The sequence below is a fragment of the Pannonibacter sp. genome, from assembly GCF_051860505.1.
Classification (GTDB): domain Bacteria; phylum Pseudomonadota; class Alphaproteobacteria; order Rhizobiales; family Stappiaceae; genus Pannonibacter.
On sequence record NZ_JBHYDX010000018.1, the window covers coordinates 55,263 to 99,909 of the forward strand.

Sequence of the window (44,647 nt, forward strand, 5' to 3'; positions counted from 1 at the left end):
TGGCCTGAATACGACGCTGAATTTCATGCGTCGCCGGCTTGGCCTCACCTATTGGTCGCTGTCGGCCTGGGCGAAGCTGAAGGTCAAGAATGCGGTCAGCTTCATTGGTCGTTTTGAAGAAGCCCTGTCGGATGAAGCCAGGCGCCAGGGGACCCATGGCGTGATCTGCGGGCACATTCACCATGCGGCGAGCCACATGACCCATGGCATCCACTATATCAATACCGGTGACTGGGTTGAGAGCTGCACGGCCGTTGCCGAGCATCATGACGGGACCTTCGAGGTGATCCGATGGGTGGAACACGCGAAGCTGGAAACCTCGGACGAGGCGGCCCAGGAGCAGCCCGTCGCGGCATGACCTCCGTTCTCATCGTGACGGATGCCTGGCATCCGCAAATCAATGGTGTGGTCCGCTCGCTCGAACGCACAGCCGAAGAGCTGCAGCGGATGGGCGTGCGTGTCGAGTTTCTGACGCCGCAATTGTTCCGTACGCTGCCGTGCCCGACTTACCCGGAAATTCGCCTATCGTTGACGACACCGGGGCGGGTTCGGTCGCTGATGCGCAAGTTCAATTGCGATCATCTCCACATCGCCACGGAGGGGCCGCTTGGCATTCTTGCCCGTCGTGCCGCGTTAAAGACCGGGCAAATCTTCACGACGAGCTACCACACCCGGTTTCCCGAGTATCTCTCTGCGCGCCTGCCTGTGCCTCTTGACTGGACTTATGGTTGGCTGCGCCGGTTCCACAATGCCGGGCAGGGGTGCATGGTAGCGACCCGATCGCTGGACGACGATCTGACTGCGAGGGGCTTCACCAACCTGATGCGCTGGTCGCGCGGGGTTGATGATGCCGTGTTCCGGCCCTTCGAAGGCAATGTCCTGCCGGAGGATTTGCCGCGGCCGATCTTCATGAATGTCGGGCGCGTTGCGGTCGAGAAGAATATCACCGCGTTCCTGGATCTGGATCTTCCGGGCAGCAAGGTCGTGGTCGGCGAGGGGCCGCAGCTGGAACCGTTGCGCAAGGCCTATCCGGATGTGCTGTTTACCGGCGCCAAGGTTGGTGAGGATCTGGCTCGCCACTATGCTGCAGCCGATGTTTTCGTCTTTCCGTCGCTGACGGATACCTTCGGCAATGTCCTGCTTGAGGCGCTGGCCTGCGGTGTCCCTGTCGCAGCCTATCCCGTGATGGGCCCGCTGGATGTGATCGGTGAGAGCGGGGCAGGGGTTCTCTCGCACGACCTGCGCGAGGCGGCCCTTGCAGCCCTTGATATTCCACGGGATTACTGCCGCCAGGTGGCGCAGGGCTACTCCTGGGCCAACAGTTCTCGCCAGTTTCTCGAGAACGCCGAACTGGCCCATGCAAGGCAGATCGCTGGGCACAGCTCTGCAGCGGATACATCGGCTGCAGCTGAATAGCACCGGGCCGCTTGTGAAGGGGGCACCTTGCTGCTACCGCTGAACAGCGCAACGGAGACCCCTCAGATGTTGGACCTGCCGAGCTACGAGACTGTGCTTGCGGCCCGTGACCGGCTTGCAGGCCACGCGGTTGTGACCCCGCTGTTGCGGTTCCCTGTGCTTGATGCGGCGGCGGGGCGTCCTGTTCTGGTGAAGCCTGAAGTTCTGCAGCGCACCGGATCCTTCAAGTTTCGCGGTGCTTTCAATCGTCTGTCGATGATCCCTTTCGATCAGCGGTCGTCCGGTGTTGTGGCTTGTTCCTCAGGCAATCATGCGCAAGGCGTTGCAGAAGCCGCCCGCATCCTTGGGCTTGCGGCGACGATTGTGATGCCTGACGACGCACCGTCCATCAAACTGCAGCGGACGCGGGACTATGGCGCACAGGTGATCACCTATCGCCGGGGTGTGGATGACCGGGATGCGATTGCCTCGGACATCTGCGAACGGACCGGGGCCACGTTCGTGCATCCCTACAATGATGCCGGCGTCATTTCCGGGCAGGGAACCGTCGGTCTCGAGATCGGTGCGCAGGCGAGGGCGCTGGGGTTGGTGCCGGACGTGGTCGTGGCCTGCACAGGCGGCGGCGGGTTGACCAGTGGCATGGCGCTTGGCCTGGCGGCCGATGCGCCCGGCGCTCTGGTCTGCACCAGTGAACCAGCCGGATTTGATGACTATGCCCGCTCCCTGGAGAGCGGCACCCGACAGGCAAATGCGGCTGCGAGCGGCTCGATCTGCGATGCCATCCTGACGGGTGAGCCCGGCGAGACAGCTTTCGGCATCCTGATGCAACATAAGGCGCGCGGCCTGGTCGTCAGCGACGCCGAGGCGCTTGCTGCTGTCGCCTTTGCGTTTCGCGAACTGAAGCTGGTCGTGGAGCCTGGCGGTGCCGTAGCCCTTGCTGCGGTTCTCTTCGGCAAGGTGCCTTCCGGTTCCGGGCCGGTTGCCATTGTCCTGTCCGGAGGCAATGTGGACCCGGCGATGATGCAGCGCGCACTTGCCGCTTAAACGTCTGCGAATGAAACTGGATCGGGTATCAGCACCCCGTCGTCGCCGTAGATCTCTATCTCTTTTGCCGGGCAAATGCGGGAGAGACGGTTTCCGCCTGGGCTGGAACTACCCTAGACAGCGGCCATGCGCCGGCCTGTGCGGAAGCGAAGGATCTCGTCGGGGATCGTCCGGTTGCTGCGCTCGAACCACTGGCACCGGGCCTCCAGAAAGCGACGGAAAGTCTTGTGGTCGATCCCCGTATCGCGCATCAGGTTTGTAACGGCGCTGTCGGCGTCCGACTTGATGATCTTGGCCACCGTCGTCTCGGGGACATGGGTCTTGCGGGCAATCAGCCAGAAACAGGCGTCGATACGGTTCTGCTCGATCAGCGTCAGCAGAATGGAATCGAACGACAGTTCTCCCGATGCGATCTGAACATGCGCCTCATGGCAGGAGATCGACTTGCCATCGATGCTGAAGTCGACGGCCTTGTCGTCGGACTTTGCGGTCCGGGCCAGGCGCTCCAGGTCATCCTCCTTCATGGCCTTGGCGAGGGCGGGCGGGATCAGCGGGCAATTGGCGTCGAGGATGGTCTGGAGGTCGCTGCGAAAGACATCGTCCTGAAGGGCCCGCTGGGCAATGCCGCCGAGGACGGGCTGTTCGACATTTGCAAAGATCAGCAGGGCCAGAAGTCCACGCGCCGAGAATGTTACCGACAGATTGCGCAACAGGATGTAGGTGACGCCGCGGCCGGCCTTCGCGATCATCGTATCAACGATGTCTTCTGGCAGATGCATGCGCCGGGCAATAGCCGCCCGGTGGCGGTCGGAACGGTTGCGAACAATGTCGCGTAAGGCATTTGCGCTGATGGTTGGCGAGAATTCGAGGACAGGTTCGCTGAGCTCGAAGTCCTCCTGCGCGAGACGGTCGGCCAGTGCAGATGTTATTCTCTGTGTCTTGGCCAGCCGGACCACCAGATCAAAGCGGGTTGGCCGGTCGAGCTGGTGAAACACATCCAGGACCAATGCTGAGAACAATTCCCGCTCCATCGCGGACGGGTCCGGCGTCGATGGATTGGCAAACTCCGAGCCAAGCGTCCGGATCAGCTCTGATCTGGCCGAGGTATCCTTGTTTCTCGCGAGCTGTTCCAGGCTTTGCAGTAGCATTTTGTTGTGATGCTTTGTCTTCGCGGTCGAAGTCACTCGCCGCCTTTTCTTTCTCTTCGTAGTGTTACGGATAAGAGTGAATTAAACGTTGTTTTCTTTCAAATCCAAAACGCTATTGCATCAAAGGCAATAGAAGTCGAAGGGTCTCAACTACACTCCGCATTTGCTCGCATGTCGCGGGTGTCAGTTGTTTCGCAACATGGCCTGCCGCGTTTCCAGGGAGTGTGGTGGAGGAAAAAGCTGCAGGATCTATATTTAGCCACCTCAGGTCTGTGGATGTTTACGTTACATTAGAACAGAGCCGCCATGGTCGCGGCAGAACCTGGCTGGACGGATGCCGGGTCTGCCTGCCTTTGACCGCCCAACGACCACATGGAGGGGAAATGTCCTGTCTGCAGATTGCGGACCGGCTGAAGTTTTTTCAGCTCGATCCGGCCGAGATCGCTCTGGCACGCGATGCCTGGAGATTGATCGAACCGGCTCTTCCCGGGATCCTTGAAGGATTTTATCGCCATGTTGGCCGGGTTCCGGCCCTCGCCGCGATTGTGGGGGGACGGCAGTCACACCTGATCACGGCCCAGACCCGGCATTGGCAGCAGCTGTTCTGCAGCGGATTCGACAATGCCTACCAGGAAAGCGCCTTGCGCATCGGACGCGCGCATGTGCGCATCGGTCTTGAGCCCAGCTGGTACATTGGTGGCTATGGCTACGTGCTGGCGCAATTGACCGATGTGATTGGCCGCAAGCATCGCTTTTCGGGACAGCGGACAGCGCGACTGATCGGATTGGTGAGCCGGATCGTCCTGCTCGACATGGACATTGCCGTTTCAACCTATGGCGAAGCGATGGTGGAGCAGGCCGAGCAGCGCGAGCAACGGGTTCGCGATGCGGTCCAAGGCTTCGAGGAGCAGCTTCGCTCAGCTCTTGGCGGCCTTGCGGCTGCCTCACAGGCGCTTGAGACCACGGCGGATCACCTCTCTGGTGCCGCAAGTGATGCCGGCGCGCGGGTCGGCACCATGGAACTGTCAGCGGCCAATACCTCGCGTGGCATTCACTCCAGCGCGGCTGCGACCGAACAAATGTCGGCTTCGATCCACGAGATCAGCCGCCAGGCCAGCATGTCGCGTGACATCTCCAACGGTGCCGTGGAGAATGCGCGGCGGACCAATCAGTCCGTCCAGAGCCTGTCGGCGGCGGCCGAGCGGGTTGGCTCCGTCATCGAGCTGATCTCGGAAATCGCCGGTCAGACCAATCTCCTGGCACTGAACGCAACCATCGAGGCAGCACGGGCGGGAGAAATGGGACGCGGATTTGCTGTCGTCGCGGCGGAGGTCAAGGATCTCGCCAGCCAGACCACCCGGGCAACCGAGGAGATCACCGGTCAGGTCGCAGCAATCCAGGCGGCCACCCGTCAGGCTGTCGTGGACATCAACGGGATTTCCGAAACCATCGAAACGATTGCTGGCATTGCAGCCGAAATCTCTGCAGCCGTCGAACAGCAGATGGAAGCCACCACCGAAATCTCGCGCAACGTCCAGACGGCTGCGGCCGGAACGGCGACCATGAGCGACGAACTGACCGCCGTTCATGGCATGGTCCAGGGGACGCAGGACACTGCCGATAGCATTTCTCAGATGTCCGGGCAGTTGCGGTCTCAGTCGTCAGGGCTTGGCGAAAGTGCAAGCATCTTCTTCGCTCATGTGCTGGGTGACAGGAAGAGCGCCTGACAGAAACGAAAAAACCCCGGCAAGCCGGGGTTTCAGACTGCTGACAAACCCTCTATCGTCAGCCCGGACGCAGCGAAGCGGAGATCCGGGACCGGAGAGCCAAGGTCTCTCGGGGTTAACTCATTGAAATATAGAGGCCTCGACTCTCCGGTCCCGGCTCGGCGCTACGCTGGGCCGGGATGACTTCGGTGAGGTTGAGGTTTGTCATCAAGCTCAAACCCCGGCAAGCCGGGGTTTTTTATTGATTTGTCTGGTCTCAGCTGAAAAGCGCCTGACGTTCGTTTTCTGACAACATTGCCAGCGGGTCGGCATCGTCGATTTCCGCCAGGACTTCCTCTTCTTCCCAGGCCGCGTCCGCCGAGGCTTCTGCGACTGGATCACTTTCCATGTCACTTTTGGAAATACTATCGAACAGGGCTGCGATGCTGTCCGCGTCCATGAGGTCGTCGGCCGCGCCCTCCATCTCATCGTCTTCGGAGGCGAAGTCGTCATCCGACGCATCGAAGATCGCATCGATGGTGGCCGCGTCGAGCTGCTTGTCAGACGCCTGAACATCGGCCACTGGGCGGATTGTCGCAGTGCTGCTGGTACCTGCGTCCTTGCGGCTGAACTCCATGTCGAAGTCTTCGCTGTCGGCGGCAGATCCGGGCGACATGAACATCATGCTGTCGACATCGGTCTGGTTGACGCCCTTACCTTCGAGCTGCGGCCCGTTCAGCAGATGCGCATCCGGACGGCTGTCCACCGGGCCGGCCGTGTCTTCGGCTTTCATTTCCGAGATGCCCCAGATGCCGATCATCAGGTTGATCCGGCTCTCCAGATAACGCATCACATGCACCACCTTCTGGGTCCGCTGGCCGGTCAGGTCCTGGAAGGAGCAAGCCATGAAGATTTCGGTCGCCTTGGCGTCGATCTCGTCGCAGACTGCGTCGTCGGCGCCCTTTTCGCGCAGGATCCAGGCCTGTTCCTGGATGCGCTCGGCCGCAGCCAGGATGTCCTGGGTCGCCCGTTCGGTCTGCGTGACGATGGCATCCAGCTCGCTGGACGTGTTGGTAAAGCGGTTGCCGTCATCCTCTTCCAGCTTGATGTTGGCAATCTCGCGCTTTGTGCGCTCGATTGCTTCCTGCATGTCTGCAAGGTCAAGCTTGATGCGGTTGAGATCGGGTACCGTCCGTTCGCGGTGCATCACCCGTTCCAGACGACCGATGGCGTCGAGAATGGTGTTGGTCTCCGAACTGCGATGGCGACGCAGATATTCGGCAAGGAAGCGGCGGCCGCGGTCAGACTCTGTCAGTGTCTGCTCGAGGACGGTGTATTCGGTTTCCTGGATCAGGACTGGCGGTTCGATTGCTGCCATCGTAAAGGTCTCGATGTCCTCTTCGCCGCGCTGCCCCTGATTCGAGGCAAACGCCGATACTCAGGGCAAAGTTAGGCCGCAACAGTTAACATCTCTTTAGGCCCGAAACTCTGGGTCAAGGCTCATGGCAAAATTTCAAGTCGGCTTGTCTACCCGTGTCAGTGGTCTCTTCTGGGTTCACTTCATCGGGTCAGGGCTTTTTCTGCCCTTCTTTCCGCTGCTCCTCAGCAATCGCTCGCTTTCCGTTTCGGAAATTGCCACTGCCCTGGCGCTGGCGACTTTCGCGCGTATCCTTGCGGCGCCCTTGCTGACTTCGCTGTCAGACAAGACCGGACGTCGAAGACTGTCGATCTTCATCTATTCCTGGGCAGGCGTTGGTTTCCTGGTGCTGTTTGCGGCAACCGACAGCTACATCGCAACGCTGGTTGCGGTGGCTGGCCTGATGATCTTCTGGGCTCCGATCATCCCGCTTGCCGATGCCTATGCGCTGGATGTTGTGCGGCAAAGGGGCGGGCAATATGGCCGGATGCGATTGTGGGGCTCAGTAGCCTTCATTGCCGGGAACCTTGCCGGCGGCTGGCTGATCTCCTTCGCGACCGACCTTCCCTATCTTGGCGGCATCCTCCTGTCGCTGCTGGCCACGGCAGTCGTCGCCATCACTTTGCCCCCTGCGACACGGCGCGTGACCGGCGAACAGCAGGCCGACGACGTGCGGCCGGTGGTGTTTCGCCAGATCTGGTTCCTGGCACTGCTGGGCGCCATTGGCCTCATCCAGGCGAGCCACGCCGGCTACTATGCCTTTGCCACCATCTTCTGGCGGGCCTCCGGTGTTCCCGACACGGCCATCGGCCTGATCTGGTCAATCGGCGTTATCACTGAGATCGCGCTGTTTCTCTATGCCAGCCGTCTGCCGGCCTGGTTCACGCCGTTGCGGCTGATCCTGATCGGCGGATTGGCCGGCGTCCTGCGCTGGCTTCTGTTTGCGGAAGCGACCAGCCCGGCGTTCATTGTTCTGTTGCAGGGGCTGCATGGCCTGAGTTTCGGGGCGGTGCATCTGGGCACCGTCAGTCTGCTCGGGCGCATTGTGCCGTCCCGCTGGTCAGCCACCGGCCAAAGCCTTATGGCAACGTCGATTGGCCTGCTCAATGCCCTGGCGACCTGGGGCAGCGGTCTGCTCTATGCCCAGGCGCCGGCGCATGCCTTCTGGGCAATGTCCGGTCTGTCTTTGCTTGGTGTGGTTGCCCTGCTGGTGCTGGCCGGACGGGTGACCCGCGAAGTTTCAGCCGTATCCGAACCTGCGGATCGCTAGCCCCAGAGAGAGGGCTGCGGCGGGATCAGAGTGCTGCCCTGAAACTCAAGGCCGCCTGGACGGTCATTGGACAACAGCAGCGGGCCGTCCAGATCAACGTAATCGGCTTCCTGGGCAATGAGGACAGCGGGTGCCATGGCGAGGGACGTGCCGAGCATGCAGCCGACCATTACCTTGAAGCCAAGCGTGCGTGCGTCGCTGTAGAGCGCCAGCGCCTCTGTCAGGCCGCCGGCCTTGTCCAGCTTGATGTTGACGGCATCGTACCGCATCCGCAGGGCCGGTAGATCCGCCCGCGTGTGCAGGCTCTCATCGGCGCAGACCGGCACCGGCCTGGCCAGGTGCCCGAGCGCGGCGTCCTGTGCTGCGGGCAGCGGCTGCTCGATCAGTTCCACACCAGCTTCTGCGCAGGCGGCCATGTTCTCGCCGTAGCAATCTTCGGTCCACGCCTCATTGGCATCGACCACCAGGCGGGCGTTTGGCGCCGCTGCCCGGACTGCCGCGATCCGGGCAGCATCGCCCGGGCCTGCCAGCTTCACTTTCAAGAGCGGCCTGTCTGCTGCCTTCAGAGCGGCCGCTGCCATGCTGTCAGGCGTACCGACGCTCAATGTGAAGCAAGTGGTCAACGGCTTCAGAGGCCCAACTCCGGCCAGGTCCGCTGCCCGGCGGCCGCTGCGCTTGGCCTCGAGGTCCCACAACGCGCAGTCAATGGCATTGCGCGCAGCGCCAGCCTGCAGCGTTGCGGCAAGGCTGTGCCGGTCGAGGCGACCACCCAGTTCCTCGACTGTCGCCCGGATTGCCGCCATCACGCTGTCGATGCTTTCGCCATAGCGAGGGTAGGGCACGCATTCACCTCGGCCGGTATGGGCACCGTCGCTTATGGAGACAACCACCACATCCGCATGGGTGCGGCTGCCCCGCGAGATCGCAAAGCCGCCGGCAATCTCGAAGCGTTCATGTGCAATATCAAGACGCAGCATCATGGCGCTCCGAACTCGGATGCGAGGCGGTCAATCACCGGCATCATGCCGTAGCGAACAGGATCGGTGGCCGGCAGGGCGTATTTCTTTTCCAGGTCGGCGAGATAGGCCCGCGCTTCCGCATCTCCAAGCGCAGCTGTGTTGATCGACAGGCCAATGCAGCGGATGGCCGGGTTGGTCAACGAACCGCAGCGGATCGTCAGGTCAATGACGTCTTGGATTGAGGGCAGGGGTGTTTCCACCCCGCGCATCGTGCGGCGGGTTGGTTCATGGCAGACAATAAAGGCATCGGGCTGGGCGCCGTGCAGCAGGCCCAGGGTCACCCCGGCGAACGAGGGGTGGAAGAGCGACCCCTGGCCTTCGATCACATCCCATTGCTGCTGATCCATCGCCGGGGAGATCCACTCGACGGCACCGGAAATGAAGTCTGCGATCACCGCGTCAATGGCAACGCCACGGCCAGAGATGAAAACGCCCGTCTGTCCGGTGGCCTTGAAGTTGCAAGTATATCCGCGCGCGCGCATGTCGCGTTCCATGGCGAGCGCTGTGTATTTCTTGCCGACCGAACAATCCGTCCCGACCGTCAGGATCCGCTTGCCGGGGCGCTTGCTGCCTTTGCCGGTTGCAAAGACTTCGCTGGAGTGGCGCACATCGAACAACTTGCGGCCATTGCGCTCGGCGGCGTCACGGATCGCCGGGATCGAGCCCAGCCTCACATGCAGGCCACTGGCGACGTCAAGCCCGGCGTCCAGAGCCGCGACGATCGAGGTGACCCAGTGATCAGGCAGGCGGCCGCCCGCATTCACGGCTCCGACAATCATGGTTCGAGCACCTGCATTGGCTGCGGCCTCGATGGTCATGTCGGGCAAGCCTGCGTCAGCCTGGCAGCCCGGCAGCCGGTTTTGACCCAGGCACCATTCCCGTCGCCAATCGACCACGCCGAGTGCCGTCTTCGCCGCAAGCGCGTCCGGCACGTCACCGAGAAACATCAGGTAGGGATTTGCGATATCCATGGTCATATCCGCCTTTTACCGAGGCTGCAGGGGTGCGCGGCTGGACGCCTTGCTGTCCTGTCAGGTATAGGGGGTTGTCCTTCACAGCGGCAAGAGGCTCGCGGCGCGCGCTATGGCCTTACTCAATGACCTGATCGAGCCACGATGCGCAACGCGCCATGACGGGGAGCGCGTGGTCCTCATACTGTCCGGGGACTGGATCATCCGTTCGGCCATGGCCTGCGAAGCATTGGCAGAACAGATCTGTACTGATCTGCGTGCCGGTGTTGTGGCGGTTGATTTTTCAGCGCTTGGCCGTCTTGATACGGCTGGTGCCTGGATCCTCCACAAGTTTCGGGGTCGCATCGAATATTCCGGTGCCCGGGTACAGGTTGTCGGCGTCAGCGAGGAGCACCGGCTGCTGCTGAATGAAGTGGATGCGCATCACCCGCCCCCGTTCGTACCGGACAACAATCGCACTTCCATTGTCAGCGTATTCGATGCGACCGGTCGTGCGGTCGTCGAGGCGTGGCAGGATTTCATCGCCATCCTCCACATTCTCGGCTCTCTCAGTGCGGTGGTCACCACGGTCCTGTTCCAGCCAAAGCGCTTGCGCGGCATTGCTATTGCCGTCCAGTTCGACAAGACCTGTATCGGTGCGGTTCCGATCGTCGCGTTGATGAGTTTTCTGATCGGGGCGATCATTTCACAGCAGGGCGGCTTCTACCTGCGCCAGTTTGGCGCGGATCTGTTCGTGGTCGATCTGGCCGGTGTCCTGGTCTTGCGCGAAATCGGCGTGCTCCTGACTGCAATCATGGTTGCCGGACGATCCGGGTCGGCGTTTACGGCCGAACTGGGCGCGATGAAGATGCAGGAAGAGATCGACGCCCTGCATGTCATCGGCCTCAATGTCACTGAGGTCCTGATCCTGCCGCGCCTGCTGGCCCTGATGGCGGCGGTGCCGGTTCTCGCCTTTGTGTCCGATATTGCTGCCCTGACAGGAGCCGGTCTCGTGTCCTGGTCTTATCTCGGCATTCCGCCGCAAGCTTTTCTCTCGCGCCTGCAGGATGCGGTGACCATGCAGACGTTTCTGGTCGGCATGGTCAAGGCGCCCTTCATGGCCCTGATCATCGGCCTGATTGCCTGTGTCGAGGGGCTCAAGGTTGGTGGCTCGGCCGACTCGCTTGGCCGTCATACGACCATGTCGGTCGTGAAGGCGATTTTCCTGGTCATCGTCGTGGATGGCCTGTTTGCCATCTTCTTTGCCGCGATCAACGTGTGAGGCCCGCGTGAGCACTTCCACACATCCTGTCGGCATCGAGCCAGGCGAGGCAACGGCGCGGCCGGTCATCCTGACGGCACGCGGCGTAACGGTCGGTTTTGGCAGCAAGCTGATCCTGGAGAACCTCGATCTCGACGTCTATCGCGGCGAAGTCCTTGGCTTTGTCGGCGGATCGGGCACCGGCAAATCGGTCCTGATGCGGAGCATCCTCGGCCTGACGCCGCGCCGGGCTGGGCGGATCGAGGTCTTTGGCCAGGATCTCGACAGCGCCACATCCGACGAGCGCAACCTGATCGAGCGGCGCTGGGGCGTTCTGTTCCAGCAAGGGGCATTGTTTTCCTCCCTTACCGTGAAACAAAACATCCAGGTTCCCATGCGGGAGTACATGGGTTTGTCCCAGGTCTTGATGGATGAACTGGCCTGGTTAAAACTGGAACTGGTCGGGTTGCCGCGGGATGCAGCGGACAAGTATCCGTCCGAATTGTCAGGCGGCATGGTCAAGCGGGCCAGTCTGGCACGGGCGCTCGCACTGGATCCGGATCTTGTGTTCCTGGATGAGCCGACGTCCGGTCTTGATCCGATCGGTGCGGCTGCCTTCGACAAGCTCATTGCCAAGTTGCGGGAAACACTTGGACTTACCGTCTATATGGTGACACATGATCTCGATAGTCTACATTCCATCTGTGATCGGATCGCAGTGCTTGGTGAGCGCCGGGTCTTGTTGGCTGGAACGATAGAAGACATGATGGCCAGCGATTATCCTTGGATCAAAGCCTATTTCCGGGGCGAGCGCGCCCTGCGCCGGGTTTGAAGGAAGACATATGGAAACCCGGGCAAACTATGTCCTGATCGGTGGCTTTGTTCTCGGCACGCTTCTTGCCGCCTTTTTGTTCATCTACTGGCTGGCGGCCAATTCCGACAGCCGCACGAGCGTGAATGTAAAAGTCATCTTCCCAGGCCCCGTCACTGGACTGCCGGTGGGCGGACAGGTGCTGTTCAATGGCATCAAGGTGGGTGATGTTGGTGCCCTCGACTTTGATTCCACCGACCCGCGCATTGTTGTGGCCACCATTCGCGTGACCCCGACCGCGCCCTTGCGCAAGGATGTCAAGGCAACGCTCGGGTTCCAGGGTTTGACCGGCGTTGCCTATGTCGATCTCAAGGGCGGGACCACGGGCTCCGGGCTTTTGCTGAGCGACACCAACGGCCAGGAGCCGGTTATCTACGCCGACCGGTCCTTCTTCGACGATATCCTCGATCATGGCCGCGATGTGCTGCGCAAGGCGGACCAGACACTTTCGACAATCGACGCCGTGATTCAGGAGAACCGTCCGGCGATCTCGGCCACTGCCCGTAACGTGGAAACCTTCTCTGCTGCTTTGGCCGAGAACTCTGATGGCGTGAAGGAGTTCATGACGTCGGTTGGCGAAGCAACCACGGCGTTCAAGTCCCTGGCTGGCCGCATGGAAGGCCTTGTGGTCGAAGGCGAGCGCATCCTGGCTGCCGTGCCCTCGGACAAGGTCGAAGAGCTTGTCGGCAACGTCACAACCTTCTCCCAGTCGCTGCGCGATGCGGGCCCTGAGATCAGCAAGATGGTTGCCGATGCCCAGTCCGCGACATCGAACCTGAATGAATTCACCGAACGTCTCAACGGGTCGCTGGCCCAGGTTGAGGCCGTCGTGGCTGCAGTGGATCCGGAAGCGGTCGGCAAGGTCGTCGATGGGGCCGCCGCCCTCGGTACGGTCCTGACTGACCGCTCTGCCGACATTGACCGGGTGATTGCGTCTACGGCCGGCACCATGGACAATCTCGACCAGATCACCAGGACAGTTCGCGCCCGCGAAGCTGATTTCACGGCCTTTATCACGGAGGGCCGGCAACTCGTCGGTGAATTGTTGAAGACCGTCGAGAACGCCGGCGGTGTCGTCGCGGCTGTTGATCCGGCTCGGGTCAGCAGCATTCTGGCCAGTGTCGACAAGGTGGTTGGTGACTTCGCCGGCCAGGGCGAGGCGATCACTGCAACCGTCTCCTCGGCCCGCAGCGCTGCTGCCAACATTGAGACGCTCACCAATGACCTCAATGCCCGTCGTGGTGATGTCGACCAGATCATCACCGATGCGAAGACCGTGTCGGCGAACCTGTCGACGGCGTCCGGCAAGCTCAATGGCCTGGTCGACACCGTCAACTCGATGGTCGAGGGCAATGGCGAGGGGCTGATCGTCGAGGCAACCAAGGCGGCCGCTGCGATCCGCAAGATCGCCGAAACCTTCGAGAGCCGGGCCGGTGGCATTGCCGATGGCCTTACCAAGTTCGCGCAGCAGGGCTCGACCGACTTTGCCGCGACCCTTGACCAGATCAACCGGACCTTCGCCGCGATCCAGCGGGCAGTTGATAATTTTGACCGGGCGCCGAACCGGGTGATCTTCGGCGGTGACGACGTACCCCGCTTCGGCGGCGGGCAGCGGCGTTGAAGCCGGCGGTGACAGGACCCAGGATGATGATGCAGCGGGCGAGTGAGGCGATGACGGGGAAAACAACGGCGAGGCGGCATCGCCGGGCGGCACTTGGGCTGGCGGCGGCTGCGCTGCTCCTGGCGGCCTGCGCATCGACGGCGCCCAACGCGCTCTACGGGCTCAATGCGCCCTCGGACTTTGTCAGCGGACAAAAGCGCTCCGTCCAGATCCTTGTGGCCACACCGCGTGCCTTGAGCGCCCTGGATACGTCCAATATCGCCGTTGTCGACAAGGGCCCGTCCTACAGCTACTTCCCGCAGGCCGCCTGGGCGGATCAGTTGTCGAACGTCGTGCAGGCCGGACTGGTCCAGACGTTGGAAAACACCAATCGACTGAAGGGAGTTGGTCTGGCCGGTGAAGGCCTGCTGATCGACTACCAGCTTCAGACCGAGTTGCGGGCGTTCCAACTGCAGGTGGACGGCGCGGATCGCGCCGTTGTCGAGATCGCCGCCAAGCTTGTGAATGACCGCAACGGGCGTACGGTCGACAGCCGGGTCTTCAGCGCCGTCGTTCCGTCCGGCGGAACGGGCGTAGAACAGGCTGTCGCCGCCATGAACAGTGCATCCGGTCAGGTGTTCCGGGAAATGGCGGCCTGGGTCCTCTCCAAGGTCTGATCAGGCTTTCGCGGTATCCGGCTCTGTGGCCTTCCGCTTCATGATGCACCAAGCAAAAAGGCCCGCCGGATCGCTCCGGCGGGCCTTTTTGTATTGTGATGTGAGGTGCCTCAGTCGAGGCGACCGCTGGCATGGGCCAGCATGGTGTAGACCTTGCCCGTATCCGAGGTCAGGTAGGTCTGCCCCAGCATGTTGTCGCGGTCGTTGCGCGAGACCTGGGCAAGCAACGCCTCGAAGTCGGCGATGTAGCGGTCGACAGCGGTGCGGAATTCCGGATCGCGGCCGTATTTCTGGCGGATCTCGTCGAAGGTCTGCTGGCCCTGCAGGGTGTAGAGCCGGCGGGTGAAGACATGACGCTCACCGCGCTTGTAACGGTCCCACAGGTCGACAAAGGTCTCGTGATCGATGGCCCGTGCGATGTCCATGGACAGGGAGTTGAGGCTCTCGACCATGTGCAGTGGCGAGCGCGGGACCTTCGCTGACGCAGCCGGTACCTCTTCGTCACGCGATGCGCGGCGGAGCAGGTCGCTGACCCAACCCTTGGCGGCAGGGTCCGACGGCTGCTGAGACTGGATCTCGGCCGGGGCCGTCCTGCGGGGGGCTTCTGCGCGAGGGGCAGGGCGCTCTGGTTCAGTCCGGGCCGGCGTTGCTGGGCGCGCTGCCGGCTGGGCCGGGAAGGAAGCAGGGGCGGCGGCAGAGGCTGCAATCCGTTCCTGCTGCGGCCGCGAGATGTCGAGGACGTTGGATTGGCGGGCCACGATCTCGGACAGTTCGGTCAGGGCGCGGATCTGTTCATTGACCACCTTGCGCAGTGCGGCCGAGGATTCTTCGGCCTCTTCCGGCAGGTTGAGCACGCCCTGCTTCAACTCCTTGCGGGTTGCCTCCAACTCATGATGGACATCCCGGGCGACATCCCGCATGCGGGTTGCCGCCTCGCCGAAGCGTTCGGAAGCTTCGGCCACCGAGCGGGTCATTTCCTTCATGATCTCGTCCTGAACCGAACGGATGGCATCGCGGGCGCGCTGCCCTTCCATGCCTGCCGTCAGGCGCATCGATTCGAACTGTTCGGCGACCTGACGCGAAGCAGCTTCCGCAGCAGCGGCCAGCATGCCTGCGGCATCCCGTGCCTTGTCGTCAGCGGTCTCCAGCGTTTCGGACAGGGTGCTGGTGAAGGTCCGCATCAGGGTGTCGACAGACTCGGTCTTCGCCAGGAGAGTGTCGGCAACGGTCTCGATTGCAGTCTTGCGTTCGCCGATCCGGTTCTCGACGAGACGGTTCGTCTCCTCGAGGTGACGGGCCGCCGAGATCAGGCTCTGGCTCTGCTGGTCAAAGCGCGAGGCAAGGGCCTGGATGTCGGTGAGGACGGTGGACGTCACGTCGCGCAGCGCGCCCACCTGTCCGTCGATGAGGCTCGTGGACGCATTCGTCTCCGTGACCGCGCGGTCGACCGCATTGCGGAATTCGCCGGCGCGGCGGGCCAGGTTGTTTTCCACATCGGCCATGTTGGCACCGGCATGGGACATGACGTCTTGCAGCGTGGTGTTGGACTGGTCGAGGCGATCCAGGATGGCCGAAACATCGGCCTCGAGCTGCTGCTTGGTCCGCTCAAGCAGGGACACAGCACGCAGGGAGCGGTCGTCGATGCCCGTGATGATGCGTTCGCCTGCATCGACCAGCGAGCGGGTTGCCTCCAGCCCATGCTGCGCGAATGTATCGGCGACGTCGCGGCCCTTGACGGAGATCGCGTCGAGGATCGCGCGATGGATTTCGCCGACGCGGCTGGTGAGTTCGGTGGCCCGGGCCTCGATGGCCGTGACCAGCTCGTTGCCATCGGTGCCGACAAGGCGGGCGAATTCGCCGCTGCGGGCCCCGAAGGCTTCGTTGAGTTCTGCGGCCTTGTCGAGCATTTCCCTGGCCACCGTGTTGCCACGCTGGGACAGGAGATCAGCGGCCTGCTGGACTGCGCTGCTGACGCGGGTGCGGACGCTGTCGGCCTCGCCGGACATCAGGTTGCGCATTTCCTCGACGGTGCGTGTCAGCGTCACACGGGCGTGTTCGCTTTCTGCAGTCAGGTTGCCCGAGATTTCCGCGATGGTCCGCGACAGGTCCGCGCGGACCTTCTCGCTTTCGCCGGTCAGCGAGCCGGAGAATTCGGCCAGCGTGCCGACATATAGCGTACGGGCCTTCTCGCTCTCGGCGGCCATGGAACGGGCAGCTTCCGAGACGGCGGTGAGAACGAGATCGCGGACGCGATCCCCTTCACCTGACAGGTGCCCGGTTGCCTGCGACATCGCAGATGTGACCGTATCGGCGGCCTTCTGGCTTTCGCCGACGAGCACGCCGCGCGCTTCGCCGACAGCACCCAGAACCAGCTGGCGCAGGCGTTCGCCTTCACCGGCAAGCTTGCCGGTGACATCGGTGAAGGTCGCATTGACGGTTTCCACCGTGCGTTCACGTTCACCGGCCAGCGAGGCGGCAGCCTGGCTGACGGCTTCGATGACCATGTCGCGCACGCGGGTGCTTTCGCCGGACAGGACCGAGCTTGCCTCGATCATGGCGCCGGTCAGGGTGTCGCGGGCCTTTTCGGTTTCGCCCGAAAGCGTTCCGGAGATGGCGGCAAGGCGCTCGTTGAGCACGGCTTCCAACTGGCTTGCGCGGGTGTCGAGCGTCTCGGCGACTTCGAACACCTTGGCGCCGAGCGAGACATTGATCTCTGCGATGCGCTCGGACAGGGTCTCGGTGAGTTCAGCGCTCTGCCGGGCCAGCACGCTGCCGGCTTCGTCCAGACGGCTGTCCAGTGCCTGCGTCATTTCGCTCTGGCCGTCAATGAAGGCCTTGGCGATTTCACGGGTACGGGAGATCAGGGTCTCGCTGATCTGGCGGGCGCGATTGTCGAGGGTCTGGTCGATGCGCTCCGTGCCGGTCGCCATGCTCTCAGCCAGGTGCTCGGCCTTGTCGCTGATCGACATGGCAGCAGCATTCACCCGCTCGTTGATGGACGAGGCGGCGACGTCGACGCGTTCGCTGATCGAGGAGGCCGCTCCGTCGACCTTGTCCGCGATGATCTGGCCAACCTGTTCGGCGCGCTCCACCAGCTGCTCGCCAGCGGAATCCACCCGGCGGGACAGTTCGTAAGTGATGGCGTCAGAGCGGTCGGCGAGCACTTCGGCGATGGTGCGCGACTTCTGTTCCAGCGTTTCGCTGAGCACTTCGGTCCGGCTGCTGATGGCTTCCGCCAACAGGGTCGTACGGGATTCCAGCGCGGCCTCAAAGGAAGCCGTGCGCTGTTCCAGCGTCAGGTCCAGGCTGTTGATCCGGCTGTCCAGCGAGGAATCCAGTCCGCCAACGCGGATCTCGAAGGTCGCATCGAGCGTCTCAAGCCGGCTGTCGAGGGTCTGGGCCAGCACCTGGGCGCGGCTGTCGAACGACTGCACAAGATCGGAGCCACGCTCGGCGACGATCTGCTCCAGTTCGTTGAGGCGGGAGGCGAGGCCTTGCTGCAGGGCCTGGCCACGCTCGTCCAGGGTTGCCGCGATCCGGTCGCCGACAGTGCCGATGTCGGTGCTGACACGGTCGCCGCGGGTGCCGATGAGGCGGGCGAGTTCTGTCCCGGTCTCCGCCAGCTTCTGCGCCAGATCCGTGGTGCGCTGTCCGAGGGTTTCGGAGATTTCGGACGAAGCGGTTGCAAGGGTCTCGCGGAAGCCGATGGTCTGGCTTTCGATGAGCAGGGCCATTTCGGTGCCGCGGGCGCCGAGGCGCTGGTCGAGGTCCGCCCCGTGCACGGTGATCGCCGTTTCGATGCGGTCACTGATCGAGCCGAGGCGCTCGGCCAGATCACCGCCATGGACCGTAATGGTCTGGGTGAGGCTGGAAGATGTCTCGTCGAGCTTGGCGGCAATCTCGCCGCCGCGCAAGGACAGGTCGACAACGATGGATTCGCCCGTTCCGCGCAGGATTTCCGCCACTTCGGCGCTGCGTTCGGACAGGGTTTCGACGATTTCTGCGCCCTTCACCGAGATGGTGTCGGTGACCTGCTGGCCGCGCTGCGAAATGCTCTCGACCACACGCTCGCCGGTTTCATTCAGCGAGTTGTCGAGATGGGTGACGCGGCTGTCGACGGTCGTGATCAGCTCTGTGGTGCGGGTGGTGATGGTATCGATCAGACGGCCGCTGGTCAGGGCGAGGGTCGCGTTGATCTCGTCACCGCGCTGCGCAATCGTGTCGCCAACCGTCGCTCCGGTCCGGTCCAGCGCTTCGGTGAATTCCTGGGTGCGCTGGGTCAGCGTGGAGTTGATCTCGCCGCCACGCACGGTCAGGGTCTCGACGAATTCGCTGGCCGTGGAGGCAAAGCGCTCGTTCACCTCATTGCCGCGCAGGCTGAGGGTTTCCCAAAGCTCGGTCCCGGTGCGTGACAGGTTGTCGACCATCTCGCTGCCAGAGGCGGTGAGGCGGGAGACATAATCGCCGGCACGGTCGGTCAGGGCCTCGACCAGTTCAGAGCCGGATGCGGTCAGGGACGAGTTGAGCGCATCGATGCGGCTGTCTACAGACCCGGTCAGATCCCCGATGCGGTCTTCGACGGCCGCCACGAGGCGCGACGTTGCCGCGTCGACCGTGCGGGAAATCTCGTCGGACGTGACCGACAGCTGACCTGCGAAGCTCTCATGCGCGCCGGAAATCGTCTCACGGACGCGCTCGGCATTGGCGATGATTGCCTCGCGCTGGGAGATGAGTTCATCGATCAGCGCGCGGATCTTCAGCTCATTGTCGTTGTAGGACCGCTCCAGCGAGGAGACCTCGTTGTGCACCAGCACCTCGAGTTCGCTCGCACGGGCAATTGCCCGTTCGATGCCATCGCCCATGGCGGCGACTTCACGGCGGATGGCCTGACCGACGGTCAGAACGGATTCCTTCGCCATGTCCTCAGGCTCGGCAAGGCGCAGGGCTACTTCGGTCATGCCGCGGGCGACGATGCGCATTTCCTGCGCGCGCCAGATCATCATGGCCATGACGAAGAAGAACAGGATCGGCACAACGATGCCGACACCGGCCAGTACCAGGGAAGGAGAGGCGGCAAGCGCTTCCGGTCCGGACAGAGCAGCGATTTCGGCACTGAAGCCGGAGAGCAGCAGGGTCCCGCCGATCAGCCCCCAGGCGATGCTGAGAACCAGAGCGACCCAGAACGGGGCAGCCGAGGGACGGCTCTGCAGCGCATAGATCAGATTGCCGATGCTGCGGCGATCATCGTTCGCTGCCGGCGGACGCCCGCCACGACCACGACCGCGCCGGTTGTCGGCCGGTCCTGCGTCATTGGCGGAGGTTCGTTCGCTTCCCCCAAGCGCCGGCTTTTCAGCCAGGGCCTCGCCGAGGGCTGCACGAGCCGCTTCGTCACTGGCTGCCACTGTCTTGTCCGGGCCGCCGAAGTCGAGCTTCAGCGCCTCTTCGACAGCGGACAGGGCCGCTTCCGCAGGATCTTTCACCTTCGGGGGATTTGCCATCTTGGATCGCCTCACATCCGTACTCATTACATATCGGAGGCCGAAGCCGCCGAACGCGCTCCCTGCAGCGTTCCGCCAGACTGACTGCTGACTGTCGCCACATGGATTGTGACAAGGCCGGGTGCCGCCGCATCTGCTGTCCGCCGCTTTGCCGGACAGCCTTTTCCCCACCTTGCCGCATTCCTCAATCTAATGGCACAATCCGCGTTAAGGAACAAGAAACGCCGTTATGCATCAGGTCTCTCAAGGGAGTAGAGCCATGCCTGGACCCAGCGTAAAATCACCCGGACGAGGGGGGGCGGACGGCCTCTGTGGGCGGAGGTGGAAGCACCGTTTTGCCGACCCCTGTGCAACTGCGATGGCTGCGCCGGGGGCTCGAACAGGCTGGTGGCAAGCTCCCGCTTTTTGACGAGGGCGGACGGGAGGTTTCGCCCCGGACCATTCGGGCCTGTATTGTGGCAGGATGGGCAGAGCCTTGGTTTTCCAATCCAATTAAGCCCGACTGGCTCGTCTGCCGGCTGACCGATGCCGGGCGGGCAATTGCCGAGGCGTCTGGCTCCGGCCGTGGGGCCGAGCGGTCGTGACATTGCCGGCCGACAATTTTTCCGCTCTGTCCGGCCGCTAATGCTGCGCCGCAAAATGAATGCGGCCGCTTTTCCAAATGTCCGTTAACCAATGATTCACTTTGTTGGGGAGAGTTGCCCATCTGCACGCCATGGGCCGGCATCTCTTAACCTCGCATTTTCGAAACCGGGCGCAAATCTCTCTAAACATTCTGCTTGTTTGCATTTGAGTGCCATTGCCGGCGGCGGGAGCCCGGGAGAATCAGATGGGTCATACAGCACCGACTGGATCGGATCGGTCTTGCGGGAGCCGCGCCTCGTTGGCGCCGGTGGATCGCTCGGTGCTCGCGGCCAGCACCTTTGGCAACGCAGACCTCGAGCAGGAGGTGCTGCGTCTGTTTCTCCTGCAGGCCCAGGCGATCCTCCAGCAGATCGGTTCCGCTGGTTCGCATCAGGAGGCGGCAGACCAGGTGCATACGCTCAAGGGATCTGCCCGGGCCATCGGTGCCGGTCGGCTTGCCGAGGTCTGTGAGGACGTTGAGGCGGAACTGCGCGCTGGCGAGGCTCCAGCGCTCCTGACGCTTGTCAGTCTGGTGGAAGAGGCGTCTGACTATATCCGCCAGCAGATGCTGGCTTGAGACAGGCTGCCGCAGCGGGCTTGCTTGACCTTTCGCGGTGAACCTATATTCCGGTCAGCCCAGACTTAATCCACCGGACGGACGCGCATATGCCCCATATCACTTTCGTTACTGCCGACGGCGCACGCCATGAGGTTGACGCTGCCGATGGCGCCACCGTGATGGAGAGCGCCATCAAGCACATGGTTCCTGGCATCGAGGCCGAGTGCGGCGGGGCCTGTGCCTGCGCGACCTGCCATGTCTATGTCGACGACGCCTGGTCGGCGAAGACCGGAAGCCCGGAGCCGATGGAAGAGGACATGCTCGACTTTGCCTATGACGTTCGTCCGACCTCGCGCCTGTCCTGCCAGATCAAGATGAACGCTGCACTTGACGGCATCGTCGTGCATGTGCCGGAACGCCAGGCCTGAACTACGGCTTGCTGTTTCAAAATAGAGAAAACGCCCGCGCTGGGAGACGCGGGCGTTTTCGTGTGTCCTGACCCTCACTCCGCCGGTCGGGCGGGCGTGCTGCTCCAGGGCAGGACAACCTCGTGGCCCACATCAGGGGCATGCGGCACCAGTCGAGACAGGCCAAGGCTGCAAAGCGCCATGCCGGCACCGACCAGGAACACGGCAGCGGGCGACACCAGCCACAACAGTCCGAAGGCGACCGGGATGAAAACCGCTGCGATGTGATTGATGGTGAAGGCGACGCCAGCCGTCGGGGCGATATCTGCCGGATCAGCGATTTTCTGGAAGTAGGTCTTCATGGCGATGGCGATGGCGAAGAACATGTGGTCGATCACATAGAGCGCTGCTGCCATGGATGCGTTGGTCACAAACGCATAGCCGACAAACACAAGGAACAAGCCGCTATATTCGATCGCCATGGCGCGCCGCTCGCCGATGCGCACGATCATCTGGCCGATCTTCGGGGCGACCAGCATGTTGACCGCGCCATTGATCAGGAACAGCCCCGCGACTTCGTGGACGTCGTATCCAAAGCGCTCCACCATCAGGAAGCCGGCAAAGACGGTGAAGATCTGTCGCCGGGCGCCAGCCATGAAGGTCAGCGCGTAGTAAAGCCAGTAACGCTTGCGCAGGATCAGCTTCTTGTGCTGCGGCACGCCTTCCCGGAACTTCGGAAAAATGAAGATCAGGGCCGCCAGTGCGATCAGTGTGGTGATGCCTGAGATCAGGAAGACGGTTTCGAAGGTCAGGCCGAACGTCTTCCAACCCAGCAAGATGAGCGAATAGGCGATCAACTGGGCGAAGGCGCCAACAGCCAGGATCTTGCCCATGCCCGCAGCAGCCGTCTGCTTTGGCAACCATTGCAGCGACAGCGACTGTGCCATGGTCTCATAATAGTGGAAACCGATCGACATGATCAGGGTCGTTACATAAAACCCGAAGGCTGTCGGGAAATAGCCTGTCACGGCAACGCCGATGCCCAGGCAGGCGAGCGAAAGATAGGCCAGGGTCTGCTCGCGCATCAGCAGCAGCAGATACACCGCCGTGAAAGCCAGAAATCCCGGGATCTCGCGGATCGACTGCTGGATGCCGATCTCCTTGCCGGTGAACAGCAGCTCCTGCACGGCGAAATTGTTGACGAGGTTCCACCAGCCGGCAAAGGACAGTTGCATCGCACCGGCCATAACCATCAGCAGCACGAGCGGCGACCGCCAGCCGGTGGCGGTCATCGGGTCTGCGGCGCGGGTGAAGTAACTCATCGGCTTGTCCGTTGCATTCGGGCGGCCTGCCATGCGGCCGCATTTCAGGAACCGTACGGTACGGTTCGTAGTTTGATGCTCTCTTATACGCGCCTTGTGACCTTGCTTGTTAGCGCCGTTTTGTCATCATATGTCGCTGAGTTGCCAAAGGAGCCGTTGCATGGCTATTCATCCGGAGCTGCACCAGTCGCCGGGCGGGCCGCTTCTGTCGCCGATCTATGCCTATACGACACAGGAAACGGCAGGTGAGGTAACGCTGCTGCATTGTCACGACGCGGCACAACTGTTTCACGTCGTGCGCGGATCCCTGGCCATCGACACGGAGCGCGGCACTTTTTTTGTCCCGCCAGAGCGGGCCGTCTGGATCCCGCCGCGTTTTGCCCACGAGACGCGATACCTCACCCAGTCAGAAGTGCGGTATCTCTACATCCGCCGGGATGCGGCGGCTCTCCTGCCGCAGGAGCCCCGCATCCTGCAGATGACAGCACTGCTGCGCGAACTGATCCTGGCCTACATGTCCTATCCGCGCGCTGAAACGGCCGAGGGGCCGGCAGCACGGTTGGGCGCGGTCATTCTTGACCAGCTCGACCTGCTGCCGGCGCAAGGGCTGGAATTGCCGATGCCGGCCGAGGGGCGGTTGCGGCAGCTCTGCGAGGCGATTGCCCGCGATCCCGGCACCGCGCCACAGCTGCCAGAGGCCGCCGCCGCCTGTGCTTTGTCGGTTCGCTCCTTTGAACGGCGGGTGCAGGGGGAGACGGGCCTGTCCTACCGCAGCTGGTGCCGGCAGGCGAAACTGTTCCGCGCCCTGGAACTGCTTGCCTCTGGCGCAAGGGTCTCCGATGTGGCTGATCACCTTGGCTACGAGGGGCCAAGTGCGTTTGTCGCAACCTTCCGCAAGGCGTTCGGGGTCACGCCCGGGCGATATTTCAATCCCGTGCCGAGATGTTGATCCATCTCAACGTCATGTCCTCTTCAGAATGCGAGGTTGCCTGCTGAACGACCTTAGAGGAGGGATTGATGTTCAAGATGATTATTGTGCCGGTGGATCCGGGTGAGCCGAAGTTCTCCGCGCCGGCCATCGAGGCTGCAAGCCGTTTTGCCCGCGACTACGGCAGCAGCCTGCGCCTTGTCGCCGTCCTTGCGCATTCGCAGGGCTTTGTCGCCAGCTATCTTCCTGCAGACTTCGAGGAGAAAGCCATCTCCGACACGCGCGCGATGCTGGACGACCTGGCACACGGTCTGGGCCTGCCCAAGGACAAGATCGCAGTCAGCGTCCGGATCGGCTCGATCTATCATGAGGTGATTGAGGAGGCGAAGGAGGCCGAAGCCGATCTGATCGTGATGGAATCCCATCGTCCGGATCTGTCGACCTATCTGCTCGGCTCGAACGCTGCCAAGATCGTGCGTCACTCGACCTGTTCGGTGATGGTGCTGCGGCCCTCGAAATAAGGCACAGGCAAGCGGCAGGGGCTGATGCAGCTGCCGCTTGTGATCGTTGCCGGGGCCTTCAGCGGGCGAGATCGCGCATGGCGTCCGTCAGGCCTTCCAGCGTCAGGCCATACATGCGCCCCCCCATCAGTTCGCGCATCATGCGGATGGAGTGGGTATAGTCCCATTGCTGTTCCGGCACCGGGTTCAGCCAGGCTGCCCGGTGATAGATGTTCAGCACCCGCTGCATCCAGGCGCTTCCCGGTTCCTCGTTCCAGTGCTCGACCGAGCCGCCCGGATAGGCGATCTCATAGGGGCTCATCGAGGCATCGCCGACGAAGATCACCTTGTAGTCGGCCGGATACTTGTGCAGCACGTCCATGGTCGGCAGCCGCTCGGACTGGCGGCGACGGTTTTCCTTCCACACATGCTCGTAGAGGCAATTGTGGAAGTAAAAATGCTCCATCACCTTGAATTCCGACCGGGCGGCGGAAAACAGTTCCTCACAGATGCGGATATGGTCGTCCATTGAGCCGCCGATGTCGAAGAACAGCAGCACCTTCACCGCATTGCGCCGCTCGGGCCGCATCTTCACGTCCAGCAGCCCCTTGTGAGCCGTCGACCGGATCGTGTCATCGAGATCCAGTTCATCGGCGGCGCCGGTGCGGGCAAACTTGCGCAGCCGTTTCAGGGCCACCTTGATGTTGCGCGTGCCGATTTCGACGTTGTCGTCGAGATCCTTGAACTCGCGCTGGTCCCAGACCTTGACCGCCCGGCGGTGCCGGCTCTCCTTCTGGCCGATGCGCACGCCTTCCGGATTGTAGCCATAGGCACCGAAAGGCGATGTCCCGGCGGTGCCGATCCATTTGTTGCCGCCCTGGTGGCGCTCCTTTTGCTCTTCCAGCCGCTGCTTCAGGGTTTCCATCAGTTTCTCGAAGCCGCCGAGGCTTTCGATGAGGGCTTTTTCTTCCTCGCTCAGGTGCTTCTCGGCGAGCTTGCGCAGCCAGTCTTCCGGGATCTCGGCCCCAGGCTCCTCGCTCATCAGGTCGAGGCCCTTGAAGACATGCCCGAACACGCGGTCGAAGCGGTCGAGATGGCTCTCGTCTTTCACCAGCGCCGTGCGGGCGAGATAATAGAAGTCCTCGACCCGTCGGCCAGCCAGGTCCAGTTCCAGGGCCCGCATCAGGTCCAGGTACTCACGCAGGGAAACCGGAACGCCGGCTCCCTTCAGCTCGGTGAAGAAGGTGATGAACATGGACAGAAGGTAGGCGGGCCTGCCCGGCTTGTCGAGAGGCAGGCCCGTTCAGGGCGTCAGCCGCCGCTGTCGCCGGGCGTCAGATCCGGGTGCAGCTTCCGGCCCAGGATGTGGGTGCTCTGGCCGATGACATGATGCGCCGCACCGACAATCAGCGGATCGGGCGCGCCGACAATATGCGGATCCTTGTCCGGATAGGGCAGGGAACTGAGAAAGTGATCCATGCAGTTCAGCCGGGCGCGCTTCTTGTCATCGGATTTCACGATGGTCCAGGGCGCATCGGCCGTGTCGGTATAGAAGAACATCGCCTCCTTGGCCTCGGTGTAGTCGTCCCACTTGTCGAGGGAGGCAAGGTCGATGGGAGACAGTTTCCACTGCTTCAGCGGGTCGGTCTGGCGTTCCATGAAACGTTTGCGCTGTTCGTCCTGGGTGACCGAGAACCAATATTTGAACAGCCGGACACCGTCGCGCACCAGCATGCGTTCGAACTCCGGGCACTGGCGCATGAATTCCAGATACTGGCTCGCGGTACAGAAGCCCATGACGCGCTCGACGCCGGCCCGGTTGTACCAGGAGCGGTCGAACAGCACCATTTCACCTGCGGAGGGAAGGTGCTGGATGTAGCGTTGGAAGTACCACTGCGTCGCCTCGCGCTCGGTCGGCTTCTGCAGGGCGACCACGGTCGCGCCGCGCGGATTGAGGTGTTCCATGAACCGCTTGATGGTGCCGCCCTTGCCGGCAGCGTCACGGCCCTCGAACAGGATGATCACCCGCTGGCCGGTTTCCTTGATCCAGCGTTGTGCCTTTAGAAGCTCGGCCTGCAGCTTCGCCTTGCGTTTCTCATAAGGGTCGGATCGCATGCGCGTGGCATAGGGATATTCACCGCTCTCAAAAATCTGGTGGATTGTCGCCGGGTCGTGCCGTTTCTCCGCAATGCTGGCGCGGTGAGCGGAGGGCGCCGGGGCAGTGTCGGTGGCAACAGTGGCTGAAGGGAGCATCGGTGCCGTTGACACGGGGACTTCGGCTCCTGCTTCGGTCTCCGGCTCCGCCACCGCTGCGACCGGGGTCGGCGCTGCGGTCTTGCGTTGGCGGCTGGTCGTGCGCGGCCTGGCCACGCCACCGCTTGCCGCCGCTCCATTGGATGCGCTGTCTTCGTCTGCCATGCCGGTCCTCCCACTTCGTGTCTTTCGCTGAGGAAAGCTTAGCAGGCAAACACAAACAAGCCCTTGACCAAAATCACAGGGCTGCCACATCGGAGTGCCGGAGGTGATCCGGTCAGGAGGTGCTCTCATCCTTGGGGATGGACCTTGTCAGGTCCGCCAGGAAGTCTTGGATGCGCGGGCCTTTCGTGCCGATGAAAGGGGCGGGGCGGCAGACATCGGTCGCCGCGACCCCAATCCGGGCCGTCAGCAGACCGTTGATAACGCCTTCGCCAAGGCGCGCGGAGAGGCGGGCTGCGAGGCCATGGCCAAGAAACTGGGAAATCAGGCTGTCTCCCGCCGCCATGCCGCCCGTCACGGCCAGATGCCCTGCCACCTCCTTGGCGAGGCGGATAAAGCCGATGGTGCCGGGGCGGCCACCATAGAGCGCCGAAAGGCGTCGAATGATGCGAATGTTTTCGGCCAGGACCACAATCAGGTCGAGCGCGGCGCGCGGGCTGACTGCGGTGATCACAGAGACGCGCTTGGCACTGTCGGTGACGATCCGCCGGGCGGCGGCATCCAGCGGCGCCAGCAACTCCCGTTCAGCGAGCAGGATCAGGTCACGGCCGTCGATGACTTCCGCCATATGCGCCTTCATGGCAGCGCGGCCGCGCGCGGTCTCGGGGCGGTCTTTGTAGAGCCCGATCAACTCGGTGATGGCGGCCTTGGCCGCCTTGGTGTCGTCAGCCTCGGCCGCTGCGCCCATCGCGTCGCGCAGCCGGTCGATGCGGCGCAGCCGGGCGAGACCGGCAAGTTCCCGGATGATCAGTCCTGCCAGTCCCAGAACAGCGAGGGCGACAAGGGCGAGCCCCATCCAGCCGAGCCAGTCGGTGCGGGCGAAGAGGTCCCGGATCAGGCTGTCGATGGCAAGCCCGATGGCCAGGCTGGCGAGACCGCCAAGGCCGGCCAGGAACCAACGTCCGAACCGGACGCTGGGGGCGGTGCGAACCGGGCTTGCCTGAATGTCCTCCGGCTCCACTGCAGCCGGAATGATCCTTGCCTCATTGCGCAGCGGGGTTCCGAGCGTTCCATCTTCGAACCGGACATTGGCATCGTCGAGCCGGAAGGCGGTGGGGCGCCGCGGCGTGCGGTGGTCGTCGCTCATGCGAGCCGGTCTCCGATCAGGAAGTTGATGGCGCGGTCGAGACGGATATGCGGCAAGGACAGGGTCAGCCCCTCCGCCGTTCGCTCAAGGGCCGGTGGCCGAAACCGGACAAAGCGCAGACCGGTCTGGTGTTTTTCTTTTTCCTGAAGCCGCTGAAGTTCCGATTCAGAATCAACGGCTGCAGGTGATGATTCTGATTCAAGGGCTTGAAAAAGTGAGTCCGCTTCTTGTGGTAAGTCCCCGGGAAACATGGCGATTTCCGTCTGGCCATCGTATCTGTCGCCATTCACAGCCTCGCCCGGCAACGGCGTGCCAAGGATGGCTGGCAGGTCTTCGCCCGCATGGCGGACGGTCGCCTCACGTGTCGCACGAACGGCCGCCAGGGCGAGGACTTCGACCTCGGCACCGCGAAATTGGGCATGCTCGATGCCACGGGCGACCAGCCGGCGCAGGATGGCCTCCAGGCGGTCATGATCGTCCCGGTGCAGGTGATCGGCCTTTGTCGCGGCAAACAGGATCCGGTCGATCCGGCGGGTCAGGATCGACGACAGCCAACTCGACCGGCCGGGGCGGAAGGAGGTCAGCACCTGGCCCAGTGCGGTCTCCAGATCGCGCAGGGCGGCAGGGCCGGCGTTCAGGGCCTGCAGCGCATCGACCAGCACGATCTGCCGGTCGAGCCGGGCAAAGTGGTCGTGGAAGAACGGTCGTACCACGTGCTTCTTGTAGGCCTCGAAGCGCCGCTCCATCATCGCCAGCAGACTGCTGGGACCTGCCGCGCCGGGATGTCCGCTCAGGTCGAGGGGGGCGAATGTCAGCGCTGGCGAGCCGTCGAGGTCACCGGGCATCAGGAACCGTCCCGGCGGCAGCATTGACAGGGCGTGTTCGTCAGCGCGGCAGCCGGCCAGGTATCCGGTGAAAGCCCGAGCGAGAGCCCGCGCGTCGGTCTCGTTCTCTGGTGTTGCCGGGTCTGTTGCCTGAAGGGCGGCAAGATAGTCCCGCGCCAGAGCCGTCCGGCCGGGGGCTCTCGCCAGACGCAGGGCCTCATCCGAAAAGCTGCGATAGTCCTTCGACAGCAGCGGCAGGTCGAGGAGCCATTCGCCCGGATAATCGACGATGTCGAGATGCAGTTTTCCGCGTCCCAGGGTCCGGGTCAGGAACGAGGCAGATTCATATTTGACCGTCAGTCGCAGTTCGGACACCTGCCGGGTGGACTGCGGCCAGACCCGCTCATTCACCAGCGCTGCGACATGGGCTTCATAGTCGAAGCGTGGCACTGCATCATCGGGCTGCGGCTGCAGCGAGGTCGCGGAAATCCGCCGCCCGGCAGCAGCATCGAACAGCGGCAGCCGGCCACCATGCAACAGATTGTGCACGAGTGCCGTGATGAAGACTGTCTTGCCGGCGCGGGCAAGGCCCGTGACACCGATCCTGAGGCTGGGCACGCCGAGATCGCCTGCCGTGCCGGCCAGGTTCTCCAGGGCCAGCAGGGCATCGTCGGCGAGGGAGGAGAGTTTCATCGAAGCATCCTTGTCAGACACCCGATGTAGGAAGTCGCAAGCCTGGCTGCAACGCCAGCACTCTCCGCGTCACATCAGGTCCCGCGGCCGGACAAACCGGACCAGCCGTCCGCTCGCCGGCTGCAGTCCGGCAAAGTCCTCACACGGCAGGTCGATCACGGCGAGACCGGCCGTCGGGAATTTTTCAGCCAGCGCATGCATGGCGTCCGCGTCTCCCTCCACCACCAGTTCGCGTGCGGTGTCATGGGTGGCCGGGTTGTGAGCGATCAGCATCAGGGTCCTGGCGCTGCCACCATGGCGGCGCAGCAGGTCGATGTAGTCGCTCTCGCTGGCGTCATAGATCTCGCGCATCAGCCGAATTTCGCAGGATCCGCGCAGCCCGGGCAACAAGGCCTGCAGAGTCAGCCGCGTGCGTAGGGCGGTGGAGCACAGGATCAGGTCTGGCTTCAGTTGCTCCGCATTGATCCACGTTGCCATGCGCTGCGCCGCGTCCTCGCCACGCGGTGCAAGCCATCGGTCGTGGTCGTGCAGTTCCGGATTGCTCCAGTCGGACTTGGCGTGGCGATAAAGGATCAGTCTGGGCATGGCACACTCCCGTTGCAGCCTGGAGTTCTAGCAGATCCGTCTCCGCTCGGCATCGGCAATGCTTTTGTGCGGCGATTGACCATGACTTCTGAGATTTTCGGCATATCGTTCAAGCTGAACTCGTTCCAGATTTATAGCGGTTCCAGATTTTTTATCAGCCGAACTGCGTTTGCCCGGAGTATCTGTTCTGTATAGTTAATGCTTAAAATTAAAAGCTGCCCATGCGTTAGTTTTGGTTTTCTGTTGCGGCTGTCATCCGGATTGAATAGGACCAGTGCGGGTGAGCGAATGGTGGGGGTGTCGTGTCCATTCCACATGCGCATGTCGCATCATACTACCGTGCGATCAGGTCTGTTGACGATACCGCCTTCATCGGTCTCGATGGCCGTGCGCATGCCGAGATCTGCGTCATTGGCGGTGGTCTTGCCGGGCTGACCACGGCTTTTGAGCTTGCCCGTCGCGGGCGGCGCGTTGTGCTTGTCGAGGCGGATCGGATCGGCTGGGGCGCTTCTGGCCGCAATGCCGGCTTTGTCTCCTGCGGGTTTGCCGAGAGCATCGATACACTCGAGACCCGGCTTGGGCCTGCTGATGCCCGCGCCCTGTTCGACCTGTCCCGCCTGGGCGTGCAGTATGTCGCCGAAACCATTATTGCCAGTGACCGGCGCGATGTCGTCGCCGGTCGAGCGGCACTCAGCCTGTCCCGCCAGCCCCAGGTCGACGTCTTGCAGCGGCGCCAGGAAAAAATGGCGGAGAGCTACGGCTGCAAGCTTGACCTTTGGTCCCGCGACAAGGTCGCGTCGATGCTGGCGACTTCGACTTATTTCGACGGCCTGCATGACCCGTCTGCGTTTCAAATTGATCCGGTCGCCTATACGGCGCTGATGGGCGACCGCTGCCGGGCCGCCGGGGTATGGATCTTCGAGGCCAGTCCAGTGCACCGGATCGCGGATGTCGGGGCCGGCTGGCGTGTCGAAACGGATCGGGGCGTCGTCCACTGCGAGCAGGTGGTTCTGGCGACCAGTGCCTATGGTGTTCTGAACCATACCTATCGCCCGGTGGACCGTGCTGTCCTTCCCGTTGCCACCTATGTCATCACCAGCGAACCTCTCGGCGAGCGGCTGCGCGAGACAATCGCCTTCCAGGGGTGCCTGTCGGATATGCGCCGGGCAGGGGACTATTACCGCATCGTGGGAGGCGATCGGCTGCTATGGGGGGGGCGTATCACCACCCGGCGGGCGGAGCCGGCCCGTCTTGCGGACATGCTCAAGGCAGACATCCGGCGCATCTACCCGCAACTCGGTGATTTCCAGGTCGATTTTGCTTGGTCCGGGCTCATGGGCTATGCCCGCCACAAGATGCCGCTCATCGGCATGATCCGGCGCGGGCTCTGGGTTGCCACGGCCTTTGGTGGGCACGGTCTCAACACAACGGCAATGGCCGGACAGTTGATCGCCTCGGCCATTTCGGATCAGGATGATCGCTGGCGTCTGTTTGCGCCTTTCGGGGCCACCTGGGGCGGTGGCTTTGCCGGGCGCGTCGCCGCCCAGCTTGAGTATTGGCGCATGCAAATGCTCGACCGGGCCGGGGAATGGCGGCATCGCCGTGGTTCGTCTTCAGGGTCTTCGACCGGTTCCCGGGCACAGGCGGTTATCTCAGACGGGCCAACTGCTCCGTGATTTCCTGGAAGGCCGGTTCCAGCACGGTTTCGTGGTCGGGCAGGTTGTAGGAAATCCAGAGTGAATAGTCGGACGAGCGGCCCTTCAAGTGCCAGAAGCTTTCCAGCAGGGCCCGCTCGTCGGTGCCGCCCGTCCGGAATGTAATGCCTTGCTCTGCCACGCCGCTGAGGCGCAACAGGGCATAGCCAGCCTTCTGGTAGGCATCGGCAAACCGCTTCGCCTCATCCCGGCCCGTATCCGGCGCATGCTGCCGGATTACCAGTTGCATGCCCCGTTCGGATGTATAGATGCAGCCGGCAAGCCGTGTCCGGGCGGCCGCCAGCACCTTGGTCCGGGTCAAGTCTCCAAGCCGGTTCGGGCAACTCAGGCCGGAAAAATGACGCATGCCAAGTGCGTCATTGACCCAGCCGGCCTCGTACTCGCTTTGCACCTTTGGAGCAGCCGTCTGTGCAAGCACAGGTTCTGGCTGCAACAAGCCTGCCAGGATCAGACAGGCTGCAAGCCAGGCAGAGGCGGAGAGGCGACACAGGTGTTGCATGTTTCAGCGTTGCTCGCGCCGGGTCATGAAGGCAAGCCGTTCGAACAGATGCACATCCTGCTCGTTCTTGAGCAGTGCCCCGTGCAGAGGCGGGATCAACCGCTTGGGATCCTTTTCCCTGAGCACTGACGGATCGATGTCCTCGTTCAGCAACAGCTTGATCCAGTCCAGAAGTTCCGAAGTCGACGGTTTCTTCTTCAGTCCTGGAACATCGCGGATGTCATAAAACAGCGACAGGGCTTCGCGCAGCAGTCTGTCCTTGAGACCGGGAAAATGCACGGCAACGATCTCGGCCATGGTCTCCCGGTCGGGGAACTTGATGTAGTGGAAGAAACACCGGCGCAGGAATGCGTCCGGCAGGTCCTTCTCGTTGTTCGAGGTGATGATCACCACCGGCCTTTGCCGGGCCTTCACCAGTTCGCCGGTCTCGTAGACATAGAACTCCATCCGGTCGAGTTCCTGCAGCAGGTCATTGGGAAACTCGATATCGGCCTTGTCGATCTCGTCGATCAAGAGGACCGGACGGACGTCGCTGGCGAAGGCATCCCAGAGCTTGCCCTTGCGGATGTAGTTGCGGATGTCCTTGACCCGTTCGTCGCCAAGCTGGCTGTCGCGAAGGCGGGACACGGCGTCATACTCGTATAGTCCCTGCTGCGCCTTGGTGGTCGACTTGACATGCCATTCGAGCAAAGGCGCGGCCAAAGCTCCGGCCACCTCGGTGGCCAGAACGGTCTTGCCGGTCCCCGGTTCGCCCTTGACCAGCAGTGGCCGCTCCAGCGTCACCGCCGCGTTGACCGCTACCCTGAGGTCTTCGGTGGCAATGTAACTCGTGGTCCCGTTGAATCGCATGTCTGCCGTGGCCTCTTCCTGTTTCGGGCAGGAGAGTAGGGCGGGGAAAGGGGGCGTGCAAGCCTAGGCCGGAACCGGCGTACAGGGCGTGTTTTTCCCGGTGTCCCGGCAGCTTTTGCCGCCGCCCGGCAGGAATGCTCTCATGGCGCCAGGACAGAACAGACGCGGAGATCTGGCCTTAATTCAATGAATTCAATTGCTTAATTTGTTTGTTCTGATTGGCACGCTGTTTGCGAGGGGAGAGCAGGGCCATTCCTGTTTTATTGAGTCCAAGAGGAAGCGGAATGAGTATTTACGGGGCAATCAACGCGGCGACTTCCGGCCTTTCGGCTCAGTCGAAGGCGCTTGAGAACATTTCGGGCAACGTCGCCAACTCCCAGACGATCGGCTACAAGCGCCTTGACACCACCTTTGCCGACCTTGTGTCGAGTGGCGGTGCGGTGCAGGGCAAGCAGGTCGCCGGGACCACGCTGGCAACGTCGCGTGCAACCAACACAGTCTCGGGCGCTATCGTTGCGTCCCAGGTCGATACGTATCTGGCGATTAACGGCAAGGGCTACTTTGTCGTGACCAAGGCTGCCGATGTCATCGATGGCCAGACGACCTTTGCGGATGCCGAGTATTATTCGCGTGCCGGCGACTTCGAGCTGGACGAAAACGGCTACCTGGTCAACAGCGCGGGCTACTTCCTCAAAGGGTTCCAGCTCGATCCGCTGACGGGCAATGCCGTGGGTGACAGCGCTACTGTCATCCAGATCTCGAAGAAGCCGATGGCAGCGAAGGCGACGTCCGAGATCCGCTATCAGGCCAACCTTCCGACTTATCCGTTGACGAAGAACGCAGATAAAACGGTGCCTGGTAGCCAGTATCTTGATACTTCGGGTGCTATCACCGCGACATCAAACATCACCAACGCGGATCTCCAGGACTTCCTGGATTCGTCCATTTCCGGTCAGTCCATCACGTCCTATGACCAGAATGGTGCGCCTGTGAACGTTGAGGTCCGTTGGGCGCAAACCGCGCCGAACACCTGGAACGCTTATTATTCGGCCGGTCGGGATGCTGCTACGGCTGCGCCCGCTGATGTGATGTGGAACCTGATCGGTCAGACGACTTTTACGGCTGCCGGCAAGATGGACGTGCTGACGCCGCAGGCTCCCAATACATTGGCGCCCGGCGGCGCCGGGTTCGTGATCGACAACCTCACGGTTGGCGGCGTGAATGCCGGTAACATCCAGTTTACCTTCAAGAATGATGCGCTCACCCAGTACGCCGATCCCAAGGGGCTTGCGTCATCTGTTGCGCTGAACCAGGACGGCTACGCCGCCGGGCAAGTCGTTGGCGTGACCATCGACGCTGCTGGTCGGGTGACGGCTTCCTACTCCAACCAGCAGCAGCTGGCGATCTATGAGATCCCTATCGCGACCTTCAGCGCGGAACATAACCTGCGCCGCGTCGATGGAGCTGCCTTCGCAGCAACGCCCTTGTCCGGGGTGCCGGTGTTTGGCGAAGGCGGCTCTGTGCTGTCCAACAGCTATGAGGCATCCAATGCCGACATCGCTGCCGAATTCGCCAAGTTGATCATCACGCAGCAGGCCTATTCCGCAAACTCCAAGGTCGTCACCTCTGCCGACGAGATGCTGAACAGCGCCCTCAACATGATCCGCTGACGCGGGAAACGTGAACGGTGAGGGCGGCCACTCCAGCCGCCCCGCCTGAAGGTAAGGGTCCGGAGGCGCATATGAGTTTGACGTCTGCCCTCAACACCGCCTTGTTTGGCCTGACTCACAATCAGCGCCAGATCGATGTGACAGCGGCAAATATTGCCAACGCCAATACCGCTGGCTACACCGCCAAGCGCGTCGAGGCGAATGTCTATTTTGACAAGCACGGCAATGTGTCCGGGCTGTTGACCAGCAATATTCGCCGCGACATTGACCAGGCAATCCAGGGGAACTACTGGGACAGTCTTGCCCAGACTGCTTTCGCCAACACGCGCCACGCCTATACCAGCGAGATCGACCGGACGATCGGCAGCCTCGGGGACTCGTCTTCGTTGCCCTCGTTGATGTCCAAGCTCAACTCCAATCTCGCCAGTCTCGTCAGTGCGCCCGACAGCTATGCCGCGCGCCAGGAGTTTCTCGGCACTGCCGATTTGCTGGCCCGCCGTCTCAACTCGACCTATGAAGACCTGCAGAACATGCGCACGCGCGCCGACAGCGCGATTGGCAATCAGGTTGGTGAGGTCAATCAGTTGCTGGCGCGGATCGAAGAGATCGACAAGGAAATCCAGTCTGCCAAGCTGACGGGCATGCCTGGCGTTGATCTGCATGACCAGCGGGATCGTTATCTTGAACAGATATCGAGTTATCTTGATGTGTCCGTGTCGTTCGACAACAACGGCTTCACGCGGATCAATACCTATTCAGGCCAGATCCTCTACAGCGATGGTCAAGCAGCCAAGCTTGAGTTCAAGCCAACCGGAACCTTGAAGCCAGGTGAAGACGGCAACACGATTACTGTCGTGACTCCTGGCGGGACGCCTTACGATCTCGTCTCGGCCTCTCGCTCCGGCTCCATGATGGCGCTTGTCAGTCTGCGGGACGAGACACTGCCGGAGGCTCAGGCGCAGCTTGATGAACTGGCTTCCCAGTTGTCGCTCGCCTTCTCGAACGTTGATGTTGCAAGCACGGCTACGACAGTTGGCCCCGAAACCGGTTTTACCCTTGATATCGCCGGCTTGCAGGCAGGCAACACGGTGTCGCTGTCCTATGTCGACAGTGGCGGGACGACGCGGAACGTCAGCTTTGTTGCGGTGAAGGACCCGTCGCTGTTGCCTTTGGCTGCGTCCACGACAGCGAGGCCGGATGACATCGTCTTCGGCATTGATATCTCGAGCGGAAACACTGCGAACTACATCACCCAGATCGCGACGGCCCTGACCGGCTCCAATCTCGCTGTAGCCGATGACGGAACGGGCAAACTGCGCGTTTTGGGTGACACAGGCACCAACACCGTTGCCAAGTCCCTGTCCGCCAATGTCACCACGACGGCCTCGTCGAACCAGGGGCTTGGGCTTGCGGTGTTCATGGACGGCCGCAACGGCCAGGAGCTTTACACGGGCGCACTGGAGAACGGCGGGCAACGAACCGGGTTTGCGCGGTCCATTTCCCTCGATCTGACCTTGAAGTCCGACAGTTCCAAGCTGGTCAACTACCAGACAACGCCGACGACCAACTCGCCAAAGGATTCCTCGCGGCCGCAGTATCTGCTGGATGCCTTGAGCAAGACGAATTTTTCCTTCGATGCCTCGACCGGTATCGGAACTGAAGGGGATCCGTTCAAGGGAACGGTCATGGGATTCGTCAACCAGTTTGTCTCTTATCAGGGTGAGCAGGCTGAAACGGCAAAGCAGACAGCCAGTGCCCGGACAACGCTGACGCAGAATCTCGCGATCCGTTATGAAGAAGACTACAAGGTTGATGTGGATGCAGAGCTTGGGTTTTTGATCCAGTTGCAGAACGCATACTCGGCGAATGCGCGCGTGATGCAGGCTACGCGTGAAATGTTCGATGTTCTCCTGAACTCTGTCTAGAGGTTCGCATGGCTATCGGTTCCATCACTTCGTCCCGTGGGTATCTGACCCAGCAGTTGACGTCGCTCAGCCGGACGCTGACGGAGAAGACCGGCCAACTGGCGACAGGCAAGATCGCAACCACCTATGGCGGCGTTGGCAATCAACGTGGGCTTGATCTGGAACTCACCCAGAAGGTGAAGCGGATCGAGGCCTATCAGGAAACGATTACGATGAGCCGTCTGCATATCAAGACGCTCAACATCAATCTCGACCGCCTCGAAAAGCTGCGGATCCAGGCAAAAGATGCCATGGATATCAATAACTTCGAGCTACAGGCTGATGGCCAGACCTCGACCCAGGCAACTGCAGAAATCCTGCTGACGGAGGCGATCAGCCTGCTGAACTCCGAGGTTGGCGGTCACTACCTGTTCGGCGGCAGCGATTCCAGCACCAATCCCGTTCGTCAGATGAAAGAGATTCTGGACGGCGTTGATGGCAAGGCCGGGTTGAAGCAGGTGCTGTCGGAGTTCTGGCAGGCCAACCGCGGTGTGAGTGAAATGGGCCGGCTGGACATGTCGGCTTTGACGACGACGCTGGACGGTTTTGGGGCTCCCTTGACCTCCTCTTTCACGGTGACAGAAGACGGGGCGCATGATTTCGGCTTTGATATCAAGGCTGTTACCTCTGACTTGAGCAATCTGACGCTGACCGCGCCGACCGGTATCGATCCGGACAGCTTTGGTGTGGAGTTCACCGGGCAGCCCTTGCCAGGCCAGAAGATCACCCTTGAATTGGCACTGCCGCCGGCAGGGGAGCGGACGACAAAGATAGAGTTGACGTCGACCGTGAGCGGCAACGCGAAGAATACGTTCCTGATCGGTGCTGATCTTGCCGAGACAGCTGCGAACCTGCGCACGGCAATTACCGATGCCCTGAAGGAAGAAGCGAGTACAACCTTGCGCGCAGCCTCCGATGAATGGGCCGCAGCTTCCTTTTTTGACAGCTTTGGCGGCAATCCGCCGATGCGTGTGAGTGGTCCTCCCTACGACACGGCGACGGCGCTGGTGGATGGTTCGGCGACGACCACGTCCTGGTATATCGGAGAAAACACCGCCACAAGTGATCCCCGGCAGGACAAAATAGCGGCTGTCGATGACAATCTGCGCCTTGGTTATGGCGTTCGTGCCAATGAGCAGGGCCTGACCGACGTGATCAAGTCACTCTCGACTTTCATCGCGGGAGACTTCTCCGGAAATACGTCCACGGACGAACAATACTACACCGCGCTCGCCGACCGCATGAAGGCGACGATCCAGCCGCAAGGCACAGCCCGGTCCGGTATTGTCGACATCACGACGGAAGTTGCCATCGCCTTCCGGTCGATCGAATATACCGCCGAGCGTCACACCGTGCTGAAGTCAGGCTATCAGGGCACCATCGCCGAGATCGAAGGCGTCGACAAGGAAACCCTGGCAGTCGAGATCGTGCAACTTCAGACCATGCTGGAGGCGTCCTACAGGGCATCCTCGATCGCTATGAAGATGTCGCTGGCTGACTATCTCTGAAAAGTACCGGGTTGATGGATATAAAAAGGCCGCGCGAACTGATCGCGCGGCCTTTTCCGTGTCTTGATGTTGCAGTCTGCGTCAGGTCGCGGCGGCGGCCGGTTGAGCGCGCAGGCCTTCAGCGATGCTGCGATTGATCGAGATCAGCGTGTTCAGCTTTTCCGGCTGCGGATCGATCAGGATGTCCATTGTGTGGCGGAAAATGAACACGCCAAGCGTCGCGATGTTGTCCTTGATCGGCTGCGGCAGCGGGTTTTCCGGATTGGTGACCGAAGTCACCAGAATGGTCCAGAGCTTGCGGTTGTAGGTCAAGGCCTCGTCCTTCTCCGCGAAGGGGGTCTCCTCCCACTCGTCCTTGACAAGCTGCAGTCTAGCGGCCGCCTTCATCAGGATCGTCGCTTCCAGTTCCCGCGGAGAAACGGCGACCTGGCTCGTTTTCTGATAAGCCTGTGCTGCCTGCTTGTACATGACTGATAAGCGTCCTCTCGTACTCGATAAGCTTCTTTGCTTCCTTCAGAGCCTTGTAGAAGGCACCTCCCAGGATCGAGTTACTCACCTTTGTAACATAAGGAATGGTACTCGGCGCTGCCCGGATAATGTCGTTGACCAGTGTAAAGTAGTCGTCCTTAATTTTTTCTATATCTGCCGAAAGATACATCAGCTGCACAGCGAGATAAATCCGCTTTGCGGGCGTATCTGCCGTTGCGGGAGTCAGGATGTCCTTTTCGCGGAGGATTGGCGCCTGACCTTCTATGAAGAGCCGGGTGCGCTGATTGTCATTGGTAATGACGCTGTCGCCAACGATGATCCTCTCGCCTGGCTTCAACTCTACCTTGAGCGCCATGACCAGCCCTCCACAGTGCAGTTTGGTTCACAACCATTAACCAAATGGTTAACGACGCCCATGCGATCTTTAACGTTTCGACGTATTCCCATCAGCCGAACAGGCTGAGCACGCTCTGGTCCGCCTGGTTGGCGAGCGAGAGGGCGGTGGAGGACAGCTGCTGCCGGGTCTGGAGCGCCAGCATGTTCGCGCCTTCCTGATTCATGTCGGCGATGGTGAGAGCGCCTGCTCCGACTTCCAGAGTGTTGATCAGTTGCTGTGTGAACTTCTGACGGACCTCAACGGTCGACAAGGTGGTGCCGAAGGACGACGCAGAAGACCGAAGTGTCGCCAGGGCCGAATTGATGGCCTGCAAGGTTCGCTCGATATCGGTGTCGTCCTTGAAGTCTGAGTCGGTCGCGGTCAGCTTCACAGTCCCGTCTGTTGTCGCGAGCGCTGCAATATTGAAGTCCGGGTTGGAACTCTTGATATCGAAAGACACATCTCCGATCAGACTGACCGTTCCTCCTGAGAACCCTGCCTTCAAACCTTTTACGCCATTGATCAGCTTCACCATGTCTTCCACAGTGGTGCTTGAGCTCACCTCGAGCCGGGCGGCCTCGAAGCCATTTCCATCGACGATCTTGAGCACGTCGCCAACCTGATAGCTGCCGGAACTGATCAGCTGCGCGGATGCTGTCAATTGGGCAGCTGTCAGGGTCGTTGTTCCGGTGGCTATGCCGCCGTTCGTTGCGGTGCCGCCACCTGTGGCGTCCTTTGCGATCGTGACGTTTACGCCAACACCGGATGTCACTGTAATTGCGTCCGTGCCTTCGTCGAAGGTCGCCTTGATGCCGCCGACGCTGTTCAGCGCATTGACGTAGTCCTGGACTGTCTTGATCTCGCCTGCGGCGGAGCCAACAGTGAACGTCTTCGTCGTGACACCATCGGAGACCGAGATGATGTTGCCATCTGCCCAGGCACCAAGTTCTGTCAGGTCGGAAGAGGCTTGCAGGCCCGTCAGGCTGAGGGTTCCGGTCGCGGAACTGAGCGAGAAAGATGACGTAGCGCCTGCGCCGGTTGCCAGGTCATTGAGTGCGAGGCCCTCCTCCAGAGAGGTGTCCGTGAAGTCGACGGGCATCACCTTGAGGTTTGAGGTGCTGTCCTCGTTGAAGATGACCGTAAGTTCGTTGCCAGCCCCAGCCAAAAGGTTCTTGCCCTTGTAGCTGGCATCCCGCGCCATGTCTTCGATCTGTTCCATTACGGCGTTGTAGCGCTCGGCATAGATCTTGCGCTCATATTCGCTTTGGGTCTGAAGAGCCTGGTTGGCAATGGCCTTGGCAGATTCCACCAGCTTGGTGATCGATGTGATGCCGTTGTCGGCTGCCTTGATGGTCTGGACGGCCTGTCCCATGCTGTCGAGCAGGTTGTTCAGATCCTTGGCCCGGTCATTGAGGCCGGCAGCCGTAAAAAACGAGTTCGGATTGTCGAGGGCGCTGTTGACCTTCAATCCTGTGGCCAGACGGTTCTGCGTCGTGGACATCAGATTGGCGGTATTCTTGAGCGAGAGCAGGTTCTCCCGGACGGCGCTGGACAGGACAATGTCGCTCATGGCGTGCTCACCGATCTCTACAAATGTGGTCCACTAACAAACCACTGACGATGTTCTGACCTTATTTCTTAATGAAAAGTAAATGCGCTGTGTACCTGTTAACGGTTTGGTGAGCGAAGTTACCAAATGGTTTCTTTTATCCGATTGAAAAATATCGAGAAAATTTGAGTGGGGAGAACCGGGGCTCAATGGTCGAAATAAAAAAGGCGGGGCTTTCGCCCCGCCTTCGCAGTGAGTGTCAGGTTGTGAGTCGTGCGACTGATTCTTAGAACAGCGACAGCACCGTCTGGTCCGCCTGCGAGGCGAAGGACAAAGATGTCGATCCCAGCTGCTGCCGGGTCTGCAGGGCCAGAAGGTTCGCACCTTCCTGGTTGGTGTCGGCGAGGGTCAGCTTGCCGGCGCCTTCCTGCAGCGTGTTGATCATCTTCTTCGTGTAGTCCTGACGGATTTCCACGGTCGACAGGTTGGTGCCGAACTCGGACGCCTGCGAGCGCAGGTTCGAGAGGGCGTTGTTCAACCTGTCGACAACCTTGTTGATCGCCTCGTCAGTGGCAAAGCCGGATTCCTGCTGCGCTATAACGTTCACGCCATCCGTATCTGCCGTGAAAGTTGAGGCATTGAAGTCGGCGTTGTCGCTCTTCAGCGTCAGCGAGACATCGCTCTCGATGGTGACCTTGCCGGTGCCGGTGTTGAAGGAGGCATTGACGCCGTTGAAGTCCTTGATGAAGTCAACGAGATCTTCAACCGTCGTGTTCTTGCCGACTTCCAGCGAGCCCAGTTCGTAGCCGTTGCCGTCTTCCAGGGTCAGTGTGTCACCGACGTTGAACGAGCCGGAGTTGACGAGGAGCTGCGACGTGGCGGTGTAGTTGGCTGCGGTGAGAGAGGCCAGGTCAGCCGGTGCCGGTGTTGCTGCGCCCCCGTCGGTGTTGCGCAGGAAGACGTCATCGTTCGAGGTGATGCTGAGCGTGCCGGTCTTTTCATCGAACTCGGCGCGGACGCCGGCGGCCTTGTTGATCTCGTCGACGACATTCTGCACGGTCGTGCCCGCACCGATGGTGATGGCTGCGGTGCCGGAGACCAGAGCGCCGCCGCCGGAGGCAGCCGTGCGCAGCTGAAGCACGTCGCCCAGCTCAAGGCTGGTGGCGTCCGAGATCAGCGAGCCGGAGGTCAGGGTGTTGCCGGAGGTGTTGGTAAAGGTGAGCGTGGCCTTGCCGCCTTCCAGCTGCAGCGAGGAGGCGCCGCCCTTGGCTTGCTTCAGGTCGGTCAGGTTGAGCCCGGCCGACAGGGTCGTGTCGGTGTAATCGACGGCCGAGACGGTCAGCTTGGAGGTGTTGTCCTCGTTGAAGATCGCCGTGAGATCGTTGCCTTCGCCGCCCAGAAGGTTCTTGCCCTTGTAGGACGAATCCTTCGCAACGTCCTCGATCTGCTTCAGCAGATCGTTGTACTGCTTGGCGTACTGGGCGCGCTCGTACTGGCTCTGGGTCTGCAGGGCCTGGTTGCCTTTGGCCTTTGCGGTCTCGACCAGCTTGGTGATCGAGGTGATGCCCTGATCGGCTGCCTTCATCGTCTGCACCACCTGGCCCATGTCGTCGAGCAGGCTGCTGAGATCATTCGCACGGAAATTGAGGCCCGATGCGGTGAAGAAGGAGTTCGGATTGTCGAGGGCTGAGTTGACCTTCTTGCCGGTTGCGAGGCGGTTCTGAACACCGGACATCAGGTCGGCGGTGGTCTGGAGCGTCAGCAGGTTCTGCCGTACGGCAGCCGACAGGGTAATATCGGACATTACTAATCCCTTTCCTGGGGCAGATACTGGTACCGCTCTTCCTGAGCGGGTTGGCCCTGATCATCTTTAGTTAACCTTAATCAAGGGTTAACGATGCCGGGCTCCTGTTTACCATTTCTGCACACAGGTTACTGAAACCCTCTGAATTCGTTGCGTTATGCAAAATGAGCGTGGCGAGTTTGGATAAAAATTTTACGTCACAGGCCAACTTGCAACAGAAGACTGTCTACCGGGCCCGGCGAGGGCAGGGGGCCATGTTCGCGCAAATGCAAAAGGCGGGGCTTTCGCCCCGCCTTCGCGGTGAGTGTCAGGTTGTGAGTCGTGCGACTGATTCTTAGAACAGCGACAGCACCGTCTGGTCCGCCTGCGAGGCGAAGGACAAGGATGTCGATCCCAGCTGCTGCCGGGTCTGCAGGGCCAGAAGGTTCGCACCTTCCTGGTTGGTGTCGGCGAGGGTCAGCTTGCCGGCGCCTTCCTGCAGCGTGTTGATCATCTTCTTCGTGTAGTCCTGACGGATTTCCACGGTCGACAGGTTGGTGCCGAACTCGGACGCCTGCGAGCGCAGGTTCGAGAGGGCGTTGTTCAACCTGTCGACAACCTTGTTGATCGCCTCGTCAGTGGCAAAGCCGGATTCCTGCTGCGCTATAACGTTCACGCCATCCGTATCTGCCGTGAAAGTTGAGGCATTGAAGTCGGCGTTGTCGCTCTTCAGCGTCAGCGAGACATCGCTCTCGATGGTGACCTTGCCGGTGCCGGTGTTGAAGGAGGCATTGACGCCGTTGAAGTCCTTGATGAAGTCAACGAGATCTTCAACCGACGTGTTCTTGCCGACTTCCAGCGAGCCCAGTTCGTAGCCGTTGCCGTCTTCCAGGGTCAGTGTGTCACCGACGTTGAACGAGCCGGAGTTGACGAGGAGCTGCGACGTGGCGGTGTAGTTGGCTGCGGTGAGAGAGGCCAGGTCAGCCGGTGCCGGTGTTGCTGCGCCCCCGTCGGTGTTGCGCAGGAAGACGTCATCGTTCGAGGTGATGCTGAGCGTGCCGGTCTTTTCATCGAACTCGGCGCGGACGCCGGCGCCCTTGTTGATCTCGTCGACGACATTCTGCACGGTCGTGCCCGCACCGATGGTGATGGCTGCGGTGCCGGAGACCAGAGCGCCGCCGCCGGAGGCAGCCGTGCGCAGCTGAAGCACATCATTGACTTCAAGGGCGGTGGAGTCAGAGATCAAAGATCCGGACGTCAGGGTGTTGCCGGAGCCGTTGGTGAAGGTGATCGTGGCCTTGCCGCCCTCCAGCTGCAGCGAGGAGGCGCCGCCCTTGGCTTCCTTCAGGTCGGTCAGGTTGAGCCCGGCCGACAGGGTCGTGTCGGTGTAGTCGACGGCCTGCACGGTCAGCTTGGAGGTGTTGTCCTCGTTGAAGATGGCCGTGAGATCGTTGCCTTCGCCGCCCAGAAGGTTCTTGCCCTTGTAGGACGAATCCTTCGCAACGTCCTCGATCTGCTTCAGCAGGTCGTTGTACTGCTTGGCGTACTGGGCGCGCTCGTACTGGCTCTGGGTCTGCAGGGCCTGGTTGCCTTTGGCCTTTGCGGTCTCGACCAGCTTGGTGATCGAGGTGATGCCCTGATCGGCTGCCTTCATCGTCTGCACCACCTGGCCCATGTCGTCGAGCAGGGTGCCGAGGTCCTTGGCGCGGTTGCTGAGACCCGACGCTGTGAAGAAGGAGTTCGGATTGTCGAGGGCTGAGTTGACCTTCTTGCCGGTTGCCAGCTTGTTCTGGACGCCAGACATCAGGTCTGCGGTGGTCTGCAACGTCAGCAGGTTCTGCCGTACGGCAGCTGACAGGGTAATATCAGTCATTACTAGTCCCTTTCCTGGGTCCATCACGTGCCGCCGCTCTTCCTGAGCGGGTATGGAGCAATCATGATTTGGTAACCCTAATCAAAGGTAAACGTCTGAAATTTTAAGGTTAATCAAACGTAAACCTGAAAATTGAAAGCTTTGACGGATAGGGAGGGGCTTTAGTAAAAGATTAACCCTGCGGCGTCTGTCGCAAGGGTAAGGGCTGAAACGCAAAGCGGCGGGCCGAGGGCCCGCCGCTTGCGTTGTCTTTTGTGTCGTGTGGATCAGAACAGACGCAGCACGTTCTGGTCGGCCTGCGAAGCCAGCGACAGGGCCGTGGAGGCCAGGGACTGCTGGGTCTGCAGGGCCAGGAGGTTTGCACCTTCCTGGTTGGTGTCGGCGAGGGTGAGCTTGCCGGCGCCTTCTTCCAGGGTGTTGATCATCGCCTTGGTGAAGTCCTGGCGGTTCTGCACGATCGACAGGTTGGTACCGAAGGTCGAGGCCTGGGC

36 protein-coding genes (1 of these 36 running past the window's edge) are annotated in these 44,647 nt (G+C 61.5%); 17 read left to right on the forward strand and 19 right to left on the reverse strand.

The window, feature by feature from the left end; translation table 11 throughout:
* The 3 genes from ACTIFE_RS13795 to ACTIFE_RS13805 all read left to right on the forward strand — a co-directional run.
* Positions 1 to 358, forward strand: the final stretch of a protein-coding gene (locus ACTIFE_RS13795; RefSeq protein ID WP_106752994.1) for a UDP-2,3-diacylglucosamine diphosphatase. 446 nt of this gene lie to the left of the window's left edge; only the last 358 of its 804 coding nucleotides appear in the window; its start codon lies off the left edge, out of view; its stop codon occupies positions 356 to 358.
* Positions 355 to 1,416, forward strand: coding sequence for a glycosyltransferase family 4 protein (locus ACTIFE_RS13800; protein WP_439529736.1), 1,062 nt, complete (start codon positions 355 to 357; stop codon positions 1,414 to 1,416). Before ACTIFE_RS13795 ends, ACTIFE_RS13800 begins: the two co-directional genes overlap by 4 nt.
* A gap of 66 nt (positions 1,417 to 1,482) precedes the next feature.
* Positions 1,483 to 2,460, forward strand: coding sequence for a threonine ammonia-lyase (locus ACTIFE_RS13805; protein ID WP_439529737.1), 978 nt, complete (start codon positions 1,483 to 1,485; stop codon positions 2,458 to 2,460).
* Positions 2,461 to 2,573: 113 nt separating this feature from the next.
* On the opposite strand, the gene ACTIFE_RS13810 is transcribed toward ACTIFE_RS13805, so the two are convergent.
* On the reverse strand, positions 2,574 to 3,608 hold the full coding sequence (locus tag ACTIFE_RS13810) for a DUF2336 domain-containing protein (protein ID WP_439529738.1): 1,035 nt from the start codon (positions 3,606 to 3,608) through the stop codon (positions 2,574 to 2,576).
* A gap of 383 nt (positions 3,609 to 3,991) precedes the next feature.
* Here ACTIFE_RS13810 and ACTIFE_RS13815 point away from each other — a divergent pair, with 383 nt between their 5' ends.
* Complete coding sequence (locus tag ACTIFE_RS13815; RefSeq protein WP_439529739.1) at positions 3,992 to 5,335, forward strand: protoglobin domain-containing protein; 1,344 nt, start codon at positions 3,992 to 3,994, stop codon at positions 5,333 to 5,335.
* A 256-nt stretch (positions 5,336 to 5,591) separates the two neighbouring features.
* Here ACTIFE_RS13815 and ACTIFE_RS13820 read toward each other — a convergent pair whose 3' ends face one another.
* On the reverse strand, positions 5,592 to 6,692 hold the full coding sequence (locus tag ACTIFE_RS13820) for a protein phosphatase CheZ (protein ID WP_439529740.1): 1,101 nt from the start codon (positions 6,690 to 6,692) through the stop codon (positions 5,592 to 5,594).
* Positions 6,693 to 6,816: 124 nt separating this feature from the next.
* On the opposite strand from ACTIFE_RS13820, the gene ACTIFE_RS13825 reads away from it, so the two are divergent.
* Positions 6,817 to 8,001: an MFS transporter gene (locus ACTIFE_RS13825; protein ID WP_439529741.1), complete on the forward strand. Its 1,185-nt coding sequence runs from the start codon at positions 6,817 to 6,819 to the stop codon at positions 7,999 to 8,001.
* Here ACTIFE_RS13825 and dgcA read toward each other — a convergent pair.
* Both dgcA and dgcN read right to left on the reverse strand, forming a co-directional pair.
* Positions 7,998 to 8,978 carry an N-acetyl-D-Glu racemase DgcA gene (dgcA, locus tag ACTIFE_RS13830; RefSeq protein WP_439529742.1) on the reverse strand — a complete coding sequence of 327 codons (981 nt, stop codon included), beginning with the start codon at positions 8,976 to 8,978 and terminating at the stop codon, positions 7,998 to 8,000. The two genes, ACTIFE_RS13825 and dgcA, sit on opposite strands and share 4 nt — an antisense overlap.
* Complete coding sequence (dgcN, locus tag ACTIFE_RS13835) at positions 8,978 to 9,991, reverse strand: N-acetyltransferase DgcN (protein ID WP_439529743.1); 1,014 nt, start codon at positions 9,989 to 9,991, stop codon at positions 8,978 to 8,980. The genes dgcA and dgcN overlap by 1 nt, the downstream gene beginning before the upstream one ends.
* A 112-nt stretch (positions 9,992 to 10,103) precedes the next feature.
* On the opposite strand from dgcN, the gene ACTIFE_RS13840 reads away from it, so the two are divergent.
* Genes ACTIFE_RS13840 through ACTIFE_RS13855 form a run of 4 tightly spaced genes read left to right on the forward strand, consistent with a single transcriptional unit; the run spans position 10,104 to position 14,379 of the window.
* Positions 10,104 to 11,252 (forward strand): ABC transporter permease, encoded by a 1,149-nt coding sequence (locus ACTIFE_RS13840; protein WP_439529744.1) that lies wholly within the window; start codon positions 10,104 to 10,106, stop codon positions 11,250 to 11,252.
* Positions 11,253 to 11,259: 7 nt separating this feature from the next.
* Positions 11,260 to 12,063 carry an ABC transporter ATP-binding protein gene (locus ACTIFE_RS13845; protein WP_439529745.1) on the forward strand — a complete coding sequence of 268 codons (804 nt, stop codon included), beginning with the start codon at positions 11,260 to 11,262 and terminating at the stop codon, positions 12,061 to 12,063.
* Positions 12,064 to 12,073: 10 nt separating this feature from the next.
* Entirely contained in the window at positions 12,074 to 13,723 is a 1,650-nt protein-coding gene (locus tag ACTIFE_RS13850) for an MlaD family protein (RefSeq protein ID WP_439529746.1), read from the forward strand.
* Between the two features lie 50 nt (positions 13,724 to 13,773).
* Entirely contained in the window at positions 13,774 to 14,379 is a 606-nt protein-coding gene (locus tag ACTIFE_RS13855; protein WP_439529747.1) for an ABC-type transport auxiliary lipoprotein family protein, read from the forward strand.
* Between the two features lie 110 nt (positions 14,380 to 14,489).
* Here ACTIFE_RS13855 and ACTIFE_RS13860 read toward each other — a convergent pair whose 3' ends face one another.
* The gene (locus ACTIFE_RS13860; RefSeq protein WP_439529748.1) at positions 14,490 to 19,877 is read right to left on the reverse strand and encodes an antitoxin; all 5,388 of its coding nucleotides are present in this window, start codon (positions 19,875 to 19,877) and stop codon (positions 14,490 to 14,492) included.
* Between the two features lie 892 nt (positions 19,878 to 20,769).
* Here ACTIFE_RS13860 and ACTIFE_RS13865 point away from each other — a divergent pair.
* Together ACTIFE_RS13865 and ACTIFE_RS13870 are read left to right on the forward strand one after the other, a co-directional pair.
* On the forward strand, positions 20,770 to 21,078 hold the full coding sequence (locus tag ACTIFE_RS13865; RefSeq protein WP_439529771.1) for an Hpt domain-containing protein: 309 nt from the start codon (positions 20,770 to 20,772) through the stop codon (positions 21,076 to 21,078).
* A gap of 89 nt (positions 21,079 to 21,167) precedes the next feature.
* Complete coding sequence (locus ACTIFE_RS13870) at positions 21,168 to 21,488, forward strand: 2Fe-2S iron-sulfur cluster-binding protein (protein WP_439529749.1); 321 nt, start codon at positions 21,168 to 21,170, stop codon at positions 21,486 to 21,488.
* Between the two features lie 74 nt (positions 21,489 to 21,562).
* Here ACTIFE_RS13870 and ACTIFE_RS13875 read toward each other — a convergent pair whose 3' ends face one another.
* Positions 21,563 to 22,789 (reverse strand): MFS transporter, encoded by a 1,227-nt coding sequence (locus ACTIFE_RS13875; protein ID WP_439529750.1) that lies wholly within the window; start codon positions 22,787 to 22,789, stop codon positions 21,563 to 21,565.
* A 160-nt stretch (positions 22,790 to 22,949) separates the two neighbouring features.
* Between ACTIFE_RS13875 and ACTIFE_RS13880 the strand changes: the two genes are divergently transcribed.
* Entirely contained in the window at positions 22,950 to 23,738 is a 789-nt protein-coding gene (locus ACTIFE_RS13880) for an AraC family transcriptional regulator (RefSeq protein ID WP_439529751.1), read from the forward strand.
* Between the two features lie 68 nt (positions 23,739 to 23,806).
* Complete coding sequence (locus tag ACTIFE_RS13885) at positions 23,807 to 24,238, forward strand: universal stress protein (protein WP_439529752.1); 432 nt, start codon at positions 23,807 to 23,809, stop codon at positions 24,236 to 24,238.
* Between the two features lie 58 nt (positions 24,239 to 24,296).
* Here ACTIFE_RS13885 and ACTIFE_RS13890 read toward each other — a convergent pair whose 3' ends face one another.
* From ACTIFE_RS13890 to ACTIFE_RS13910, 5 genes are all read right to left on the reverse strand, one after another.
* Positions 24,297 to 25,472 (reverse strand): vWA domain-containing protein, encoded by a 1,176-nt coding sequence (locus tag ACTIFE_RS13890; protein WP_439529753.1) that lies wholly within the window; start codon positions 25,470 to 25,472, stop codon positions 24,297 to 24,299.
* 56 nt (positions 25,473 to 25,528) lie between these two features.
* Positions 25,529 to 26,635 (reverse strand): polyphosphate kinase 2, encoded by a 1,107-nt coding sequence (gene ppk2 / locus ACTIFE_RS13895; protein ID WP_439529754.1) that lies wholly within the window; start codon positions 26,633 to 26,635, stop codon positions 25,529 to 25,531.
* A 112-nt stretch (positions 26,636 to 26,747) separates the two neighbouring features.
* Positions 26,748 to 27,779: a YcjF family protein gene (locus tag ACTIFE_RS13900; RefSeq protein ID WP_439529755.1), complete on the reverse strand. Its 1,032-nt coding sequence runs from the start codon at positions 27,777 to 27,779 to the stop codon at positions 26,748 to 26,750.
* Complete coding sequence (locus ACTIFE_RS13905) at positions 27,776 to 29,296, reverse strand: YcjX family protein (protein ID WP_439529756.1); 1,521 nt, start codon at positions 29,294 to 29,296, stop codon at positions 27,776 to 27,778. The genes ACTIFE_RS13900 and ACTIFE_RS13905 overlap by 4 nt, the downstream gene beginning before the upstream one ends.
* Before the next feature lie 69 nt (positions 29,297 to 29,365).
* Positions 29,366 to 29,881 (reverse strand): SixA phosphatase family protein, encoded by a 516-nt coding sequence (locus ACTIFE_RS13910; RefSeq protein ID WP_439529757.1) that lies wholly within the window; start codon positions 29,879 to 29,881, stop codon positions 29,366 to 29,368.
* A 302-nt stretch (positions 29,882 to 30,183) separates the two neighbouring features.
* On the opposite strand from ACTIFE_RS13910, the gene ACTIFE_RS13915 reads away from it, so the two are divergent.
* Positions 30,184 to 31,557 (forward strand): NAD(P)/FAD-dependent oxidoreductase, encoded by a 1,374-nt coding sequence (locus ACTIFE_RS13915; RefSeq protein ID WP_439529758.1) that lies wholly within the window; start codon positions 30,184 to 30,186, stop codon positions 31,555 to 31,557.
* Here the strand turns inward: ACTIFE_RS13915 and ACTIFE_RS13920 are convergent.
* On the reverse strand, positions 31,529 to 32,095 hold the full coding sequence (locus ACTIFE_RS13920) for a hypothetical protein (RefSeq protein WP_439529759.1): 567 nt from the start codon (positions 32,093 to 32,095) through the stop codon (positions 31,529 to 31,531). The genes ACTIFE_RS13915 and ACTIFE_RS13920 overlap by 29 nt on opposite strands.
* A gap of 3 nt (positions 32,096 to 32,098) precedes the next feature.
* Positions 32,099 to 32,944, reverse strand: a complete 846-nt coding sequence (locus tag ACTIFE_RS13925) for an AAA family ATPase (RefSeq protein WP_439529760.1) — start codon at positions 32,942 to 32,944, stop codon at positions 32,099 to 32,101.
* 284 nt (positions 32,945 to 33,228) lie between these two features.
* Here ACTIFE_RS13925 and ACTIFE_RS13930 point away from each other — a divergent pair, with 284 nt between their 5' ends.
* The 3 genes from ACTIFE_RS13930 (at position 33,229) to ACTIFE_RS13940 (ending at position 38,086) form a co-directional block, all read left to right on the forward strand.
* Positions 33,229 to 34,614, forward strand: a complete 1,386-nt coding sequence (locus ACTIFE_RS13930; protein WP_439529761.1) for a flagellar hook protein FlgE — start codon at positions 33,229 to 33,231, stop codon at positions 34,612 to 34,614.
* Positions 34,615 to 34,685: 71 nt separating this feature from the next.
* The gene (flgK, locus tag ACTIFE_RS13935) at positions 34,686 to 36,539 is read left to right on the forward strand and encodes a flagellar hook-associated protein FlgK (protein WP_439529762.1); all 1,854 of its coding nucleotides are present in this window, start codon (positions 34,686 to 34,688) and stop codon (positions 36,537 to 36,539) included.
* 8 nt (positions 36,540 to 36,547) lie between these two features.
* Positions 36,548 to 38,086 carry a flagellar protein gene (locus tag ACTIFE_RS13940; RefSeq protein ID WP_439529763.1) on the forward strand — a complete coding sequence of 513 codons (1,539 nt, stop codon included), beginning with the start codon at positions 36,548 to 36,550 and terminating at the stop codon, positions 38,084 to 38,086.
* 81 nt (positions 38,087 to 38,167) lie between these two features.
* Here the strand turns inward: ACTIFE_RS13940 and flaF are convergent, their stop codons facing one another.
* The 6 genes from flaF to ACTIFE_RS13970 form a co-directional block, all read right to left on the reverse strand.
* A complete protein-coding gene (gene flaF / locus ACTIFE_RS13945; protein WP_439529764.1) occupies positions 38,168 to 38,554 on the reverse strand; it encodes a flagellar biosynthesis regulator FlaF in 387 nt (128 codons plus the stop codon).
* Positions 38,457 to 38,930, reverse strand: a complete 474-nt coding sequence (flbT, locus tag ACTIFE_RS13950) for a flagellar biosynthesis repressor FlbT (RefSeq protein WP_439529765.1) — start codon at positions 38,928 to 38,930, stop codon at positions 38,457 to 38,459. Before flbT ends, flaF begins: the two co-directional genes overlap by 98 nt.
* A 91-nt stretch (positions 38,931 to 39,021) precedes the next feature.
* Positions 39,022 to 40,521, reverse strand: coding sequence for a flagellin N-terminal helical domain-containing protein (locus ACTIFE_RS13955; protein ID WP_439529766.1), 1,500 nt, complete (start codon positions 40,519 to 40,521; stop codon positions 39,022 to 39,024).
* Between the two features lie 265 nt (positions 40,522 to 40,786).
* A complete protein-coding gene (locus ACTIFE_RS13960) occupies positions 40,787 to 42,304 on the reverse strand; it encodes a flagellin N-terminal helical domain-containing protein (RefSeq protein WP_439529767.1) in 1,518 nt (505 codons plus the stop codon).
* A gap of 334 nt (positions 42,305 to 42,638) precedes the next feature.
* Positions 42,639 to 44,156: a flagellin N-terminal helical domain-containing protein gene (locus tag ACTIFE_RS13965; protein WP_439529768.1), complete on the reverse strand. Its 1,518-nt coding sequence runs from the start codon at positions 44,154 to 44,156 to the stop codon at positions 42,639 to 42,641.
* A gap of 266 nt (positions 44,157 to 44,422) precedes the next feature.
* On the reverse strand, positions 44,423 to 44,647 hold a 225-nt coding region (locus tag ACTIFE_RS13970), incomplete at its 5' end, for a flagellin (protein ID WP_439529769.1).

Coding starts and splice junctions, on each gene's coding strand:
- ACTIFE_RS13820 (WP_439529740.1), bottom strand. CDS start 6,692: ATGGCAGCAATCGAACCGCCAGTCCTGATCCAGGAAACCGAATACACC.
- ACTIFE_RS13880 (WP_439529751.1), top strand. CDS start 22,950: ATGGCTATTCATCCGGAGCTGCACCAGTCGCCGGGCGGGCCGCTTCTG.
- ACTIFE_RS13920 (WP_439529759.1), bottom strand. CDS start 32,095: ATGCAACACCTGTGTCGCCTCTCCGCCTCTGCCTGGCTTGCAGCCTGT.
- ACTIFE_RS13965 (WP_439529768.1), bottom strand. CDS start 44,156: ATGACTGATATTACCCTGTCAGCTGCCGTACGGCAGAACCTGCTGACG.
- flaF (WP_439529764.1), bottom strand. CDS start 38,554: ATGTACAAGCAGGCAGCACAGGCTTATCAGAAAACGAGCCAGGTCGCC.
- ACTIFE_RS13810 (WP_439529738.1), bottom strand. CDS start 3,608: ATGCTACTGCAAAGCCTGGAACAGCTCGCGAGAAACAAGGATACCTCG.
- ACTIFE_RS13825 (WP_439529741.1), top strand. CDS start 6,817: ATGGCAAAATTTCAAGTCGGCTTGTCTACCCGTGTCAGTGGTCTCTTC.
- dgcA (WP_439529742.1), bottom strand. CDS start 8,978: ATGCTGCGTCTTGATATTGCACATGAACGCTTCGAGATTGCCGGCGGC.
- ACTIFE_RS13890 (WP_439529753.1), bottom strand. CDS start 25,472: ATGTTCATCACCTTCTTCACCGAGCTGAAGGGAGCCGGCGTTCCGGTT.
- dgcN (WP_439529743.1), bottom strand. CDS start 9,991: ATGGATATCGCAAATCCCTACCTGATGTTTCTCGGTGACGTGCCGGAC.
- ACTIFE_RS13815 (WP_439529739.1), top strand. CDS start 3,992: ATGTCCTGTCTGCAGATTGCGGACCGGCTGAAGTTTTTTCAGCTCGAT.
- ACTIFE_RS13900 (WP_439529755.1), bottom strand. CDS start 27,779: ATGAGCGACGACCACCGCACGCCGCGGCGCCCCACCGCCTTCCGGCTC.
- ACTIFE_RS13840 (WP_439529744.1), top strand. CDS start 10,104: ATGGCCTTACTCAATGACCTGATCGAGCCACGATGCGCAACGCGCCAT.
- ACTIFE_RS13925 (WP_439529760.1), bottom strand. CDS start 32,944: ATGCGATTCAACGGGACCACGAGTTACATTGCCACCGAAGACCTCAGG.
- ACTIFE_RS13905 (WP_439529756.1), bottom strand. CDS start 29,296: ATGAAACTCTCCTCCCTCGCCGACGATGCCCTGCTGGCCCTGGAGAAC.
- ACTIFE_RS13960 (WP_439529767.1), bottom strand. CDS start 42,304: ATGTCCGATATTACCCTGTCGGCTGCCGTACGGCAGAACCTGCTGACG.
- ACTIFE_RS13855 (WP_439529747.1), top strand. CDS start 13,774: ATGACGGGGAAAACAACGGCGAGGCGGCATCGCCGGGCGGCACTTGGG.
- ACTIFE_RS13800 (WP_439529736.1), top strand. CDS start 355: ATGACCTCCGTTCTCATCGTGACGGATGCCTGGCATCCGCAAATCAAT.
- ACTIFE_RS13910 (WP_439529757.1), bottom strand. CDS start 29,881: ATGCCCAGACTGATCCTTTATCGCCACGCCAAGTCCGACTGGAGCAAT.
- ACTIFE_RS13930 (WP_439529761.1), top strand. CDS start 33,229: ATGAGTATTTACGGGGCAATCAACGCGGCGACTTCCGGCCTTTCGGCT.
- flgK (WP_439529762.1), top strand. CDS start 34,686: ATGAGTTTGACGTCTGCCCTCAACACCGCCTTGTTTGGCCTGACTCAC.
- ACTIFE_RS13805 (WP_439529737.1), top strand. CDS start 1,483: ATGTTGGACCTGCCGAGCTACGAGACTGTGCTTGCGGCCCGTGACCGG.
- ACTIFE_RS13850 (WP_439529746.1), top strand. CDS start 12,074: ATGGAAACCCGGGCAAACTATGTCCTGATCGGTGGCTTTGTTCTCGGC.
- ppk2 (WP_439529754.1), bottom strand. CDS start 26,635: ATGGCAGACGAAGACAGCGCATCCAATGGAGCGGCGGCAAGCGGTGGC.
- ACTIFE_RS13955 (WP_439529766.1), bottom strand. CDS start 40,521: ATGAGCGACATTGTCCTGTCCAGCGCCGTCCGGGAGAACCTGCTCTCG.
- ACTIFE_RS13860 (WP_439529748.1), bottom strand. CDS start 19,877: ATGGCAAATCCCCCGAAGGTGAAAGATCCTGCGGAAGCGGCCCTGTCC.
- ACTIFE_RS13885 (WP_439529752.1), top strand. CDS start 23,807: ATGTTCAAGATGATTATTGTGCCGGTGGATCCGGGTGAGCCGAAGTTC.
- flbT (WP_439529765.1), bottom strand. CDS start 38,930: ATGGCGCTCAAGGTAGAGTTGAAGCCAGGCGAGAGGATCATCGTTGGC.
- ACTIFE_RS13870 (WP_439529749.1), top strand. CDS start 21,168: ATGCCCCATATCACTTTCGTTACTGCCGACGGCGCACGCCATGAGGTT.
- ACTIFE_RS13875 (WP_439529750.1), bottom strand. CDS start 22,789: ATGAGTTACTTCACCCGCGCCGCAGACCCGATGACCGCCACCGGCTGG.
- ACTIFE_RS13940 (WP_439529763.1), top strand. CDS start 36,548: ATGGCTATCGGTTCCATCACTTCGTCCCGTGGGTATCTGACCCAGCAG.